The sequence below is a fragment of the Sulfitobacter dubius genome (assembly GCF_900113435.1).
GTDB classification, from domain to species: Bacteria; Pseudomonadota; Alphaproteobacteria; order Rhodobacterales; family Rhodobacteraceae; genus Sulfitobacter; species Sulfitobacter dubius.
This window is the reverse complement of sequence record NZ_FOPG01000003.1, coordinates 1-56,633: the sequence shown is the minus strand read 5'-3', so window position 1 is coordinate 56,633 and position 56,633 is coordinate 1. Positions and strand designations below refer to the sequence as shown.

At 61.0% G+C, this 56,633-nt stretch carries 53 protein-coding genes, 1 rRNA gene, 3 pseudogenes and 1 riboswitch (1 of these 58 running past the window's edge); of the genes and pseudogenes, 32 read left to right on the top strand and 25 right to left on the bottom strand.

Features of this window, described 5'->3' with window-relative positions; genetic code table 11:
- Positions 1-864, top strand: the end of a protein-coding gene (locus tag BM229_RS12710) for an ABC transporter permease (protein ID WP_093928033.1). It extends 1,668 nt beyond the left edge of the window; 864 of the gene's 2,532 nt are visible here — the last part of the coding sequence; its start codon lies off the left edge, out of view; the stop codon is at positions 862-864.
- A gap of 32 nt (positions 865-896) precedes the next feature.
- On the opposite strand, the gene gcvP is transcribed toward BM229_RS12710, so the two are convergent.
- The 3 genes from gcvP to gcvT all read right to left on the bottom strand — a co-directional run bounded on the left by gcvP (position 897) and on the right by gcvT (position 5,369).
- Complete coding sequence (gene gcvP / locus BM229_RS12705) at positions 897-3,743, bottom strand: aminomethyl-transferring glycine dehydrogenase (RefSeq protein ID WP_093928032.1); 2,847 nt, start codon at positions 3,741-3,743, stop codon at positions 897-899.
- A 111-nt stretch (positions 3,744-3,854) separates the two neighbouring features.
- A complete protein-coding gene (gene gcvH / locus BM229_RS12700; RefSeq protein ID WP_093928031.1) occupies positions 3,855-4,214 on the bottom strand; it encodes a glycine cleavage system protein GcvH in 360 nt (119 codons plus the stop codon).
- Between the two features lie 21 nt (positions 4,215-4,235).
- Positions 4,236-5,369 carry a glycine cleavage system aminomethyltransferase GcvT gene (gene gcvT / locus BM229_RS12695; RefSeq protein ID WP_093928602.1) on the bottom strand — a complete coding sequence of 378 codons (1,134 nt, stop codon included), beginning with the start codon at positions 5,367-5,369 and terminating at the stop codon, positions 4,236-4,238.
- Between the two features lie 149 nt (positions 5,370-5,518).
- A riboswitch (glycine riboswitch) is annotated at positions 5,519-5,605 on the bottom strand.
- A 101-nt stretch (positions 5,606-5,706) separates the two neighbouring features.
- On the opposite strand from gcvT, the gene BM229_RS12690 reads away from it, so the two are divergent.
- On the top strand, positions 5,707-6,297 hold the full coding sequence (locus BM229_RS12690; RefSeq protein WP_093928030.1) for a gamma-glutamylcyclotransferase family protein: 591 nt from the start codon (positions 5,707-5,709) through the stop codon (positions 6,295-6,297).
- A gap of 89 nt (positions 6,298-6,386) precedes the next feature.
- Here BM229_RS12690 and gltX read toward each other — a convergent pair whose 3' ends face one another.
- A complete protein-coding gene (gltX, locus tag BM229_RS12685; RefSeq protein ID WP_093928029.1) occupies positions 6,387-7,724 on the bottom strand; it encodes a glutamate--tRNA ligase in 1,338 nt (445 codons plus the stop codon).
- 65 nt (positions 7,725-7,789) lie between these two features.
- Entirely contained in the window at positions 7,790-9,364 is a 1,575-nt protein-coding gene (locus tag BM229_RS12680; protein WP_093928028.1) for an MORN repeat-containing protein, read from the bottom strand.
- 205 nt (positions 9,365-9,569) lie between these two features.
- Here BM229_RS12680 and BM229_RS12675 point away from each other — a divergent pair, with 205 nt between their 5' ends.
- The 3 genes from BM229_RS12675 to BM229_RS12665 all read left to right on the top strand — a co-directional run bounded on the left by BM229_RS12675 (position 9,570) and on the right by BM229_RS12665 (position 12,029).
- Positions 9,570-11,027: a nitrilase-related carbon-nitrogen hydrolase gene (locus BM229_RS12675; protein WP_093928027.1), complete on the top strand. Its 1,458-nt coding sequence runs from the start codon at positions 9,570-9,572 to the stop codon at positions 11,025-11,027.
- Between the two features lie 78 nt (positions 11,028-11,105).
- Positions 11,106-11,501 carry a hypothetical protein gene (locus BM229_RS12670; protein WP_093928026.1) on the top strand — a complete coding sequence of 132 codons (396 nt, stop codon included), beginning with the start codon at positions 11,106-11,108 and terminating at the stop codon, positions 11,499-11,501.
- Positions 11,502-11,663: 162 nt separating this feature from the next.
- Positions 11,664-12,029, top strand: a complete 366-nt coding sequence (locus BM229_RS12665; protein ID WP_093928025.1) for an antibiotic biosynthesis monooxygenase family protein — start codon at positions 11,664-11,666, stop codon at positions 12,027-12,029.
- Between the two features lie 6 nt (positions 12,030-12,035).
- Here BM229_RS12665 and BM229_RS12660 read toward each other — a convergent pair whose 3' ends face one another.
- Both BM229_RS12660 and BM229_RS12655 read right to left on the bottom strand, forming a co-directional pair.
- A complete protein-coding gene (locus BM229_RS12660; RefSeq protein WP_208604079.1) occupies positions 12,036-13,562 on the bottom strand; it encodes a cryptochrome/photolyase family protein in 1,527 nt (508 codons plus the stop codon).
- Positions 13,559-14,281, bottom strand: a complete 723-nt coding sequence (locus BM229_RS12655) for an SDR family NAD(P)-dependent oxidoreductase (RefSeq protein WP_093928023.1) — start codon at positions 14,279-14,281, stop codon at positions 13,559-13,561. Before BM229_RS12655 ends, BM229_RS12660 begins: the two co-directional genes overlap by 4 nt.
- Before the next feature lie 245 nt (positions 14,282-14,526).
- Between BM229_RS12655 and BM229_RS12650 the strand changes: the two genes are divergently transcribed.
- Positions 14,527-16,095, top strand: a complete 1,569-nt coding sequence (locus BM229_RS12650; RefSeq protein WP_093928022.1) for a 2-isopropylmalate synthase — start codon at positions 14,527-14,529, stop codon at positions 16,093-16,095.
- Between the two features lie 266 nt (positions 16,096-16,361).
- Here the strand turns inward: BM229_RS12650 and BM229_RS12645 are convergent, their stop codons facing one another.
- Complete coding sequence (locus tag BM229_RS12645; RefSeq protein ID WP_067623321.1) at positions 16,362-16,943, bottom strand: VOC family protein; 582 nt, start codon at positions 16,941-16,943, stop codon at positions 16,362-16,364.
- A gap of 190 nt (positions 16,944-17,133) precedes the next feature.
- Here BM229_RS12645 and BM229_RS12640 point away from each other — a divergent pair, with 190 nt between their 5' ends.
- The 6 genes from BM229_RS12640 (at position 17,134) to BM229_RS12615 (ending at position 23,733) form a co-directional block, all read left to right on the top strand.
- Complete coding sequence (locus BM229_RS12640) at positions 17,134-18,180, top strand: rod shape-determining protein (protein WP_040700660.1); 1,047 nt, start codon at positions 17,134-17,136, stop codon at positions 18,178-18,180.
- 71 nt (positions 18,181-18,251) lie between these two features.
- Positions 18,252-19,154 (top strand): rod shape-determining protein MreC, encoded by a 903-nt coding sequence (gene mreC / locus BM229_RS12635; protein WP_093928021.1) that lies wholly within the window; start codon positions 18,252-18,254, stop codon positions 19,152-19,154.
- On the top strand, positions 19,151-19,690 hold the full coding sequence (locus BM229_RS12630; protein WP_093928020.1) for a rod shape-determining protein MreD: 540 nt from the start codon (positions 19,151-19,153) through the stop codon (positions 19,688-19,690). The genes mreC and BM229_RS12630 overlap by 4 nt, the downstream gene beginning before the upstream one ends.
- A 15-nt stretch (positions 19,691-19,705) precedes the next feature.
- Positions 19,706-21,655 carry a penicillin-binding protein 2 gene (mrdA, locus tag BM229_RS12625; protein ID WP_093928019.1) on the top strand — a complete coding sequence of 650 codons (1,950 nt, stop codon included), beginning with the start codon at positions 19,706-19,708 and terminating at the stop codon, positions 21,653-21,655.
- The gene (gene rodA, locus BM229_RS12620) at positions 21,652-22,791 is read left to right on the top strand and encodes a rod shape-determining protein RodA (RefSeq protein ID WP_093928018.1); all 1,140 of its coding nucleotides are present in this window, start codon (positions 21,652-21,654) and stop codon (positions 22,789-22,791) included. The genes mrdA and rodA overlap by 4 nt, the downstream gene beginning before the upstream one ends.
- A gap of 3 nt (positions 22,792-22,794) precedes the next feature.
- On the top strand, positions 22,795-23,733 hold the full coding sequence (locus BM229_RS12615; RefSeq protein ID WP_093928017.1) for a 2-hydroxyacid dehydrogenase: 939 nt from the start codon (positions 22,795-22,797) through the stop codon (positions 23,731-23,733).
- Positions 23,734-23,754: 21 nt separating this feature from the next.
- On the opposite strand, the gene BM229_RS12610 is transcribed toward BM229_RS12615, so the two are convergent.
- From BM229_RS12610 to BM229_RS12590, 5 genes are all read right to left on the bottom strand, one after another.
- On the bottom strand, positions 23,755-25,767 hold the full coding sequence (locus tag BM229_RS12610) for a M3 family metallopeptidase (protein WP_093928016.1): 2,013 nt from the start codon (positions 25,765-25,767) through the stop codon (positions 23,755-23,757).
- Between the two features lie 48 nt (positions 25,768-25,815).
- Entirely contained in the window at positions 25,816-26,847 is a 1,032-nt protein-coding gene (locus BM229_RS12605; RefSeq protein WP_093928015.1) for a HesA/MoeB/ThiF family protein, read from the bottom strand.
- Entirely contained in the window at positions 26,847-27,299 is a 453-nt protein-coding gene (gene dut, locus BM229_RS12600; protein ID WP_093928014.1) for a dUTP diphosphatase, read from the bottom strand. Before dut ends, BM229_RS12605 begins: the two co-directional genes overlap by 1 nt.
- 9 nt (positions 27,300-27,308) lie before the next feature.
- Positions 27,309-28,502, bottom strand: a complete 1,194-nt coding sequence (gene coaBC / locus BM229_RS12595; protein WP_093928013.1) for a bifunctional phosphopantothenoylcysteine decarboxylase/phosphopantothenate--cysteine ligase CoaBC — start codon at positions 28,500-28,502, stop codon at positions 27,309-27,311.
- Positions 28,503-28,582: 80 nt separating this feature from the next.
- Positions 28,583-29,461, bottom strand: coding sequence for an RNA polymerase factor sigma-32 (locus BM229_RS12590; protein WP_093928012.1), 879 nt, complete (start codon positions 29,459-29,461; stop codon positions 28,583-28,585).
- A gap of 96 nt (positions 29,462-29,557) precedes the next feature.
- Between BM229_RS12590 and cobU the strand changes: the two genes are divergently transcribed.
- The 4 genes from cobU (at position 29,558) to BM229_RS12570 (ending at position 32,991) form a co-directional block, all read left to right on the top strand.
- Positions 29,558-30,079 carry a bifunctional adenosylcobinamide kinase/adenosylcobinamide-phosphate guanylyltransferase gene (cobU, locus tag BM229_RS12585; protein ID WP_093928011.1) on the top strand — a complete coding sequence of 174 codons (522 nt, stop codon included), beginning with the start codon at positions 29,558-29,560 and terminating at the stop codon, positions 30,077-30,079.
- Positions 30,076-30,657 (top strand): histidine phosphatase family protein, encoded by a 582-nt coding sequence (locus tag BM229_RS12580; RefSeq protein ID WP_093928010.1) that lies wholly within the window; start codon positions 30,076-30,078, stop codon positions 30,655-30,657. The genes cobU and BM229_RS12580 overlap by 4 nt, the downstream gene beginning before the upstream one ends.
- Positions 30,658-30,716: 59 nt before the next feature.
- Positions 30,717-31,400, top strand: coding sequence for a glutathione S-transferase (locus tag BM229_RS12575; RefSeq protein ID WP_093928009.1), 684 nt, complete (start codon positions 30,717-30,719; stop codon positions 31,398-31,400).
- A gap of 73 nt (positions 31,401-31,473) precedes the next feature.
- Positions 31,474-32,991 carry a YifB family Mg chelatase-like AAA ATPase gene (locus BM229_RS12570; RefSeq protein WP_093928008.1) on the top strand — a complete coding sequence of 506 codons (1,518 nt, stop codon included), beginning with the start codon at positions 31,474-31,476 and terminating at the stop codon, positions 32,989-32,991.
- Here the strand turns inward: BM229_RS12570 and BM229_RS12565 are convergent.
- The 4 genes from BM229_RS12565 to rsmI all read right to left on the bottom strand — a co-directional run bounded on the left by BM229_RS12565 (position 32,954) and on the right by rsmI (position 36,192).
- The gene (locus BM229_RS12565) at positions 32,954-33,871 is read right to left on the bottom strand and encodes an alpha/beta hydrolase (RefSeq protein WP_093928007.1); all 918 of its coding nucleotides are present in this window, start codon (positions 33,869-33,871) and stop codon (positions 32,954-32,956) included. The two genes, BM229_RS12570 and BM229_RS12565, sit on opposite strands and share 38 nt — an antisense overlap.
- Positions 33,868-34,803 carry a glutathione synthase gene (gshB, locus tag BM229_RS12560; protein WP_093928006.1) on the bottom strand — a complete coding sequence of 312 codons (936 nt, stop codon included), beginning with the start codon at positions 34,801-34,803 and terminating at the stop codon, positions 33,868-33,870. The genes BM229_RS12565 and gshB overlap by 4 nt, the downstream gene beginning before the upstream one ends.
- Positions 34,804-34,909: 106 nt before the next feature.
- Positions 34,910-35,254 (bottom strand): YraN family protein, encoded by a 345-nt coding sequence (locus BM229_RS12555; protein WP_244152175.1) that lies wholly within the window; start codon positions 35,252-35,254, stop codon positions 34,910-34,912.
- Positions 35,255-35,334: 80 nt separating this feature from the next.
- Positions 35,335-36,192, bottom strand: coding sequence for a 16S rRNA (cytidine(1402)-2'-O)-methyltransferase (gene rsmI, locus BM229_RS12550; RefSeq protein WP_093928004.1), 858 nt, complete (start codon positions 36,190-36,192; stop codon positions 35,335-35,337).
- Positions 36,193-36,279: 87 nt separating this feature from the next.
- Between rsmI and BM229_RS12545 the strand changes: the two genes are divergently transcribed.
- From BM229_RS12545 to murJ, 4 genes are all read left to right on the top strand, one after another.
- Entirely contained in the window at positions 36,280-37,461 is a 1,182-nt protein-coding gene (locus tag BM229_RS12545; RefSeq protein WP_093928003.1) for a penicillin-binding protein activator, read from the top strand.
- 1 nt (position 37,462) lies between these two features.
- Positions 37,463-40,243 carry a [protein-PII] uridylyltransferase gene (locus BM229_RS12540; RefSeq protein ID WP_093928601.1) on the top strand — a complete coding sequence of 927 codons (2,781 nt, stop codon included), beginning with the start codon at positions 37,463-37,465 and terminating at the stop codon, positions 40,241-40,243.
- Positions 40,244-40,370: 127 nt separating this feature from the next.
- The gene (locus tag BM229_RS12535; protein WP_244152173.1) at positions 40,371-40,922 is read left to right on the top strand and encodes a CHAP domain-containing protein; all 552 of its coding nucleotides are present in this window, start codon (positions 40,371-40,373) and stop codon (positions 40,920-40,922) included.
- Positions 40,923-41,032: 110 nt separating this feature from the next.
- Positions 41,033-42,574 (top strand): murein biosynthesis integral membrane protein MurJ, encoded by a 1,542-nt coding sequence (gene murJ / locus BM229_RS12530; protein WP_093928002.1) that lies wholly within the window; start codon positions 41,033-41,035, stop codon positions 42,572-42,574.
- Here the strand turns inward: murJ and BM229_RS12525 are convergent.
- Positions 42,571-43,257 (bottom strand): rhomboid family intramembrane serine protease, encoded by a 687-nt coding sequence (locus tag BM229_RS12525; protein ID WP_093928001.1) that lies wholly within the window; start codon positions 43,255-43,257, stop codon positions 42,571-42,573. The two genes, murJ and BM229_RS12525, sit on opposite strands and share 4 nt — an antisense overlap.
- 75 nt (positions 43,258-43,332) lie before the next feature.
- On the opposite strand from BM229_RS12525, the gene trpS reads away from it, so the two are divergent.
- The 5 genes from trpS to BM229_RS12500 all read left to right on the top strand — a co-directional run bounded on the left by trpS (position 43,333) and on the right by BM229_RS12500 (position 47,499).
- Positions 43,333-44,349, top strand: a complete 1,017-nt coding sequence (trpS, locus tag BM229_RS12520) for a tryptophan--tRNA ligase (protein WP_093928000.1) — start codon at positions 43,333-43,335, stop codon at positions 44,347-44,349.
- A 105-nt stretch (positions 44,350-44,454) separates the two neighbouring features.
- Positions 44,455-44,925 carry a VOC family protein gene (locus tag BM229_RS12515; RefSeq protein WP_093927999.1) on the top strand — a complete coding sequence of 157 codons (471 nt, stop codon included), beginning with the start codon at positions 44,455-44,457 and terminating at the stop codon, positions 44,923-44,925.
- Positions 44,926-45,085: 160 nt separating this feature from the next.
- A complete protein-coding gene (locus BM229_RS12510) occupies positions 45,086-46,192 on the top strand; it encodes a class II histone deacetylase (protein WP_093927998.1) in 1,107 nt (368 codons plus the stop codon).
- A 9-nt stretch (positions 46,193-46,201) separates the two neighbouring features.
- The gene (locus BM229_RS12505) at positions 46,202-46,774 is read left to right on the top strand and encodes a nitroreductase family protein (protein WP_093927997.1); all 573 of its coding nucleotides are present in this window, start codon (positions 46,202-46,204) and stop codon (positions 46,772-46,774) included.
- Positions 46,765-47,499 (top strand): EI24 domain-containing protein, encoded by a 735-nt coding sequence (locus BM229_RS12500; protein WP_093927996.1) that lies wholly within the window; start codon positions 46,765-46,767, stop codon positions 47,497-47,499. Before BM229_RS12505 ends, BM229_RS12500 begins: the two co-directional genes overlap by 10 nt.
- Here the strand turns inward: BM229_RS12500 and BM229_RS12495 are convergent.
- Both BM229_RS12495 and mce read right to left on the bottom strand, forming a co-directional pair.
- Entirely contained in the window at positions 47,432-47,725 is a 294-nt protein-coding gene (locus tag BM229_RS12495) for a DUF1467 family protein (protein ID WP_093927995.1), read from the bottom strand. The two genes, BM229_RS12500 and BM229_RS12495, sit on opposite strands and share 68 nt — an antisense overlap.
- A gap of 2 nt (positions 47,726-47,727) precedes the next feature.
- On the bottom strand, positions 47,728-48,132 hold the full coding sequence (gene mce / locus BM229_RS12490) for a methylmalonyl-CoA epimerase (protein WP_093927994.1): 405 nt from the start codon (positions 48,130-48,132) through the stop codon (positions 47,728-47,730).
- A 126-nt stretch (positions 48,133-48,258) separates the two neighbouring features.
- Between mce and BM229_RS12485 the strand changes: the two genes are divergently transcribed.
- Positions 48,259-48,978, top strand: a complete 720-nt coding sequence (locus BM229_RS12485) for a response regulator (protein WP_093928599.1) — start codon at positions 48,259-48,261, stop codon at positions 48,976-48,978.
- Between the two features lie 21 nt (positions 48,979-48,999).
- Here the strand turns inward: BM229_RS12485 and BM229_RS12480 are convergent, their stop codons facing one another.
- Entirely contained in the window at positions 49,000-49,722 is a 723-nt protein-coding gene (locus BM229_RS12480; protein ID WP_093927993.1) for a GNAT family N-acetyltransferase, read from the bottom strand.
- A 155-nt stretch (positions 49,723-49,877) separates the two neighbouring features.
- On the opposite strand from BM229_RS12480, the gene BM229_RS18240 reads away from it, so the two are divergent.
- The 4 genes from BM229_RS18240 to BM229_RS12465 all read left to right on the top strand — a co-directional run bounded on the left by BM229_RS18240 (position 49,878) and on the right by BM229_RS12465 (position 52,048).
- The gene (locus BM229_RS18240) at positions 49,878-50,051 is read left to right on the top strand and encodes a hypothetical protein (protein WP_167360251.1); all 174 of its coding nucleotides are present in this window, start codon (positions 49,878-49,880) and stop codon (positions 50,049-50,051) included.
- A 60-nt stretch (positions 50,052-50,111) separates the two neighbouring features.
- On the top strand, positions 50,112-50,588 hold the full coding sequence (locus BM229_RS12475) for a hemerythrin domain-containing protein (protein WP_093927992.1): 477 nt from the start codon (positions 50,112-50,114) through the stop codon (positions 50,586-50,588).
- Positions 50,589-50,700: 112 nt separating this feature from the next.
- Positions 50,701-51,333: an MT-A70 family methyltransferase gene (locus tag BM229_RS12470; protein WP_093927991.1), complete on the top strand. Its 633-nt coding sequence runs from the start codon at positions 50,701-50,703 to the stop codon at positions 51,331-51,333.
- Positions 51,317-52,048 carry a BglII/BstYI family type II restriction endonuclease gene (locus BM229_RS12465; RefSeq protein WP_244152172.1) on the top strand — a complete coding sequence of 244 codons (732 nt, stop codon included), beginning with the start codon at positions 51,317-51,319 and terminating at the stop codon, positions 52,046-52,048. Before BM229_RS12470 ends, BM229_RS12465 begins: the two co-directional genes overlap by 17 nt.
- Positions 52,049-52,077: 29 nt before the next feature.
- On the opposite strand, the gene aspS is transcribed toward BM229_RS12465, so the two are convergent.
- The 3 genes and pseudogenes from aspS to BM229_RS18060 all read right to left on the bottom strand — a co-directional run.
- Positions 52,078-53,853 (bottom strand): aspartate--tRNA ligase, encoded by a 1,776-nt coding sequence (gene aspS / locus BM229_RS12460; RefSeq protein WP_093927990.1) that lies wholly within the window; start codon positions 53,851-53,853, stop codon positions 52,078-52,080.
- Positions 53,854-54,078: 225 nt separating this feature from the next.
- Positions 54,079-55,362 carry a glycosyltransferase family 4 protein gene (locus tag BM229_RS12455; protein WP_093927989.1) on the bottom strand — a complete coding sequence of 428 codons (1,284 nt, stop codon included), beginning with the start codon at positions 55,360-55,362 and terminating at the stop codon, positions 54,079-54,081.
- Positions 55,363-55,522: 160 nt separating this feature from the next.
- Positions 55,523-55,642 (bottom strand): annotated as a pseudogene (locus BM229_RS18060) (IS3 family transposase); the annotation flags it as partial.
- Here BM229_RS18060 and BM229_RS12450 point away from each other — a divergent pair.
- Together BM229_RS12450 and BM229_RS12445 are read left to right on the top strand one after the other, a co-directional pair.
- Positions 55,612-55,848, top strand: a pseudogene (locus tag BM229_RS12450) (IS3 family transposase); the annotation flags it as partial. The pseudogenes BM229_RS18060 and BM229_RS12450 sit on opposite strands and share 31 nt — an antisense overlap.
- 5 nt (positions 55,849-55,853) lie before the next feature.
- A pseudogene (locus BM229_RS12445) lies at positions 55,854-56,234 on the top strand (IS66 family transposase); the annotation flags it as partial.
- 145 nt (positions 56,235-56,379) lie between these two features.
- Here BM229_RS12445 and rrf read toward each other — a convergent pair.
- Positions 56,380-56,494: ribosomal RNA gene (rrf, locus tag BM229_RS12440) — 5S ribosomal RNA — on the bottom strand.
- Positions 56,495-56,633: the final 139 nt, after the last annotated feature.

Sequence of the window (56,633 nt, the reverse complement as noted above, 5' to 3'; positions counted from 1 at the left end):
ATAACCGAGATCAATGGCCGCCCTGCCCGCGAAGTCGCGGGCGATCATTGGGTCGTGCGTGGTGACAGGGGCGTGACCTATGCCGCTCTGCCGGGCGAAGACACGCGGATCACCGAAGGCGAATGGTGGCCCGAAGATTACAACGGCCCGCCGCTCATCAGCTTTGCCGCCGAAGAGGCCGAAGAGATCGGGGTGGAGTTGGGTGACACTCTTACTGTCAACATCCTTGGCCGCGACATCACCGGCACGATCACCAGCTTCCGCGAGGTCGATTTCTCCACCGCCGGGATCGGTTTTGTACTGACGATGAATCCCGCTGCCCTATCGGGTGCACCGCATAGCTTCATCTCAACCGTCTATGCCGAGCCTGAGGCCGAAGCGGCGATCCTGCGTGACCTTGCCGGCGAGTATCCCAACATCACCGCGATCCGGGTGCGGGACGCCATCGACCGCGTGGCAGCGGTGCTTGCCGGGCTGGCCTCGGCCATCTCCTTTGGCGCACTGGCGACGCTCGCTACCGGCTTCATGGTGCTGATCGGCGCAGCAGCAGCGGGCACCGGGGCGCGCAGTTATGAGGCGGCGCTGCTCAAGACCATGGGCGCATCACGCCGAGCCATCGCCACCAGCTTTGTGCTGCGGGCGGGCTTGCTCGGTCTCTTTGCCGGTGCGGTGGCGCTGCTGGCCGGGATCACCGGGGGCTGGGCGGTAAGTCATTATGTCATGGAGACCGATTTCGCCGTGGTCTGGCCCAATGCGCTGATGATCATCGCGGGCGGCGTGTTGGCGACGGTACTGGCGGGCTTGGGCTTTGCGCTGAAGGCGCTGAACGCGCGCCCCGCGGATATGCTAAGGGCGCAGGAATGAACCCGCGCCCTTTGGCTTTCTTTGTGCCCTGATTACTCTGCCGCTTCGGCGTAGTCTTCCAACGGTGGGCAGGTGCAGATCAGGTTGCGGTCGCCATGCACGTTGTCGACGCGGTTGACCGGCGGCCAGTATTTGTCGACGCGGAAGGCGCCCGGGGGGAAGCAGCCCTGCTCACGGCTGTAGGGCCGGTCGCCCCATTCCACCACCAGATCCTCCACCGTATGCGGCGCGTTCTTGAGCGGATTGTTGGCGCGGTCCATGCGCCCTTCCTCGATCTCGCGAATTTCTTCGCGGATCGCCAACATCGCATCACAGAAGCGGTCAAGCTCGGCCTTGGTCTCGGACTCCGTCGGTTCCACCATCAGCGTGCCCGCAACCGGCCAAGACATTGTCGGCGCGTGGAAGCCGCAGTCGACCAGACGTTTGGCAACATCTTCGTTGGTCACGCCTGCGGTTTCTTCATAGGGGCGCACATCGATGATGCACTCATGCGCAACTCGGCCTGTGGGGCCTTTGTAGAGCACGTCGTAAGCCCCTTCGAGGCGCTTGGCGATGTAGTTGGCGTTGAGGATCGCGGCACGGGTCGCCTGTGTCAGCCCGTCCCCGCCCATCATCAGGCAGTAGGACCAAGAGATCGGCAGCAGCGACGGCGAGCCGTAGGGCGCCGCCGAGACCGCAGTGCCTTCCTCATTCGGATGGCCCGGCAGATGCGGGATCAGGTGCGATTTGACGCCGATCGGACCCATGCCGGGGCCGCCGCCGCCATGCGGAATGCAGAAGGTCTTGTGCAGGTTCAGGTGGCTCACGTCGCCGCCCAGATCGCCGGGGCGCGACAGGCCCACCATGGCGTTCATATTCGCGCCGTCGATATAGACCTGACCGCCGTGGTCATGGGTGATTTTGGTCACCTCATGCACGGTTTCCTCAAAGACGCCGTGGGTCGAAGGATAGGTGATCATGCAACCGGCAAGGTTCTCGCTGTGCTGCTCCGCCTTGGCACGGAAATCGTCGAGGTCGATGTCACCGTTGGCCGCCGTCTTGATGACCACAACCTTCCAGCCAACCATCTGCGCCGAGGCCGGGTTGGTGCCATGCGCACTCATCGGGATCAGACAGATGTTGCGGTGCCCCTGCCCCTGTTCGCGGTGGTAGGCGGCGATGGTCAGCAGACCCGCATATTCGCCCTGCGCGCCGGAGTTCGGCTGCATGGAGATCGCGTCATAACCGGTAATGTCGCAGAGCTTGTCGGAAAGATCGTCGATCATTTCCTTGTAGCCGAGCGCCTGATCGGCGGGCACAAAGGGGTGGATGAGCGAGAATTCCCGCCAAGTCACCGGCATCATCTCAGCCGCCGAGTTCAGCTTCATGGTACAGGAGCCGAGCGGGATCATCGCCCGGTCCAAAGCCAGATCACGGTCCGCGAGGCGGCGCATGTAACGCATCATCTCGGTCTCGGCCCGGTTCATGTGAAAGATCGGGTGCGTGAGGTAATCGCTGGTGCGCACCATCGCGTCGGGCAGGCGATACTCAGCCGTGAAATCGTCATCCGCCTGACGGATGCCAAAGGCGCGCCAGACCGCTTCGATGGTATCGGGCCGGGTGCGTTCATCCAACGAAATTCCGACGCGGGTCTCGCCCACGCGGCGCAGGTTGATGCCCTCATCCACAGCGGATTTCATCACCGCGGCCTGCAACGGGCCGACATCAACGGTGATCGTGTCAAAATAGGCTTTCGGATCGACCTTGAAGCCCGCCGCTTCCAGCCCCTTGGCCAGACGCACGGTCTTGCGATGGATGCGCTGCGCGATGGCCTTCAGCCCCTCAGGCCCGTGGAATACGGCATACATCGACGCCATGACTGCCAAGAGCGCCTGCGCGGTGCAGACGTTGGAGGTCGCCTTCTCGCGGCGGATGTGCTGCTCGCGGGTCTGCAAGGACAGGCGGTAAGCGCGGTTGCCATGGGCGTCGATAGATACGCCGACAATCCGTCCCGGCATGGAGCGCTTCATCCCGTCGCGGCAGGCCATATAGGCGGCGTGCGGACCGCCGTAGCCTTCGGGCACACCGAACCGCTGGGTCGAGCCCACGGCAATATCCGCGCCCATCGCGCCCGGCTCTTTCAACAGCGTCAGCGCCAGCGGGTCGGCGGTGACAATGCCGATGGCCTTAGCATCGTGCAGCGCGGTCATATGATCGGTGAAGTCGCGCACATGGCCGTAGGTGCCGGGGTATTGGAAGATCGCACCAAAGACCTTGTCAGCCTCCATCTTGTCGGGGTCACCAACGATCACCTCAATGCCCAGCGGCTCGGCGCGGGTTTTCATCACGGCGATGTTCTGCGGGTGGCAGTCGCGGTCCACGAAAAAGGCCATCGCCTTGGATTTCGACCCACGCAGCGCCATGGTCATCGCCTCGGCGCAGGCGGTGGCTTCATCCAGCAGCGAGGCGTTAGCAATCTCCAGCCCGGTCAGATCGCTCACCATCGTCTGGAAGTTCAGCAGCGCCTCAAGGCGACCCTGCGAAATCTCAGGCTGGTAGGGCGTATAGGCCGTGTACCACGCCGGGTTCTCCAGAATATTGCGTTGGATCGCCGGGGGCGTGACGGTGCCGTGGTAGCCCTGCCCGATCAGGCTGGTAAGCACCTTGTTCTTGCCCGCAATGGTCCGCATGTGCTCCAGCACTTCGCGCTCGCTCATCGCCTTGCCAAAATCGAGCGGCTCTTTGGCGCGGATCGCCTTGGGCATCGTGTCGTCGATCAGCGCGTCGAGGCTCTCGGCGCCCACGGTGTCAAGCATCTGCGACATCTCGGAAGGGGACGGGCCAATGTGACGCCGGTTGGCGAAGTCATATGGCAAATAGTCGGTGGGCTTAAAGCTCATATCGGGTTCCTCGTCACGGCGCGGCAGCGGCGCCCCCTGTTTGTGGTGCGCCGCCCAAAGGCGACGCAATAGATCAGTTCAAGATGCCGGACCTGCCGACATCAAAGCCGTTTAGCCGATAAATTTTTGATAGGTTGCTTCGTCCATGAAGTCGTCCATCTGGCTGGCATCGGTGAACTTCAGCTTAAAGAACCACGCCTCGCCCTGCGGATCATCATTCACCATGCTGGGGTTGTCGGTCAGCGCAGAGTTCACCTCGGTGATTTCACCGTCAATGGGGGCCAGAATGTCCGACGCCGCCTTGACGGATTCGATCACGACCACCTCGTCATCCTTGCTAACGACGGTGCCTTCCTCGGGCAGTTCGACAAAGACCACATCGCCCAGCTGCTCGGCGGCATGTGTGGTGATGCCCACGACCACTTCGTCACCCTCGACGCGCAGCCATTCATGTTCTTCGGTAAATTTCATATCAGATTTCCCTGTGTAGATTCAGCGTTTGAAGTTCGCCGCGACGAACGGCATTTTCGTGACAGTCAATGGCAAGCGCTTGCCGCGTACCTCGCCCCAAAGCGGCGTATCGACCTTCGCATGCTCGGCGGTGACATAGCCCATGGCAACGGGGCCGCCAACCGTCGGACCAAAGCCGCCGGAGGTGACGGTGCCGACTTCATTACCGCCCTCGGCCGCATCAAAGATCGCCACACCCTCACGCATTGGTGCACGGCCCTCGGGCAGCAGCCCCACCCGCTTGCGTGGCGCACCATCGGCCAGTTGTTGCAAGATCACACCGGCACCGGGGAAACCGCCCGCACGCTCACCATCATTGCGGCGCACCTTCTGGATTGCCCAGTTCAGTGCCGCCTCAACCGGCGTGGTGGTGGTGTCGATGTCATGACCATAAAGGCACAACCCGCCCTCCAACCGCAGACTGTCACGCGCGCCCAAACCAATGGGCTCGACCTCCTCCAGCGCCAAGAGCTTGCGCGCCAAGGCCACGGCATCGTCATTCGCGACCGAAATCTCGTAGCCATCCTCGCCCGTATAGCCCGAGCGCGACAGGGTGACGGTGATCCCGTCAATGTCGACATCCTTGGCAACATCCATAAATTTCATATCCGCCACCGACGGCTGAAACCGCGCCAGCGCCGCTTCGGCTTTCGGCCCCTGAAGGGCCAGCAACGCGCGGTCATCCAAGACCTCGATGCCACAACGGTCCGACAGCGCCTCTTTCATCAGAGCAATATCGTCATCCTTGCACCCAGCATTCACGACAACAAACAGATGATCGCCCAGATTGGCCAACATCAAATCGTCCAGAATGCCGCCATTGGGATCGGTGAACATCGCATAGCGCTGGCGCATCTCACCGAGGCCCAACACATCAACCGGCACGAGGCTCTCCATCGCCAAGGCCGCATCATCATAGCTGCCAGACTTCGCCCGGACGACGACCTGCCCCATATGGCTCACATCGAACAACCCGGCGGCGGCGCGGGTGTGCAGATGCTCTTTCATTACGCCAAGGGGGTATTGCACGGGCATGGAATAGCCCGCGAAGGGCACCATCTTGGCCCCCAGTTCCACATGCAAATCATGCAATGCCGTCTGCTTGAGATCGCTCATCCGGTTCGCCTTTCCTGTCGCTTCCGGATGACCTTTTGACCATGCCGGCACCTTAGCGCCGCTGCTGCCGCGCATGATGCCCCCTCTGTCCTTCCGCCTGAGATCGTTATCCCTTCGGCGTGCGCATCCGCGCATCTCTCCAGAGTCTTGGTCACGTCACGGTCCTGGGGCCTGAGAGTTTCCGGGGCGGTTGCTCCTTCGGCATCGGTGTTAACCGATTCTCCCGTGACGATTTGGCCTTTCGTATGCTGCCGCATACCTCTGCGTCAAGCGTGCTTGTAGGCAGATGCGGCACATGTTTTGTTGCGCGCGACATGGCAAACGGAAAGCACCCCGCATGACCCCCTATTTCTTTGGCTACGGCAGCCTTGTGAACCGCAACACCCACAGCTACCCGGACGCCCGCCCGGCGCAGCTTGACGGTTGGCGGCGGCAATGGGTCCGAACCGAGGGCCGCGATATCGTCTATCTCTCAGTGGTGCAAAATCCCGCCACCCGCATCGACGGGCTGATCGCTGCGGTGCCGGGTGCAGACTGGGCCGCACTGGACAAGCGCGAATACAGCTACGAGCGCCACGCCTCAGGCGGCGCGGTGGTGCATGATCTGGCCCCCGCCCCCGACATCGCCCATTACGCCATCCCCGCCGACATCGCGGTAGACCACGGCGATCACGTCATCCTGCTGAGCTACCTCGACGTGGTGGTCCAAGGCTTCCTGCGGGAATTCGGCACCGATGGCGCGGCACGTTTCTTCGACACGACCGATGGCTGGGACACGCCCATTCTCGACGACCGCGCCGCGCCGATCTACCCGCGCCACCAAACGCTGACGGAGGCGGAAACCACCGTGGTCGACCAGCACATGAACCGCCTGTCGGTGCAGATCAAACAACGCGAAGAAACCACCTTCGCGGCAAAGAACTTCTGAGGGCCGCAAGCACAGCCCCCAAACCTCCTTCATCCTTTTTCAAATACCCGCCGGGGTCCGGGGGCAGGGCCCCCGGTCGCTCGGTCTGTTCAGCCGCGCGCCTTCACGTTCTGCAGCAACGGCATCACCTGCGCCATCTCCGGCCCGTGTTCTTGCCCCGTCAGCGCCAAACGCAAGGGCCGGAACAACCCGCGCCCCTTGCGTCCCGTGGCCTCTTTGACCGCGGCGGTCCAGCTTGACCATGTGGTCTCATCAAACGGCATCTCCGGCAGCAGCAGCATCGCCTGCGCTACAAACTCGCGGTCTTCCTCGGCAATCACCGGCTCGGCCCCGTCGCGGAACATGGCCCACCATGGGCCCAGATCTTTTAGCGTCGAGATATTCTCCCGGGTGACCGCCCAGAACTGCGCGGCTTTGTCCTCAGGCACGCCAATCGCGGCGATATCATCGGCCACGGCCTCAAGCGGCAGTTGCTGCAGGTAGCGCCCCGTCAGCGGGAAGAGGTCCTGCACGTCGAACTTGGTCGGAGCCGAGCCAAAGCGGTTGATATCAAACCCCTCAATCAATTGCGCCATGTCGTTGCGCAGTTCCACCGGATCCGACGACCCCAACCGCGCCATCAGGCTCAAGAGCGCGAAGGGCTGCACCCCCTGCTCACGCAGATCGCGCAATGCCAGTGTGCCCAAGCGTTTGCTCAGCGCCTCGCCCTGCGGCCCGGTCAGCAGTGAGTGATGCGCAAAGGACGGCACGGCGCCATTGCCCAAAGCCTGCATGATCTGAATTTGCGTCGCCGTATTGGTCACATGGTCCGAGCCGCGCACGACATGTGTCACGCCCATATCGGTGTCGTCCACGACGCTCGCCAGAGTATAAAGAATCTGCCCATCGCCGCGGATCAGCACCGGATCGCTGACCGAGGCCGCGTCGATTGAGATATCGCCCAAGATACCGTCATCCCATTCGATCCGCTGGTGATCGAGCTTGAACCGCCAGACACCATCACCACGCTCGGCGCGCAGGGCGTTTTTCTCTTCGTCGCTGAGTTTCAGCGCAGCGCGGTCATAGACCGGCGGCTTGCCCATATTGAGCTGCTTTTTGCGCTTGAGGTCCAGCTCCGTCGGCGTCTCGAAGGCCTCGTAAAAACGGCCCTTTTCGCGCAGGTCTTCGGCGGCGGCGTGGTAGCGGTCCAGCCGCTCGGATTGACGTTCGACCCGATCCCATTCCAGCCCCAACCATTCGAGGTCTTGCTTGATGCCATCGACATATTCTTCGCGGCTGCGCTCGGGATCGGTGTCGTCGATGCGCAGGATGAAAGTGCCGCCCGCCTTGCGCGCGATGAGGTAGTTCATCAGCGCGGTGCGCAGGTTGCCCACGTGGATATAGCCAGTGGGGGACGGGGCGAAACGGGTGATCGTTGGGTTGGACATCTGGCGTACTCCTGTTGCGCGCGGGCTTGCCACAGGGCGCGGGCGTTGTCCAGTAAAGGCGGGGGTCAGCCGCCGTCTGCCGGGGTGCCGGTCGGCGCGGGCACAACCTCTGAGGTGTCTTCCTCGACGCTTTGCTCAGGGGCCTCTTCTGCGGCGGCTCCTTCTCCACCGGCAGTTTCCGCCGGGGTCTCATCCGCAGGCAGCGTCTCTTCCTCGGGTGCTTCTGCCTCGGCTTCCGGCGCTGCCTCAGCAGCCCCATCACTCAACGCGCCGTTCTCCCAATCGCCCGAGGCTTCCTCGCCGCTGGCATAGCGCATGGTGCCGTTGCCTTGACGTTTGCCTGCTTTAAAGGTGCCTTCATAGACATCGCCATTGGCATAGGTCGCCACGCCCTGCCCTTCGATCTCCCCGTCGGTCCAGTCGCCTTCGTAGACAAAGCCGCTGGCCATGGTGATCTTGCCTTTGCCATGGCGCTGGCCTTCGGCGAACTCGCCCTCATAGACAGTCCCATCGGGATAAGTCGCCTTGCCCTGCCCATGGCGCTGACCATCCTGCCAGCCACCTTCATAGCGGTAGCCATCGGCGTAGGTCATCACCCCTTGGCCGTGGTTGCGGGCGTCTTTGAATTCGCCCTCATAGACCACGCCATTGGTATAGGTCGCGATGCCTTCGCCTTCGATCACGCCTGCCACCCAAGCGCCCTCATAGGTCGATCCATCGGGGTAAGTGATCTTGCCCGTGCCATCGGCCAGATCATTGCGAAAGGTGCCAACGTAAACGGACCCGTCGGGATAGGTCACCTGACCCTCCCCCTCGATCTGCCCGGCGACCCAAGAGCCGGTGTAGACATAGCCATCGGTACCGGTGAAAGTGCCCTGCCCGTCACGGCGGTCGTCTTTGAAGTCACCCTCATAGATGTCGCCGTTTTCATAGGTGACCTTGCCTTTGCCTTCACGGCGGCCCGCGACCAAGGTGCCTTCGTAAACATCGCCATTGGGCTGGGTCAGCGTCCCGGTGCCGTCGATCTGGCCGTCTTTCCACAGGCCGACATAAATCAGACCGTCGGGCATGGTCAGCGTGCCCTCGCCACTGCGTTTGCCGCCTTCGATCTCGCCTTCATAGACCGCGCCATCGGGGTAGGTGATCGTGCCGACGCCCTGTTTGACGCCATCAACCCAGTCGCCCTTGTACTCATAGCCGCCGGGGCTTTGCATCACGCCCTTGCCGTGGTGCTTGGCATTGCGGAACTCACCCTCATAGCGCACGCCATTGGCGTAGATCGCCACGCCTTGCCCCATGATTGCCCCGGCTTCCCATTCGCCCTCATAGGTGCCGCCATCGGCAAAGGTAATCTTGCCCAGACCTTCGGGTTTGCCCTTGGCAAAGTTACCCTCATAGACCGATCCATTGGGGAAACGCGCGACGCCTTCGCCCTTGATCTCGCCCTCAACCCATTCGCCGGAATATTCATAGCCGTTGGGCAGCTTATAGGTGCCGCTGCCATGTTGAAGGCCGCCTTGAAAGGTGCCTTCATAGATGCCGCCGTCGTCATATTCCTTGGTCAGCACCTGCCCGTCCTGCGCCGCAAGCGGCGTGGCCAGAAGGGCGATCAGACAGAGGGGCAGGCTGCGGTGCAACATGGGCGGAAATTCCCGATCTCGTTAAGTGTCATTTGCCCTGAGGTTACGGGTGATAGGAAGCAGAGGCAACGTGTTTGCAGGACTGGCACGCCGGTTTCGGCCGATCCAACGCGGAGCAAGCGCTGCGGCACGCAGGCGCACGGGGGTTTCGCCCCTGCGCCGATCTGCTACATCCGACAAACGCCAGCCAGCCCGGAGCCATGCTATGACAGACCGCTTTCGCCTCACCCTTGGGCAATTGAACCCGACTGTCGGCGATTTGTCGGGAAATGCGGCACTGGCACGCAAAACGTGGGAAGCTGGCCGCGACGCAGGCGCGCAGATGGTTGCTCTGCCTGAGATGTTCCTAACCGGGCATGATGCCGAAAGGCTGCATCACAACCCTGCCTTTCAACGTGATGTACTGACTCATTTGAAAACGCTTGCCGAATACTGCGCAGATGGCCCTGCACTGGCACTCGGCGCACCGTGGGTCGAGGGCACGCAGGTCTATAACGCCTACCTGATTTTGCAGGGCGGCAAGATCGCCCAGCGGGTGCTTCAACACAGCCGCGGGCCGCGCTCTCACTTTGACGCTGGCCCGATCAGCGGCCCCTATATGGTGAACGGGCTGCGGATCGGCTCTCCCATCGGCGCGGATGGCTGGGAAAGCGATGTGGCCGAAACACAGGCCGAGACCGGGGCCGAGTTCCTTTTGATCCCAAATGCCGCACCCCATCTACGCGGTGCGATGGACCGGCGGCTGAACCATATGGTCGCGCGGGTGATTGAGACTGAGCTGCCGCTGATCTACCTCAATATGACCGGCGGACAGGAAGAGCAGGTGTTTGATGGTGCTTCATTCGCGCTGAACCCCGGCGGCAGGCTGGCGCTGCAACTGCCCGCATTTGACGACGCCATCGCCCATGTCAATCTAGAGCGCGGCCCAGAGGGCTGGCAAATCGCGGCAGGCAGCTTCGCGCCCCAACCAGACGCGCCTGAACGAGACTACCGCGCGATGGTCGTGGGCCTGCGGGACCATGTTGCGAAAACGGGCTCCACTCAGGTGCTTATCGAACAGGCCGAAGGGAATGACGCCGCGCTGGCAACGGCCATTGCGCTGGATGCTTTGGGGCCAGAGAATGTTCGCCGGATTGCGATCCCTGAAGAGGAACGCGTTCATTCCACGCTGCACGACAGTCTGGCCGCGCTTGGGGCGGGGGTAAGCACAGATGCTTTCGCGCCCAGTCTACGCGGTATGATGCTGCAGGTCTTGGCGGATGATGCGGGGGCACTGTTGATCACTCCACAGAATAAAACCGTCGCAACGATGGGGCCCGCGCCTGTCCCGAGGGGCGATTTCAATCCTGTCAAAGACCTCTACCAGTCCGAGGTTCAGTCGCTTTGTCACTGGCGCAATGAGACCCACCGCGATTGGATGCAAGGGCCCGCAGGCGCAGCATTGCCTGTGTTGGATCTCAGCCCGAAAAATAGCGCTTTGGACGGTATCCTGCGGATTCTTCTGGATGATAACGGCAGCGTGAATGATTGTGTGGCGGCCGGTTACGAAGGGCAGACCGCAGAAGAGGTCGCAGCGCAAATTGCCACCCGTCCGTCACAGAACAACCGGTCCGCCCCCGGCCCACGGCTCACGGCTGTGCGTGCGCCCTTTTGGAAAGCCTAGCATTGCCACCCGTCTGGCGACCGACGGAAGTATCTTGTTGGAACGTTCAAGAAGGACTGAACAACAAGGATGGACCCAATGCAGACCTTCATAAAACGATGCATGACTATTTTTGCTTTAGCGGTCACCGCGATGACCGCCCTGCCGCAAACGGCCATGGCGCAAAGAGCTGTCGTTCAAGAAAACGACGGTCACTACGACAAGACAAAGACGGTAAACCAAAACGCCAAGGCTAAGGTAGAGAAGCAAAGCCACAAGGCCAAGGTGGTGAAACAGAACACCAAGAAGGTCACGAAACGGCACCATCAACATGATATCGGCCACCATTTCAGCAAAAAAGAAGTAGTCGTTATCAACAACTGGCGCACACGGGGCCTTCCCCAACCTCGCCGCGACGAAGTTTACATCGCGCATGACGACAGCATCTACCTCGCCGCAGCGGCAACGCTCTTGGTCAAGGCACTGATTGATTAAGACGTAAAGACATCAGTACCACCGCCGCAGTCTCTGCAGTATGCGCGTTTAGTCCGATAGGATAGCAGTGCGCGATCTCATAAGCCCGGAGATTAATCTCCGGGCCTTTTCTTTGCCCTGCGTCTGGGGCAAGCATGGGGGCAGCAACCGCCGGGAGCCATCATGATCGCCGTCATTTTCGAAGTCTTCCCCCACCCCGACCGCCGTGGGGAATACCTCGACATCGCGGCCAAGATGCGGCCCCTGCTGGATGAGGTCGACGGCTTCATTTCGGTCGAGCGCTTCCAAAGCCTGACCAACCCCGAAAAGCTACTGTCGCTCTCTTTTTTCCGCGATGAAGAAGCGGTTGAGAACTGGCGCAAGCTGACCGCGCATCGCGGCGCGCAGGCGGCAGGGCGCGAGGGAATCTTTACCGACTATCACCTGCGCATTGCCCATGTGATCCGTGACTATGGCATGTTCGACCGCGCAGAGGCACCACAGGACAGTCAGGATACCCACCCGCCACGGCCTGTAGCCGAGGGCTAACCGGGCCTAGACCGTCTCTCCGGCCTCTAACCGCTGCAACCAGTTGCCCGCATCGCGCAAGATCGCCTCACGACGGTCCGCATCCATGCGGTCCCATGTCGCGTACATATTTCTCATGCGCGCATTGCTTTGAAACCGCTCTCGGTGCCGGTCTAGGAAGTGCCAGTAAAGCAGGTTGAACGGGCAGGCTTTTTTGCCCGCCTTTGCGCTGACGCTGTAACTGCACCCTTTGCAGTAGTCCGACATGCGGTTGATGTAGGCACCCGACGAGACATAGGGTTTCGAGGCGATGACTCCGCCATCTGCGAATTGGCTCATGCCGACGGTGTTGGGCGCTTCGACCCACTCATAGGCATCCGCGTAGACCTCCAGATACCATTCATGCACCTGATGCGGATCGATCCCCGCCAGCAGGGCGAAATTGCCCGTCACCATCAATCGCTGAATATGGTGGGCATAAGCGTATTTCTGGGTCTGCCCGATGGCCTGACGCAGGCAATTCATCAGGGTATCGGCGCCCCAGTAAAAGGCAGGCAAGTCGCGGTCATGGCGCAGCACGTTGCGCTCCACATACTCCGGTCCTTCAAGGAAATAGATGCCCCGCACATATTCGCGCCATCCGAGGATCTGGCGGATGAACCCTTCGGCGGCGTTGATCGGCGCAGCGCCCTCCTGCCACGCCTGTTCGGCAGCCCGGCAGACCTCCAACGGGTCTAACAGGCCGAGGTTAAGGTACGGGGAGATCAGCGCGTGAAAGAGATAGGGCTGATCCTGCAACATCGCGTCCTGATAATCGCCAAATCGCGGCAGGGCGTGGGTGATGAAATGCGCCAAGACCTGCAGGGCCTCCGCGCGCGTGGTGGCAAAGTCAAAGGGATGCAGATCACCGAAGTTGTCCCCATAGCGCGTCTCCACAAGGTCAAGCACCGCTTGGGTCTCAGCATCAGGCGCAAAGCTGATCGGCTCGGGGAACTCCAGCCCCTCCTTAGGGGGCTTGCGATTGTCGTGGTCGAAATTCCATTTGCCCCCTGCGGGATCGTCGCCCTCCATCAACAGGCCGGTCTCGCGGCGCATCTCGCGGTAGAAGTACTCCATGCGCAGCGCCTTGCGCCCCTCGGCCCAATCTTCGAACCGTTTGCGGCTGGCGATGAAACGGTCATCCGACAAGAGGCGTGTGGGGATCGGCGCATCGGTCAGCGTGTTGATCAGCCGCCACTCCCCCGGCTCGGTCGCGATCGCCTCGCTCGCGCCGGTCTCCTCCGCCCGCCGCAACAACTCGCCGACGATAGAGCCGGCGTTCTCAGGATCGTCCAAAGGCGTGTAGCGTAGGGTCCAGCCATCATCTTCTAACGCACGCGCGAACTTGCGCATGGCGGCAAAGACCAGCGCGATTTTCTTGGGGTGGTGGCGGACATATTCCGCCTCCTGCGCCACCTCGGCCATGACCACCACATCGCGCGCCTTATCGGCTTCGCGCAACGAGGTTAGGTTGAGTGAGAGTTGATCCCCCAAGACCAGAACCAGACGAGTCACCACGGCACCCCCTTTCCGGCCCAGTCGAAGAACCCGCCGCTGTCGTCCGGAGTCAGCCTATCGATTACCCGTAGAAGGTTGCCTGCGGCCTCGCTCGGCGGGACTGCAGGATGGCGGCCAAGATACTTTTCGGTAAAGGGGGTTTCCACGGTGCCGGGATGCAGCGCCACGCAGATGCTTTGCGGATGGCTGCGGCCGAGCTCAATCGCGGCGGTATGCACGATCTGGTTCACCGCTGCCTTGGCGCTGCGGTAGCTGATCCAGCCGCCCAAACGGTTATCCCCGATAGAGCCCACCCGTGCCGAAAGCACGGCGAAAACCGCCCGCCTGTCGCGCGGCAGGAGCCGCGCCGCGTGACGCAAGATCAGCGCAGGGCCGACGGCGTTGAGCGCGAATTGATCCAGCATCGCCTTTTGCGTGATCGCGCGGAGCGATTTTTCCGGGGCTGCCCCATCGATCTCCAACGCGCCTGTGGCGACGATCACCGCGTCGAAGGCGACGTTAAACCTTTCCAGCGCGGAATTGACCGAAGCCTCATCCGTCAGGTCCAGCCCATCATCTGCGCGGGACAGGGGCGTGACCCTATCGCCCCGCGCCCGCAGAGCCTCGGTCAGCGCCGTGCCAATCCCGCCGCTGGCCCCAATCACAAGCACCCGCGCGTTCACGCTGCCGCCTCCTGTGGTATCGCTTGTCGCTGCATCCGCATCTCCCTTACTCATAGGCAGATAGGTGGTGCTGTCGCGGGGGCAAACAAAACCCGAAACACCCCCTTTCCATTTGAAAACGGGTGCGTATAACTATCCCTATGACACAGGCCGTCCATATCCCGACCCTGCCGCGCGACCGCGCGGGCCTGCTGCGCGCCACCTTGCTGCTACTAATTCGCCTCTGAGCGTGCCCTTCGGCGCGCCCGCTCAGAGGGATGTGTTGCGCGCCAAGGATACCAGCAAAGAAAGAACCCAGGATGACAGATATGACGAAACAGGACCGTGTGCTGATTTTTGACACCACCTTGCGGGATGGCGAACAATCCCCCGGGGCGACGATGACCCATGCCGAAAAGCTGGAGATCGCGCAGCTGTTGGATGAGATGGGCGTCGACATCATCGAAGCGGGTTTTCCCATCGCCTCCGAAGGCGACTTTAACGCGGTGAGTGAGATCGCCCGCCAAAGCCAAAACGCCGTGATCTGTGGCCTTGCCCGCGCGCAACTGGGCGATATCGACCGCTGTTGGGAGGCCGTGAAACACGCCCGCCAGCCGCGCATCCACACCTTCATCGGCACCTCGCCCCTGCACCGCGCGATTCCGAACCTGACACAGGATGAGATGGCCGACCGCATCCATGAAACAGTGACCCACGCGCGCAACCTCTGCGACAACGTGCAATGGTCGCCGATGGATGCCACGCGGACCGAACTTGATTACCTCTACCGCGTGGTCGAGATCGCCATCAAAGCCGGGGCCACCACGATCAACATCCCCGACACCGTGGGCTATACCGCCCCGCGCGAAAGCGCCGATCTGATCGCCAAACTGCTCGAAAACGTGCCCGGCGCGGATGAGATCATCTTTGCCACCCATTGCCACAACGATCTGGGCATGGCGACGGCCAACAGCCTTGCCGCCGTGGAGGCCGGGGCGCGGCAGATCGAATGCACCATCAACGGCCTGGGCGAACGCGCGGGCAACACCGCGCTGGAAGAGGTCGTCATGGCGCTCAAAGTACGCAACGATATCATGCCCTATGAGACGCGCATCGACAGCCGCAAGATCATGAACATCTCGCACCGGGTCGCCGCCGTCTCGGGCTTTGCCGTGCAGTTCAACAAGGCCATCGTCGGCAAGAACGCCTTCGCCCACGAAAGCGGCATCCACCAAGACGGTATGCTGAAGAACGCCGAGACCTTCGAGATCATGCGCCCCGAGGACGTGGGTCTGACCGAGACCAACATCGTCATGGGCAAGCATTCGGGCCGCGCCGCGCTGCGCTCCAAGCTCGAAGACCTCGGGTTTGAACTGGGCGACAACCAGCTCAAGGATGTCTTCGTGCGGTTCAAGGAATTGGCCGACCGTAAAAAAGAAATCTACGAGGATGACCTGATCGCGCTGATGCGCACCGCGACCGATCCTGAAGAGGACCGCATTCGCCTTAAGTCGATGAAGGTCGTTTGCGGCACCGATGGCCCACAGACCGCCGATATGGTGCTGAAGATCGACGGTGCGGAGCAGACCACCAACCAAACCGGCGATGGCCCCGTCGATGCGGCGTTCAACTGCATCAAGGCGCTGGTGCCGCATTCCGCGCGTTTGCAGCTTTATCAGGTGCATGCGGTGACCGAGGGCACCGATGCGCAGGCGACGGTTTCCGTGCGGATGGAGGAAGAGGGCCGGATCGTGACCGGCCAGTCGGCGGATACCGATACCGTGGTGGCGAGTGTGCGGGCCTATATCCACGCGTTGAACCGTCTGTTGGTGCGGCGTGAGAAGGGCGGCACGGACAAGCGCGAGATTAATTATAAAGATGTGAGTTGATTGGAGGGCGGGGCAAACCCCGCCCTTTTTATTTGCGGGGAGGGCCATCGCCTGCCCGCGGGTCGGCGATCCAAGGCTACGTTGGCGCCACTTTACGGCTCAACCATGATGTGTGCTCGCGAGGTCGCGTCCAGCCTCGCTAAATCGCCTACCCGGTCGCACCAGAGGTGCGCCTAATACATTCTGGCACGCCTCCGGCGTGACGGAGCGGGCAGGCGCTGGCCCGGCGCCTGCGGCTTATCCCGGGCCAGCGGCACGAGCCCCCGTCAATACGGGTTCTTCGCCCCGCGATCCGCACTCAGCGACGCTTGCCCCCGCTCGACAATCATCACCACCGCATCCGCCAGATGCTGCCGCTGAATATGATCGTCCCCCGCCGCAACCCGCAACTTATGCGCCTCCAACATCACCTCGGCATGGCTCGACCCACGCGGCGGGATAAAGGTGTAGCAGGCCAGTTCAATCAACAGCCCCAGCGGATCCTTGAAATAGATCGAATGCATGAAACCCCGGTCCTTCACGCCGGAATGCCCGATGCCCCGCGCCTCTAACCGCTCGGGGATTTGGTCAAACATCGCGCGGTCCACCTCGAAGGCCAGATGATGCACGCAGCCCGGATCCATCGGCGTGCGGTTGTGCACCCGCTTGCGGGTCTCATTGGTGAAAATCGTGATCAACCGCCCATCGCCCGGATCGAAATAGAGATGCCCCTCATCCGGGTCATCCAAATTGGGCTGATCAAAGATGAAAGGCATCCCCAAGACCCCCTCCCAGAAGTCGATCGAGCTTTGCCGGTCGGCCCCGGTGAGGGTGATGTGATGCACCCCAAGTGTCTGTATCTTTTGCATGGTATCGCTGCCCTCCGCCTGTGCTGCGCCCTAAATATACCGCTCTATGATAGCGCGGCGGCAATATCGCGCCACCTTTGCGGTCTTGCCCCTTTCACCCTGCCCCCGTGCGCCCTATAAGAGCCAATAGCCCGCGCGTGGTCCCATGCTGGCGGGCCTGTCCGAATATTTGCAAGGCTCCGCTACTGTTATGTCCATCCTCGATCAATTCCGCGGCCTGTTCTCCTCCGATATGGCGATCGACCTCGGCACCGCGAATACGCTGGTTTACGTCAAGGGTAAGGGCATCGTGCTTAGCGAACCTTCGGTTGTCGCCTATCATGTCAAGGACGGCGTTAAGAAAGTGCTCGCCGTGGGCGAAGACGCCAAGCTGATGCTGGGCCGGACCCCGGGCAGCATCGAGGCGATCCGCCCGATGCGTGAAGGGGTCATCGCCGACTTCGACACCGCCGAGGAGATGATCAAGCACTTCATCCGCAAGGTACACAAGCGTTCGACCTTCTCCAAACCCAAGATCATCGTCTGCGTTCCGCATGGTGCGACCCCGGTTGAGAAACGCGCGATCCGCCAATCGGTGCTTTCTGCTGGCGCGCGCCGCGCCGGGCTGATCGCGGAGCCTATCGCCGCGGCCATCGGTGCGGGGATGCCAATCACCGACCCAACCGGTAACATGGTCGTCGACATCGGCGGCGGCACCACCGAGGTGGCGGTGCTGTCTCTGGGTGACATCGTTTACGCCCGCTCTGTCCGTGTCGGCGGTGACCGGATGGACGAGGGCATCATCAGCTACCTGCGCCGCCAGCAGAACCTGCTGATCGGGGAAACGACAGCCGAGCGGGTGAAAACATCCATCGGCACAGCGCGGATGCCCGACGACGGGCGCGGCACCTCGATGCAGATCCGGGGCCGTGACCTGCTGAATGGTGTGCCGAAAGAGATCGAAGTGACCCAAGCGCAGATCGCCGAAGCGCTGGCCGAGCCGGTGCAGCAAATTTGCGAAGCGGTGATGACCGCGCTGGAAACCACCCCGCCGGATCTGGCCGCCGACATCGTCGACCGGGGCGTCATGCTCACGGGCGGCGGTGCGCTGCTGGGTGATCTTGATCTGGCGCTGCGTGAACAGACGGGCCTTGCGATCTCGGTCGCGGATGAGCCGCTCAACTGCGTGGCCCTCGGCACCGGCAAGGCGCTGGAATACGAGAAACAGCTGCGCCACGCGATCGACTACGACAGTTAACACTGGCAAGTTAGCCAGACCCGGCACGCGGCGACACCGCCCCGCCTGACCGGGTGGGAGTTTCGGCACAGATGCCCAAAGACCGTTCCAGTTCCAGCGATTTCACCGGCCCCTTGCGCCGGTTGCTGCTGTCTGTGCTGGTGCTGGCGCTGATCGGGATTTTCCTGCTCTGGCGGATCGACAGCCCCCGCGTTGAACGCTTCCGCGCGCAGGTGACCGACCGTTTCGTGCCGAACCTCGACTGGGCCATGGCCCCGGTGACAGGCACGATTAACCTTCTGCGCGATTTCCAGAGCTACCAACGTCTGAGCGAACAAAACCGCGAGCTGCGTTCGGAACTGCGGCAAATGCAGGCCTGGAAAGAAGCGGCCCTTCAGCTAGAGCAAGAGAACGCCCGCCTGCTGGATCTGAACAACGTCCGGCTCGACCCGCGCCTTACATTCATCACCGGCACCGTGCTGGCCGACAGCGGATCGCCCTACCGCCAATCGGTGCTGCTGAACGTCGGCGCGCGTGACGGGCTGGTCGAGGGATGGGCGACGATGGACGGCATCGGCCTTGTGGGCCGCATCGCGGGCGTGGGCAAGAACACCGCCCGCGTGATCCTCCTGACCGACGCCTCCAGTCGCATTCCGGCGACGATCCAGCCTTCGGGACAACGGGCCATCGTGGCAGGCGACAACAGCGCCGCGCCGCCGCTCGATTTCATCGAGAACCGCGAGCTGGTGCGCCCCGGTGACCGGGTGATCAGCTCGGGCGATGGCGGGGTTTTTCCGGCTGGCATCCTGATTGGCCAAGTTGCCGCAGACCCCGGTGGGCGGCTGCGGGTACGGCTGGCTGCGGACTATGAGCGGCTGGAGTTCCTGCGGGTTCTGCGCCACCACGGCAACGAAGCCGTGCCTGATACCGCGCATGTAATCACCTCTGATGGTCCCTTGGCCGAACCGGCCGCCCCCGTGGGGCTAGATCAATGACCGATCTGTCGCGCAGCCGCCTGTGGCTTATGCGCATGGGCTTTGTCGCCTTGGGGTTGGTGATCTTGTTCTTTCACCTGCTGCCGCTAGAGACGACACCGCGCGGTTGGGCCGGGCCGGACCTGCTGCTTGGCTTTGCCTGCGCATGGGGGCTGCGGCGACCTGAATATGTGCCTGCCCTGTTTCTGGCGCTGGTCTTTCTGCTGGCGGACCTACTGCTCCAACGCCCGCCGGGCCTTTGGGCCGTCTTGGCGCTAATCGGGGTTGAAAACCTTAAATCGCGGGGGCGACACCTGCGCGATGCAAGCTTTGCCGCCGAATGGCTGACCGTGGCCGTGATTCTAACCATGATCATCTTTGCCAATCGCATCCTTCTGAGTCTCGCCCTTATCCCCACGCCTGCTATGACTCTCAGCCTCACGGAATTGGCACTGACAACGCTCGCTTATCCGCTGCTTGTGGCGGTGACACATGGTATCATGGGCGTGCGCAAGACCGCACCGGGCGATCTTGATGCGCATGGGAAACGGGTGTGATCGGAGGCCGATAAGATGAGACGCAACCGCGCCGACAATGATGCAAACCACACGCGCTTGACCCGCCGCGCTGCCCTGTTGGGGGGCGCACAACTGCTGTTCATGGGCGGACTGGCCGCCCGAATGCGCTATTTGCAGGTCGATCAAGCCGACCAGTTCCGCCTGCTGGCAGAAGAGAACCGAATCAACATCCGCCTGATCCCGCCGTCCCGGGGCGAGATCTTTGACCGCAACGGCGTGCAGCTTGCCGATAACGTCCCCTCATACCGCATCGTCATGGTGCGCGAAGATGCGGGCGACGTGGCGGCGGTGATGGAGCGTTTGGCCCAAGTCATTGAGATCGACAACGAGACCCGCGAGCGTGCGATGGCCGAAATGGCCCGCTCTGCCCCGTTCCTGCCGGTCACCATCGTTGATGACGTCAGTTGGGAGGTCGTGAGCAAGGTCAGCGTCAACGCCCCTGCCCTGCCCGGTGTCACGCCCGAAGTGGGCTTGACCCGCGTCTACCCGCGCGGTGCTGATTTTGCGCATGTGGTGGGCCGCGTGGGCCGGGTAAGCCAAGCGGACCTTGATGCGCTGGAAGACCCCGATCAGGTGCTGCGCATTCCCCGTTTCCAAATCGGCAAAATCAATGTCGAGGCCCGCGCCGAAAGCCTGCTGCGCGGCTCTGCGGGGACAAAACATGTCGAGGTGAACGCCACTGGCCGGGTGATGCGCGAACTTGAGCGCCGCGAAGGTCAGGCCGGGGCGGACCTACAACTGACCGTGGATGCCAACCTGCAACGCTATGTGCAGGCCCGTTTGGGTGACGAAAGCGCTGCCGTGGTAATTATTGACTGTGAAAATGGCGATCTGGCAGCACTGGCCTCGGCGCCCAGCTATGATCCGAACCTCTTTATCGGCGGCATTTCATCGGCGGACTACAACCCGCTGCTGAATTCCAAATACCGGCCCTTGGTGAACAAACCCGTGCAGGGCACTTATCCGCCGGGCTCGACCTTCAAAATGATCGTAGCGCTTGCCGCCATCGAAGACGGTATCGTCACCCCTGAAGACACGGCCTATTGCCCCGGCCATCTTGAGGTCGCGGGGCGGCGTTTCCACTGCTGGAAGCGTGCAGGCCACGGCTGGGTCGATCTGCAAGACTCGCTCAAACACTCATGCGACGTTTATTACTATGACCTCGCGGTGAAGGTCGGGATTGAAAAGATCACCGCCATGGCGAACCGCTTTGGCTTGGGAATTAAACATGATCTGGCGCTGTCTTCGGTTGCGGGCGGGCTTGCGCCCACAAAACAGTGGAAACGCTCGGCCCGAGGTGAGGATTGGGTCGTGGGCGACACGGTCAACGCCTCTATCGGGCAGGGTTTCACCCTCTCGTCCCCGCTGCAATTGGCAGTGATGAGCGCGCGGATCGCCACGGGGCGCGCGGTGACGCCGCGGCTGATTAAATCCATCGACGGGGTGGAGCAGCCCAGCGGCGCGGGCGAGCCGATGGGGCTGAACGAAAACAACCTGCGTCAATTGCGCAAGGCGATGTACGACGTGGTCAACGATCGCCGCGGCACCGGCTATCGCAGCCGGATCATCGACGACACCATGCGCATGGCGGGCAAGACTGGCACCAGTCAGGTGCGCAACATCACCGCCGCCGAGCGCGCCCGAGGCGTGACCAGCAACGCCGACCTGCCGTGGGAACGCCGCGACCACGCGCTTTTTGTGTGCTTTGCGCCCTATGACAAACCCAAATACGCGGCCTGCGTGCTGGTGGAACACGGCGGCGGCGGCTCGACCGCAGCGGCGCCGATTGCGCGCGATGTGATGTTGCAGGCCATGGCCGGGGGCGAGCCGCCGCTGGAGGCCTACCCCAAGTCTGACCGCGGCCGCATCGCCACCCAGCAAGAAGAGCTGCGCAATACCGCCCCAGAAACCGCCGCCAGCGCGGAAGGGGACGATCAGGCATGAGCTATCTTGAACATACGGTCAAATCCGTCCCCACGGGCCTGCGCAAAATCCTGTTTATGAACTGGCCGCTGGCGATCCTGTTGGCCAGTGTCGCGGGCGTTGGTTTTTTGATGCTCTACTCAGTCGCGGGCGGTTCTTTCAACCCTTGGGCTGAGCCGCAGATGAAGCGGTTTGGCATTGGCATGGCAATCATGTTCACCGTGGCGATGGTGCCGATCTGGCTCTGGCGCAACTTATCGGGGGTGGCCTATGGAGCGACGCTGGTGCTGCTCGTCGCGGTGGAATTATTTGGCTCTGTCGGCATGGGCGCACAGCGCTGGATCGACATCGGCTTTATGCGGCTGCAACCTTCGGAGTTGATGAAAATCACGTTGGTGGTGTTTCTGGCCGCCTATTACGACTGGCTGCCGGTTAAAAAGGTGTCACGCCCTTTCTGGGTGCTGTTGCCGATCTTGATCATCGTCGTGCCAACCGCGCTGGTACTAAAGCAGCCCGATCTCGGCACGTCGATCCTGCTGCTTACGGCGGGGGGCGGTCTGATGTTTCTCGCCGGAGTGCACTGGGCCTATTTCGCTGCCGTCATTACGGCGGCCATTGGGTTGGTCACAGCCGTCTTTCAATCGCGCGGCACGCCGTGGCAATTGCTGAAAGATTACCAATACCGCCGCATTGATACGTTCCTTGATCCCAGTCAGGATCCGCTCGGGGCGGGGTATCACATCACGCAATCTAAGATCGCGCTTGGCTCTGGCGGTTGGTCGGGGCGCGGTTATATGCAGGGCACGCAGTCGCGGCTGAACTTCCTGCCCGAAAAACATACCGACTTTATCTTTACCACATTGGCCGAAGAATTCGGCTTTGTCGGGGGCGTATCGCTCTTGTGTCTTTATGCGTTGATCATCCTGTTCTGCGTGGTCTCTGCAGTCAAGAACAAGGACCGTTTTGCAAGCCTGCTGACCTTGGGCATCGCGCTTAATTTCTTTCTCTTTTTCGCCGTTAACATGTCGATGGTTATGGGGCTTGCCCCGGTGGTGGGCGTGCCGCTACCGATGGTCAGCTATGGTGGTTCTGCCATGCTGGTGCTGCTCTTGGCCTTCGGCTTTGTTCAGTCGGCGCATGTTCATAGACCGAGGTAACTCATGACGATCAACATTCTCTTCGCTGCCAAGGCCGAACGCTGGGACGGCTACGAACAGCCTTTGAACGAAGCGCTGCGCAAGGCACTGCCGGGGCAGGATTTCACGCTGGCCACTGACCTGCCGCCCGAAGAGGTCGACTATATCGTCTACGCCCCCAATAGCGATTTGCAGGACTTCATCCCCTACACTCGCGCCAAGGCGGTGCTGAACCTCTGGGCCGGGGTAGAGGCGATCACCGGCAACGAGACATTGAAAATCCCGCTGGCGCGGATGGTCGACTTCGGCCTGACCCACGGCATGGTCGAATGGTGCACGGGCCATGTGCTGCGCCACCATCTGGGGATGGATACCGACATCCTGCGCGGAGATACCAAATGGGAGCCGCGCACCCCGCCCTTGGCGCGCGAGCGCAGCGTCGCGGTGCTGGGCATCGGTGCGCTCGGGCAGGCCGTGGCCGAGGCGTTGGTGGGACTGGGCTTTGACGTGACCGGCTGGTCACGCAGTGAGAAGCAGATTGACGGCGTCCGCTGCCTGCACGGCGACGAAGGTCTGACGGAAGCGCTTAAGCGCGCCGAGATCGCCGTGCTGCTGATGCCCGATACGCCCGCCACGCAGAACGTGCTGAACGCCGAAACACTGGCGCAGATGCCCAAGGGGGCTTTCATCATCAACCCCGGTCGCGGGCCGCTGATTGACGATGACGCCCTGCTTGACGCGCTTGATAGCGGCCAGATCGCCCATGCGACGCTTGATGTCTTCCGAGTAGAGCCGCTGCCCGAGGATCACCCCTATTGGGCGCATCCGCATGTTACCGTGACCCCGCATATCGCCGCCGCGACGCGCAATGATACGGCCTCGGAGGTGATTGCCGAAAACATTCGCCGCAGCGAGGCTGGTGAGCCGCTGCTGCATGTCGTGGACCGCGACCGGGGGTACTGACCCCCGGCCCCGGTTTTCGCCCTAGGCGGTCAGCCCGCGCCCTTTGAGCAGCGCTTCGACTCCCGGCAAACGCCCCCGGAACGCCGTGTAAAGCTCTGCCGGATCACGGCTGCCGCCGGTCGAGAGGATGTGGGTTTCCAACGCCTCAGCCCGCTCGGCATCGAAGGCGCCACCCGCTTCCTCGAAAGCGGCAAAAGCGTCGGCGTCCATCACCTCAGACCACATGTAGCTGTAGTAGGCGCTGGAATAGCCGTCTCCGGCGAAAACATGCGCGAACTGCGGTGTGGCGTGGCGCATCCGGATCGCTTGCGGCATGCCGATGCTGCTGAGCACCTCGGCCTGTCGCGCCATCGGATCAGCCGGTGCCGCGCCATCGTGAAACTCCAGATCGACCAGCGCCGAGGCGATATATTCAACTGTCTGGAACCCCATATCGAATGTCGCGGCGGCCAACACCTTCTCCAACATCTCACGCGGCATCGCCTCACCCGTGCGGGCGTGGGTGGCGAATTTCTCCAGCACTTCGGGCTGATCCAGCCAATGCTCGTAAAGCTGGCTTGGCAGTTCCACGAAGTCCCGTGCGACCGAGGTACCGCTGACGCTTTCATAGGTCACGTCCGACAACATCTGATGCAACGCGTGGCCGAACTCGTGAAACAACGTCCGCGCGTCGTCATAGGACAAGAGCGCCGGGTCGCCCTTGGCGAAATTGCAGACGTTGATGACCACAGGTGCCTGTTCGCGGGGGAACTTCGCCTGCGCGCGCATCGCCGAACACCATGCGCCCGAGCGCTTAGAGCCGCGCGCGAAATAATCCCCGATGAAAACCGCCACATGCTTGCCGTTCCGGGTCACCTCCCATGCCCGGCAATCGGGGTGGTAGAGCGGCACGTCGAGGGCAGCGAACTCCAGCCCGAACAACCGGTTGGCACAGTCGAAGGCCGCGTCGATCATCCGGTCGAGCTGAAAATAGGGTTTCAGCGCTGCCTCATCGAGGTCATGCTCTGCCGCGCGGCGTTTCTCGGCGTAGTAGCGCCAGTCCCACGGTTCCAACGCGCCATTCACCCCGTCTTCACGCATCAGCGCAGTCAGCACCTCGGCATCGGCGTCGGCTTGCGCCTTGGCGGGTTTCCAGACCGACATCAGCAGATCGCGCACTGCCGCTGGCGTCTTAGCCATTTCCGTTTCCAGCTTGTAGGACGCAAAGTTGTCATAGCCGAGCAAGGTTGCGCGTTCTTTGCGTAGCGCCAAAGTCTCAGCCGCGATGGCGCGGTTGTCGGTCTCACCACCATTGGCCCCGCGCGCCTCCCATGCGCGAAACGCCTTCTCGCGCAGATCACGCCGGTCAGAGAACTGCAAGAAAGGCACAATCAGCGAGCGCGAGAGCGTGACCACCGGGCCGTCTGCGCCCTTTTCCTCCCCCGCCGCGCGGGCGGTGTCGATCACAAAGTCAGGCAGGCCGGTGAGGTCGCCCTCATCCAGCGGCATGAACCATGCGCGCTCATCCGCCAACAGGTTTTGCGTGAACTGCGTACCCAATACCGCAAGCCGCGCCTTGATCTCTTTCATGCGTTCCGCAGCATCGCCTGTCAGCGCCGCACCGGCGCGGACAAAGCCACGGTGGGACAGCATCAAAACCCGCGCCTGTTCTTGGGTCAGGTCTAGCGCGTCCCGCGCCTCCCAGACAGCCGCGATCCGCGCGAACAGCGCCTCATTGCCAGAGATGGCAGATTGATGCGCAGCCAGTTCGGGCGAGAAATCACGCTGCAACGCCTCGCGCGCCGGGTTGCTATCGGCCCCTGCGACGGTGAAGAACACACTCAGCACCTTGTCGAGCGCTTGGCCCGAGACCTCTAACGCCTCAACCGTATTGGCGAAGGTGGGCGCGTCGGGGTTGCTGGCGATGGCGTCGATCTCGGCCCGATGGGCGGCCAGCGCCTCTTGCAATGCGGGGGTAAAATCGTCATCGGAAATACGGTCAAAGGGGGCGATGCCGAAGGGTGTATCCCACTCGGCGAGCAGCGGATTTGTCATGAAAGTCTCCTTTCCACCCTAGATGGGGGGAGCCTGAGAGACTTGCAATCACCCGCCGCAGGTTTCGCAGCCCTCGCGCCGGGTAAGGGCAATCTGGCGGTTCTCCCCGTACAGCCCGTCATAGATCATCATCTGCCCGCGCAGCACGCTACCCGCACCGGTAATCACCTTAACCGCCTCTAGTGCCATCATCGTGCCGATCACACCCGGCAGCGGACCGATCACCCCGGCCTCGGCACAAGAGGGGGCCAGATGGGCGGCAGGGGCCTTGGGGAAGATACAACGATAGCAAGGCGCGCCGCGCGCGGGATCAAAGACGCTAAGCTGCCCTTCCCATTGGCTCAGCGCGCCTGATATCAACGGCACGCCTGCCGCGACGCAAGCGGCGTTGACGCGGTAGCGGGTGTCGAAATTGTCGGTGCCGTCGAGCACTAGGTCATAGTCGGCCACCAGTTCGGCGGCGATCTCGTCGGTCAGGCGGCGATGATAAGGGCGCACGGTGATATGCGGGTTTTGGGCGGTCATCTCTGCTTGGGCCGAGAAAACCTTGGGCGTGCCGATGGCTGCGTCCTTGTGGATTACCTGCCGTTGCAGATTGGCGTTTTCCACTTCGTCGTCGTCGATCACCCCGATGGTGCCCACACCCGCCGCTGCAAGATATTGCAGCGCAGGCGCACCAAGCCCGCCTGCCCCGACAACCAGCACCTTGGCATTCTTCAATGCCTTCTGCCCGGCGCCGCCAACCTCACGCAATACGATATGACGCGCATAGCGGTTGAGTTCACTGTCGGAGAAACTATCCGTGGCTGGGGTCTCAGGTTCCGGATTGGCACGGGCGCGCAGGGTGTTCAGCCCCTGCCGATAAAGAACCACCAAGACCGCAAAGCCCCCCAGCAGCAGCCAAGGTGCGGCGCTGCCGCCCGTGGACAGTCGCAACGGGTGATCTGCTGGGAAGACCAGATGCAGCGCCACCAAGGCCACATACATCACCGCGATCAGCCCCGCACGCAGCCCGCGCGGAATGCCCAGCACGCCGCCACCGAACCAAAGGGCGGAGGCAATAATCAGAACCGCCAACATCAGGCCACCCCGGTGGAGCCGAAACCGCCCGCACCACGGGATGTTGCATTGAGGTTATCAACCAAATCGAACCCTGCTTGCACCACCGGTGCAACCACCATCTGCGCCACACGCGCCCCATGTTCCACCGTGAATGCCTCAGTCCCCGTGTTGCCAAGGATCACCCCAACCACACCGCGATAATCACTATCGATGGTGCCGGGGCTGTTGATCAGCGTGATCCCATGTTTCAGCGCCAGCCCAGAGCGGGGCCGGACCTGCACCTCAAACCCCTGCGGGATTGCCATATGCAAACCGGTTGAAATCAGCGCACGCGCGCCGGGGGCCAACGTAACTGCGCCGCCGGGCAGGTTCGCGCGTAGATCGGCCCCCGCAGCGCCAGCGCTTTCATAGCTGGGCAGCGGCAAGTTTTGGTCTGCGTCTTCGGCCCAGCGAAGTTTGATCGTGGTCATAATCTCTCCTCAGGCCAGCGCGGCGGCGATACGTTTGGCCAACCGCGCGGCCACCGCATCTTTTCCCATACGCGGCCAATCCTCGGCACCGTCATCGGTGATAAGCGTCACGGTATTCTCAGTCCCGCCCATGATCCCGGTGCCGGGAGAAACGTCATTGGCCACGATCCAATCGCAACCTTTGCGCGCGCGTTTGGCGGTGGCATGGGCCAGCACGTCATTGGTCTCGGCGGCGAAGCCGACCACAAGCGCCGGACGACCTTCGGTGCGTTGGCTTATGGTTTTTAGGATGTCGGGGTTTTCAGCGAAGGACAACGTCGGCAACCCGTCCTTGGATTTCTTGAGCTTGCGGTCGCTTGTCCCTTCAACGTGCCAATCAGCCACCGCTGCTGCAAAAACACCGGCATCGGCAGGCAAGGCAGCCTCGACCGCTTCCATCATCTCTTGTGCCGTTTGGATTAGCACCACTTTGACGCCTTCCGGCGGAGGCACCTCTGCCGGTCCGGTGACAAACACCACCTCGGCCCCCATTGCCGCCAGCGCCCTTGCGATCGCCGTGCCCTGCGCGCCGGAAGAGCGGTTGGCGATATAGCGCACTGGATCAATTGGCTCATGCGTGGGGCCCGACGTGACGACGATGCGCTTGCCCTTCAGCGGCCCGTCCGCCAGATGCGCCTCAACGGCGCTGACAATCTCAAGCGGTTCGGCCATGCGTCCCGGGCCAAATTCACCGCAGGCCATATCGCCATCATTTGGGCCGACCATCGCAATGCCATCGCCCCGCAAGGTAGCAATGTTGCGCTGCGTCGCGGGGTGCTGCCACATGCGCACGTTCATCGCGGGCGCAAGCAGAACGGGCGTGTCAGTGGCGAGGAGTAGCGTAGACGCCAGATCATTCGCTGACCCCTGCGCCATCTTAGCCATCAGATCGGCGGTGGCCGGGGCCACGACCAACAGATCAGCAGCGCGGCTGAGTTGGATATGGCCCATTTCGGCCTCATCCCCGAGGTCAAAAAGATCGCGAAACACCTTCACGCCAGTCAGCGCGGAAACCGACAGCGGAGTCACGAACTCTTCGCCTGCGCGGGTCAGCACCGGGGTCACTTTCGCCCCACGCTCCCGCAGGCGGCGGATCAGATCGAGTGATTTATAGGCGGCGATGCCGCCCCCGATGATCAGCAAAATATGTTTGCCCGACAGCATAAAGGCCCCCCGATTGCATTCGGGAGACCTTAATCCGGCCAGCAGCAATCTGCCAGCCCCAGTGGTGTCAGAGCTGCGGCTCAGGCCAAGAAAGCAAAGACCTCACGCGATTGCATTTCCAGCGACTTGCGCATCTTGCCAAAGGCGGCAGCTTCTAACTGACGCACCCGCTCTTTGCTGAGGCTCAGCTCATCACCAAGGCTTTCCAAGGTGCGCGAAGGATCACGCAGTTTGCGTTCGCGGACGATGAACTGCTCACGCTCCGAAAGCCCCTGCATCGCCGTCAGCAACCAGTTCCGCAATTGGGCTGTGTCGTGCTCTTCCTCAACACGCTCAGCTGCCTGTGCGCTTTCATCGGCCAGCGCTTCGATCCACTCGCGGCCTTCATCTTCGGCAGATTGGGTCGCGTTCAGCGAATAATCAGAACCCGACAGACGGCCTTCCATCATTTCGACATCGTGCAACGGCACGCCAATTTCGGTGGAAATCATCTGGCGCAGCTGGTGCTTATCCAGCGTCTCACCCACAGCAGAAGCCTCACGCTCAAGACGGGCCTGCACCCGGCGCATGTTGAAAAACAGCGACTTTTGCGATGAGGTCGAGCCGGTCCGCACCATCGACCAATTGCGCATCACATGATCCTGAATGCTCGCCTTGATCCACCAAACCGCATAGGTCGAGAAACGCACTCCCCGGTCGGGGTCGAATTTATCGGCGGCCTTCATCAGGCCCAGACCCGCCTCTTGGATCAGGTCGTTCATCGGGGCACCGTAGCGCTTGAATTTGCCGGCCATGGAAATGGCAAGGCGCATGTAGGCGGTAATCAAACGGTGCAGCGCGGCCTCGTCCCGCTGGTCACGCCACGCATAGGCCAATCGAAGCTCTGTATCGGCATCGAGCAACTCGGCCTTCATAGCGGTGCGGGTAAGTGAGAATTCGCGTGCGGTTTGCAATGACATTTTGGATATCCCCCTAAGAGCATGGCTTGGCTTGTTATGCGCCGTTGAGAGAGATACGCAGAGCTATGCCATTTGGTTCAAATATTTGGTGAGAAGATGTTGCCAAGAAATACCTTTGCCCTAGGCGGCGCGGCTTCGGGGAAGTCAGAATGGGCAGAAGATCTTGTAAATTCGTGTGGTCTTCCAAAGACTTACTTCGCCACCGGGCGCATCTGGGATGACGAAGTTCAAGAACGTGTGAACAAGCATCAATCAAGACGAGATGCAGGGTGGCACACTGTCGAATGCCCCCTTGATTTGGCGGAACCCTTGGCGAAACTGCCTGCTGGCGAAATCGTGCTGATTGACTGTGCAACCATGTGGCTTAGCAATCATTTGATGGAAGGCAGCGATTTGGATGCGGCGCAGGCGGCGCTTTTGGCGGCCTTGCGCGACTGTGCGGCGCATTGGGTCATCGTCTCTAACGAGGTCGGTCAGGGGATCGTGCCCGATAACGCCATGGCCCGCCAATTCCGCGAGGCACAGGGCCGATTGAACATCGCATTGGCCGCAGAGGCAGAGACGGTCGTACAGGTCGTTGTCGGCTTGCCACAACTGTTGAAAGGCGAACTGCCATGACCACTTGGCACTGGGTGCGCCACGGGCCAACACATGAGAAAAACTTCGTCGGCTGGCGCGATGTGCCCGCTGACCTGTCTGATGCGCCGCGACTGGCGCGGCTGAATTTGCATTTACCTGATGACGCGCTCCTGCTGTCCTCTGATCTGATCCGCGCCGCCCATACTGCGGATGCCTTAGAACAGCCCGCGCGCCGCCGCCTGCCCCATGAACCTGATCTACGCGAATTGCATTTCGGTGCATGGGACGGGATGCATTTTTCCGAAGTTACCGCCCGCGACCCTGACCTCAGCCGTGCCTATTGGGAAACGCCCGGCGATGTCGTTGCGCCGGAGGGCGAAAGCTGGAACCAGACCAAAGCCCGCGTTGATCGGGTGGTCGCAAGGATCAACGCCACCTACCCGCAAGCGCATGTGATTGCCGTGGCACATTTTGGCGTGATCCTGACGCAAGTTCAGCAAGCTCAAGGCGGCGGTCCTCTTGAGGCGATGGCCCATAAAATCGACAATCTTTCGGTCACGCGTTTGGTGCATGATAGCGGCAATTGGCAGATCAAAGCGGTCAATCACACGCCATAGCAAGCCTGGACCGTACAAAGCGCTTTGCTTGACCGCCCGCTTCCGAGTATTTTCCGCCTATGACATATGATCTTTATATCGGCGATCGCACCTTCTCTAGCTGGTCCCTCCGGGGCTGGCTGATGCTTGAAAAATTCAATCTGCCGTACCGCACGCATCTTGTGGGCCTCTACAGCGGGACCATGGTGGATGATCTCGCCGCGCTTGCGCCCGCGCGACTGGTACCGGTGCTTCGTCTGCCTGATGGCACGGTAGTGGGCGAAAGCCTAGCCATGGCAGAAACACTGGCCGAACGTCATCCCGAAGCCGGCCTATGGCCCGCCGATCCTGCCGCCCGCGCGACCGCACGCTGGCTATGTGCCGCCATGGCCTCAGGCTTTGGCGCGCTGCGCGCGGCCTGCCCGATGCAGTTGCAACATGTGTGGGAGAGGTTTGACCCAGATGCCAACACCCGGCAAGACCTTGAGCGTATCGAAGACCTCTGGCGCCACGCCCGCAGCCAGCCCCAGAGCGGTGGGCCATGGCTTTTTGGTGACTATTCGCTGGCCGATGTATTCTATGCGCCGGTTGCCGCGCGGATCATCGGTTATGACCTGCCCGTCTCGGCTGAGGCACGGACGTATTGCGAGGCTACGATCAACGATCCAGTCTTTAAGGCATGGCGCGCCGCCGGGTTGGAAACCAAATATGACCCGTTCCCCTATGAGCTTGGTCTGCCCAAACGGAACTGGCCGGTCTCCTGACTAAGACCTGCGTTAACCATTCCTAAACCCGCCTTGCCTACCGATTAACCATAGCAAGGCGGGAGAACGGACGATGGTATCGCGGGCCTATACGGTCGCATTTCAGGGGGTAGAAGCGCGACTTGTCGAAGTGCAATGTGCGATGACAGCAGGCTTGCCCGGCTTTTCCATCGTGGGACTGGCTGACAAGGCGGTGTCAGAAGCACGCGACCGCGTGCGCACGGCCCTAGGCGCCATGGCAATCGCGCTGCCGTCAAAGCGCATCACCGTCAATCTCTCCCCGGCTAACCTGCCCAAAGAAGGCAGTCATTTCGACCTGCCCATCGCACTGGCGCTTCTTTCGGCGCTTGATATCCTGCCTGATGACATCACCCAAAACATCGTGGCCTTGGGGGAACTCTCGCTCGACGGGACGCTGATGCCCGTTGTCGGCGCCCTACCCGCCGCAATGGCCGCCGCCACCCATGACCGCAGCCTGCTTTGCCCCGCAGGGTCAGGGGCAGAGGCCGCATGGGTGGGCAAAACGCAGGTCATCGCCGCCGCTAACCTAGGTGATGTGGTCCGCCATTACACCGGGCAAGTGCCGATCACCCCGGCAGAACCGGGCGAGGTTCCCCTGATCGCGGCAGGGCGCGATCTGCGCAAAGTCAAAGGCCAAGAGCGCGCCAAACGTGCGCTGGAAATCGCTGCGGCAGGGCGACATCATCTGATGCTCGTCGGCACACCGGGATCGGGCAAATCTATGCTGGCGGCGCGACTGCCCAGCATCCTGCCCCCACTCACCGCGTCCGAGGCGCTTGAGACTTCGATGATCCACTCGCTTGCTGGGCTGCTGGACGAAGGCGGCATTTCCCGCAGCCGCCCATTCCGCGAGCCGCATCACACCGCGTCCATGGCCGCGATCATTGGCGGTGGGCGCCACGCGCGTCCCGGCGAGGTGTCTCTGGCCCACAACGGCGTACTTTTCATGGATGAGTTCCCCGAGTTTACTCGAACGGTGCTCGAAACCCTGCGCCAGCCGATTGAGACGGGCGAGGTGATGATCGCGCGCGCCAACGCCCATGTGAAATACCCCTGTCGTTTCATGCTGGTGGCCGCGGCAAACCCCTGTAAATGCGGCTATCTACCTGACCCGGCTCGCGCCTGCGCCCGTGTTCCGGCTTGTGGCGAAGACTACATGGGCCGCATTTCGGGCCCGCTGATGGACCGTTTTGATCTGCGCGTCGACGTGCCACCGGTCAGCTATACAGACCTTAACCTGCCCCCAAGCTCCGAAGGCTCTGCCGAGGTCGCCACAAGGGTCGCCGCCGCCCGGGCACGACAACTCACGCGCTATTCCGGGCAGGACGGGATGTCGGCCAACGCCGATGTTTCGGGGGACATGCTAGAAGCAATCGTGAGCCCCGACACCGAAGCCCGCGACCTGCTGATCCGCGCCGCAGAACGTTTCCGGCTTTCTGCGCGTGGCTATCACCGGGTGATGCGTGTGGCACGCACCATCGCGGATCTGGAGGGTGCGGCGGAAGTGCGCCGCCCGCATATGGCGGAAGCGATCAGTTTTCGTCTGCCCGATCCCGCGGCAGGGCGTTGATCCAATCGGCGAGCGAGGCAAGAGTTGCTCGCGCTTCTGGCAGATGGTTCTGAAACAAGGGCCAGACATGGGGCAAATCATGGGCCTCTTCAAATGTAACGGACACGCCCGCCTCTTGCAGTCGCGCGGCGAAACGCTGGCTGTCATCGCGCAGAATCTCGCTGTCGCTTACGGTAAGCCAAACTGGCGGGGCGTTGTTGAAATCAGCGAAAAGCGGGCTGGCGCGCGGGCTGGTCGCGCTTTGCCCCTGAAGGTATAGTCGCGCCATCTCTGCTGCGCGGACCGCCGGCAAAAGCACGTCGCTTTCGGCATTCTTTGAAAAACTGTCGCCTGAAAATGTCATATCCAGCAAAGGTGAAAACGCAAAGACCCCAACAGGCAGCGCGGCCCCTTCACCACAAAGCTGCGCCAGTAGATCAAAGACCAAGGCACCCCCTGCGCTATCGCCGCCGATCACAATATCCTGTGCAGCAATGCCCATTTGGCGCAGCGCCTCCCAAGCCGCACGGACATCTTCCGCAGGTTTGGGGAACACCGCATCGGGCACCCGCCCATAGCGCGGCAGCACTGCCCGCGCATCGGTTAACAAGGCCAATCTCGAAACCATGGCGCGGTGGGTCTCAGGGCTGCCAAAGACAAATCCACCGCCATGGATGTAAAGAATGACGCGGCTTTCTAAAATGCGCGACGGCGTAAGCCAAAGCGCAGACCCTGCGCCCGGCAACTCCCGCCAATCCGCCCGCACGCCACGCGGCCCCCTGAAAAAGAGCCGCGCTTGCATCTCCATCGTGGCCCGCAAAATTTGAGGGTTTGCCCGCGCCAGAAAAGGCTTCTCAGTCAGGCGCAGGCAACGGTTCAACAAATGCTGACGCAGGCTCACCCGCGGCGGGCCTCGATTGCCTCCCAGATCTTGCCGGCAATGTTCACACCGTCAAACCGTTCCAGTTCCTGAATGCCGGTGGGAGAGGTCACGTTAATCTCTGTCAGGTAGTCGCCGATCACATCAATGCCAACGAAAACCTGACCCTTTTCTTTCAGCAAGGGCCCAATGGCCGCGCAGATTTCTAGATCACGTTCGGTTAGCCCGACCTTCTCTGGCCGCCCGCCCACATGCATGTTCGACCGCGTTTCACCTTCTGCTGGAACACGGTTGATTGCGCCCACGGCCTCTCCGTCCACAAGGATGACACGCTTGTCCCCCTTCGACACGGCAGGCAAGAATTTTTGCACGATCAGCGGCTCTCGGGAAAATCCGGTAAAGAGTTCATGCAAAGAGGTCAGATTGCGGTCATTGGCATCAAGCCGGAACACCCCAGCCCCGCCATTGCCGTAAAGCGGCTTTAGGATCACATCGCCATGCTTGGCCTTGAAGGCTTTGATCGTAGAGAGATCACGCGCGATCGTGGTCGGAGGCGTCAGTTGCGGGAAGTCGAGCACCATCAGTTTCTCTGGGTAGTTCCGCACCCAGAAGGGATCGTTGACCACCAGTGTGGTCTCTTTCAGCCGGTCCAATAGATGGGTAGACGTGATGTAATGCATGTCGAACGGCGGGTCTTGACGCAACCACACCACGTCAAAGTCGGCCAGATCGACCTCTCGCTCCTCTCCGAAATGGGCGTGGTCGCCCTGCACGCGCTGCACGGTAAAATCATACCCCCGCGCCGTGATCCGCCCTTCCTGATAGGCTAAATGATCAGGCGTGTAGAAAAACAGTTCATGCCCCCGCGCCTGCGCTTCTTCGGCCAGCCGAAAGCTGCTGTCGGCATTAATATTCACGTCCCCGATCGGGTCCATCTGAAAGGCGATCTTCATCGGAGTCTCCCTGCTGCTTACCATGGTCATGACCCAACCCGGACCAGCGGTGCAGGCTTGAGGGATCATTTCCTAGATGGCGCAGCAGTGGCCTATGCGCAATGGGTCACCCGTGGCCAAAGGCGTTTTCGATGATTTCGGTGGCCCCCTGCCCGTCGACGAGTGCCACATCAAAGCGCACTTCGGTCAGGCTGCCAGCAGGTTCACCGGCAAGAAATTCTTCGGCAGAGCGGTAGATACGCCGCATCTGCCGTGATGAAAGGCTTTCCGCCGCGCGTGCGAAACTCCGCCTTTGCTTAACCTCAACAAAGATCAAGGCGGACCCATCGCGCAGGATCAAATCAATCTCTCCGGCGCGGCCACGCCAGCGACGACGGGCAATGGCAAAGCCGCGTCGTTCATAGTCTTGCGCGATCCTATTCTCGGCAGCGATCCCGGCATGATAGGCCATGCGCCCCCGGTGGCATTTGGCGGCAGATCGTGCCGTAGCTATATCATCCTGCGCCATATTTTTATTACTCCGACAAATTCCTAATCTTTGCCGAGCGCCAATGCCGCCTGATAGACCTGCCGCCGGGGCAGACCATGCGCCTGCGCCACCAAATCGACAGCGTCGCGCATCGACAGTTCCTTCAGCGCCCGTTGCAAGTCTGTTTCTAGGTCAACTTGTTTAACAGAATCTGAACGACCACGATCAATAAGCACGACCACTTCGCCTTTCGGTGCCTTCGCTTGATAAAACTCTGCTAGGTTTTCGAGCGTATCGCGCTGAACCTCTTCAAACTTCTTGGTCAATTCCCGGCACATAGCGGCCTGTCGCTCTGCGCCCAGCGCGGTTGCAGCATCGCGTAGCATCGCCCCAAGCCGCTTTGGTGATTCGTAAAAAACCAAAGTCCCCGGCACATCGCGCAGCTTTTCCAGGGCGGCAATACGCGCAGATTTGCTATTGGGTAGGAAGCCTGCAAAGAAAAATGCATCTGTGGGCAAACCGCCCAGTGCCAACGCCGTCAACACCGCTGAGGGGCCCGGAGCGCAAGTCATCATCACCCCGGCGGCGGCGGCGGCACGCCCCAATTCAAAGCCCGGATCGGCGATTAGCGGCATCCCTGCCTCCGACGCATAGGCGACCGATTTGCCCTCTTGGATTGCTGCAATAAGCCGCTCTTGCACGGATGTGCCACTATGGTCGTGCAGGGCTAGAACCTTGCGGCCTGCAAGTGGCACTCCGTGAATTTCCATCAATCGGCGCAGGCTGCGCGTGTCTTCTGCCGCCAGCAGATCCGCCGAGGCGAGCGTGTCCAGCGCGCGCAGCGTGATATCGCGCGCCGTGCCGATTGGGACGCCCACGAAATACAGTCCCGGGGCTAGCTCTGTCTTGAGGAATTTCAACGCTGGACCCGCCTTTCGCAGTGACTATGATCGCGGCCATATTCCGGCGACCGTCGTCGTCTTGCCACCACCGGGGAGTGAATACAAATGATTGCCTGTTTCCGAGCCTTCCGCAAGAAGATGCACCTGCTATTGCTGCCTCTCTTTGCGGTCATTTTGGCAGCCTGTCAGCCCGTCGCCATGTCTGGCGCCAATTCGGGCGGCCCAAAAATTGATACATCTGCGCCCGTTCCCGTGGCGCTTTTGGTGCCGCGCGGCGGGTCCGCCAGCGACGAACTGCTGGCTACAAACCTTGAAAACGCCGCACGCCTTGCGATGCGCGATCTTGATGGTGTCGAAATTGACCTGCGCGTCTATGGCACTGCTGGCAATGCCAGCAAAGCGGCCGCCGTTGCCTCACAGGCTGTGAATGAAGGGGCCAAGATCATCCTTGGGCCGGTCTACGGCGAGGCGGCGAATGCGGCAGGCGTGGCTGTGGCCTCTTCTGGCGTCAACGTGATCTCGTTCTCGAACAATCCGACCATCGCGGGTGGCAACGTCTTTGTGCTTGGGCCAACCTTTGCCAACACTGCCAACCGTTTGGTGAACTTTGCCAAGCGCAATGGCAAAGACAAAATGGTCATCCTGCATGGTCAGGATGTTGCCGGCCAACTGGGCCGTGATGCGATTATGCAGGCGATCAGTGCCAATGGCGCAACGCTGGCCGGCACCGTTGATTATGCGCTAAGCCAAGAATCGGTTGTGGCTGCCGTGCCACGGGTCAAAGCAACGGTCGAAAGCAGCGGTGCGAATGCACTGTTTCTCACGACGTCCTCGGCCAGCGCTTTGCCGCTGTTCGCAGAGCTTCTTCCCGAAGCGGGGATTCAAACTGCAACCACACAGTATGTGGGTCTAACCCGCTGGGATATCCCGCAGCAGACGCTGGACCTATCCGGTGTGCAGGGCGGATGGTTTGCTCTGCCTGATGCGGCCGCCAGCAGCGCCTTCTCCAACCGCTACAAGTCCGCCTATGGTAGCGAGCCACATCCGCTGGCTGGGCTTTCCTTTGACGGAATCGCGGCGGTCGGCTCTTTGGTAAAGGGTGGTAAATCCAATGCGCTTTCCGGTGCTTCACTGACCCAAGGAGCTGGGTTCCAAGGGGCCAGTGGCATCTTCCGCCTGCGCCGCGACGGCACCAATGAACGTGCCTTGGCCGTGGCCACCATCCGCAACAGCCGTGTCGTTGTGCTAGACCCGGCACCGCGTGGCTTTGGTGGGGCTGGTTTCTGAATTGGACCTGGCAAAACCGACAACAACATCAGGCGCGCGTAGACACCCGCGCCTGATTTGCGCGCCCGAACAAATCTTTGATGACGCGGCCATTTGGCAGGCGCTCTCACAACTTGATAGCACGCTCGAAGGGGCCGCGCTGCGGGGCGAGATCGTCCCTCTGATCCGCGACGCACAAGAGGCAGGCCGCAAGGCCATCGCCATGAGCTTTGCTGAATCGCCGTTTGACGCGCGGGCGATGACATCTTCCTACACCTATCTTACCGACCAATTGCTGCGCTGCGTTTTGCAGATCGCCACGCAAGTGCTGCATCCCAATCCGAACCCGACCGACGGTGAACGGCTCGCCATGATTGGCGTGGGCGGCTATGGCCGGGGTGAGATGGCACCACATTCCGACGTCGATCTGCTGTTCCTCATCCCCTACAAGGCCACCGCTTGGTCAGAGAGCGTCATTGAATCGATGCTCTATATCCTGTGGGATCTGAAACTGAAGGTCGGCTATGCCACCCGCACGATCGAAGACTGTCTGCGGCTTGGGGCCGATGATTACACCATTCAGACCGCGCTTTTGGAAAACCGCTTTATCGACGGCGATGTGCTCCTCGCCGAGGAGCTTTCGGAGCGGCTCAAGAATGACCTCTTCTCTGGTGCAGGGAAAGATTTCATCGAAGCCAAGCTAGAAGAGCGCGACAACCGCCACCTAAAACAGGGTGAGCGCTATGTGGTGGAGCCCAACGTCAAAGAAGGCAAAGGCGGGCTGCGCGACCTGCATTCACTGTTCTGGATCGCCAAGTTCATCCATGATGTCGACCGGGTCGCCGATCTGGTTGATTTGGGCGTTTTCCGTGCAGATGAATACGACACATTCCGCGATGCCGAGGCCTTTCTCTGGGCGGTGCGCGGGCACCTTCACCTGTTGGCAGGCCGTGCGACAGAGCAATTGACTTTCGACATGCAGGTGCAGGTCGCACAGGCGATGGGCTATCAAGACATCGGCGGGCGGCGCGGCGTCGAGATCTTTATGCAGGCCTATTTCCGGCATGCCACGGCGGTCGGCGATCTGACCCGTATTTTTGTCAGCGGGTTGGAAGCCTCACATATGAAGGCCGAACCGCTGCTTGAACGCATCTTTCGCCGCCGCCCGAAGATGCGCGAAGGGTTTCAAGTGGTGCACAACCGCATTGCGGTGAAGGATGACCACGAATTTCTGCAAGACAAACTGAATCTGCTGCGCATCTTTGAAGAGGCGCTGCGCACGGGGATGTTAATCCACCCCGACGCCATGCGGCTGATCAAGGCAAATCTGGCGCTGATTGACGACGACATGCGGCGCACCCCCGAAGCGCGGCGCATCTTTCTTGATCTGCTGCTCAAACACGGCAATCCCGAACGCGCCCTGCGACGGATGAATGAATTGGGCGTCTTGGGCGCCTTCATCCCCGAGTTTGAGCCGATCGTCGCGATGATGCAGTTCAACATGTACCACTCCTACACGGTGGACGAACATATCATCCAATGTATCGCCAACCTCGCGCGGATCGAAAAAGGCGAGTTGGAGGAAGAGCTACCCGTCGCGTCCTCGATCCTGAAACGCGGGGTCAATCGCAAGGTGCTTTATGTGGCGCTACTCCTGCATGACATCGGCAAAGGGCGGCCCGAGGATCACTCAATCATCGGGGCCAAGCTCGCTCGTCGGATCGGCCCACGGTTAGGGTTGAAACGCGATGAGGTCGACACGGTGGAATGGCTGGTGCGCTATCATCTGCTGATGTCGGACATGGCGCAGAAACGCGACATTGCCGATCCACGCACGGTGCGCGATTTTGCCAAGGCGGTGCAGACGGTCAAACGGCTCGATCTGCTTTGTGTGCTGACGGTCTGCGACATACGCGGCGTTGGGCCAAACACGTGGAACAACTGGAAAGCAGTGCTGATCCGGGCGCTCTATCGTCAGACAGAGCGGGCGCTTGAAACTGGGCTAGAAGACCTCAACCGCGAAAACCGGGGGGCTGAGGCCAAGAAAGCCTTGAGGGCCGCGCTTTCCGAATGGCCCCGCAAAGCATTGCAGCAAGAAACGGCACGGCATTACCCGCCCTATTGGCAGGGCTTGCACGTCACGGCGCATGTTGCCTTTGCCGAACTGCTGCGCGGCATGGGCGACGACGACATCCGCATTGACCTGCACCCTGACGAAGACCGCGGCGCGACCCGTGCCAGCTTCGTCATGGCAGACCATCCGGGCATTTTTGCACGGCTTGCGGGGGCGCTCGCGCTGGTGGGGGCCAATGTCGTCGACGCGCGCAGCTATACCACCAAAGACGGCTTCGTGACCGACGCCTTTTGGATACAAGATAGCGAAGGCAACGCTTATGAAGCCTCGCGCCTGCCCCGCCTGCGCGACACAATTGAAAAGACCCTGCGGGGGGAGATCGTCGCCCGTGATGCGTTGAAATCCCGCGATAAGGTCAAAAAGCGTGAACGTGCTTTCAAGGTGCCAACGCATATCACTTTCGACAATGAAGGGTCCGAAATCTATACGATCATTGAAGTCGATACCCGGGATCGCCCCGGCCTTCTCTATGATCTGACCCGCACCTTGGCCGCCTCTAACGTCTATATCGCCAACGCCGTGATCGCGACCTTTGGCGAGCAAGTGGTCGATACCTTCTACGTCAAAGACATGTTCGGCCTGAAATACTATACCGAAGCCAAGCAGCGCACCCTAGAGAAACGTCTGCGCGAAGCGATTGCCGCCGGGGTTCAGCGGGCCGAGGGGTGAGTTCCTTTGGTCCTGGCCAACCGGCAGATTCTTGCCAACCGGCATTTCCGCGCTTTGCTTTTGACGTCGGATCCTCAAAATCCCAAGCAACCCGGCACCAGCGCGGGATTCCATGAATGAGGGACATATGAGCGTCACACGCGCCGCACTGCCGAACCGGGGCCTTATGGCTCTCTGCGCCACTCTGTTACTGACAGCAGCTTGTGCTAAAGCGCCTGATGTCCCTGAAAGTTTTGACTTTGGCGGCCTGAACCCCGAGCGTCACTTTATGGCCGTCCAGACTGCCAAGGAAATGCGCGCTAAGGGCCAACGTGTTTGGTGTGTGCCCTTTGCCCGCAATGTCAGCGGCATTCAAATTCGCGGCAACGCAGAAACATGGTGGGGCAAAGCCAAAGGGCTTTATCCGCGGGGCAATGATCCTGTCGTCGGTGCCGTGATGGCCTTTAGCGCCACCGGGTCGATGCCCATGGGGCATATCGCTGTGGTTTCTGATGTGGTCTCGCCGCGCAAAATTCGGGTAGATCACGCCAATTGGAAGCGCAACGAAGTCTCGCTCAAGATGGCAGTGATAGACGTATCCGAAAACAATGACTGGTCCGCCGTGCGACTGGAAAGCCAGCCGGGCGCCTTTGGCAGCACCTATCCCATCAACGGCTTTATCTACCCCACCGGGGGATAAGCGCCGCTCCGCCAAAGCAGGCTGAGTGGCCTTTGAAGGCCATTCACCCCGATTGCACAGGGTGAGCGCCCGCGCTAGGGATCCCCCCAGCGCAACTTAAGGCTCCCCCGATGAAACCTATACGTCTTATGTCCGGCTTCTTTACCGTTGGGGTCTGGACCCTGCTCAGCCGTGTGCTTGGCTTCCTGCGTGAAGTGCTGTTGCTGTCGCTCATCGGCCCCGGCCCGGTGATGGACGCTTTCGTCGCCGCCTTCCGCCTGCCCAATATGTTCCGCCGCTTCTTTGCCGAGGGCGCGTTCAACGCCGCCTTCGTGCCGATGTTCGCCAAAAAGCTGGAGGGCGAGGAAGGCGCTGGCAAATTCGCCCGCGATGCGTTTAACGGATTGGCGCTGGTGGTGCTCGCCCTGACCGCTTTGGGCATGATCTTTATGCCCGGCTTGGTCTGGCTGACCGCCGAGGGCTTTGTCGGCGACGCCCGCTTCGATATGACGGTCGAATTTGGCCGCATCGCCTTTCCCTATATCTTGTGCATGTCACTTTCGGCGCTGTTCTCGGGCATTCTGAACGCCACCGGGCGTTTTGCCGTGGCCGCCGCCGCGCCGGTGCTGCTGAATATCTTTGTCATCGCCGCCATGACATTCGCCGCCCTCACCGGGGGCGATGTGGCGCTCTGGCTGATCTGGTCGATCCCGCTGGCCGGTCTGGCGCAGCTTGCGCTGACTTGGCGCGCCGCGGCCCAAGCGGGCTATCCGCTGCGCCCCTCGCGGCCCCGCTGGACCCCCGACATGCGCGCGATGATCGTCATCGCCCTGCCTGCCGCGCTGGCCTCCGGCGTCATGCAGATCAACCTTGTGGTCGGGCAGCTGGTCGCCAGTCAATATGACAAAGCCGTCTCATGGCTCTTTGCCGCAGACCGTCTGTACCAATTGCCCTTGGGCGTCGTGGGCATCGCCGTTGGCATCGTGCTGCTGCCCGACCTCTCGCGCCGCCTGCGCGCCGGGGACAACGACGGCGCGCAGACCGCGCTAAGCCGCGCCGCCGAAATCTCACTCGCCCTGACAATCCCTTCGGCAGTGGCGCTGATGGTGGTGCCCTTCGCATTGGTTACCGTATTGTTCCAACGCGGCGCCTCGGGCGTTGATGACACCGCAGCGATTGCCACAGCAGTGATGATCTACGGCCTCGGCCTGCCGTCCTTCGTGCTGCAAAAAATCCTGCAACCGGTCTATTTCGCCCGCGAAGATACCCGCCGCCCCTTCTACTTTGCCGTGGTCGCCATGGTCGTCAATGCGGCCCTCGCGGTTGGTCTTGCCCCCTTCATCGGCTGGATCGCCCCTGCTGTTGCGACCACGCTGGCGGGCTGGACGATGTTTGCCTGCCTCGCCATTGGCGCGCGGCGGTTTGGCGATGCGGCCAAGTTCGACGCACGGTTCCACAAGCGTATCTGGCGCATTCTCATAGCCTCCGCCGCCATGGGCGTCGCCCTTTGGCTGGGCAATGCAGCCCTGCAACCGATGCTGGGCCTGCCATGGTGGCGCGGGCTGGCGCTGGTGCTGCTGATCGCGATTGGCGCGGTCAGCTACTTCGGCATCGGCCAGTTGATCGGCGCATTCCGTCTGTCCGAGTTCAAACGCGCGGTTCGGCGCGGTTAACGCTGCTGCAACCGCGCCCTCAGTCGCGCCCATTCACCGGGCGCGACCAAGAAGCTCAGACCGAAGCCGCAGAAGAACCCAGCCAGCTCTGCAACCCACAAGAACCCGGTCTCAAAAAAGATGCCCCAGAAAAGCTGTAGCCCCATCAGCAGAGCGATCAGCGTGAACGCCTGATACTGCGGCCCGCCTGAGCCAAGCAGCCGCCGCCACATCACGAAACTATAGCCCCCAATCAGCCCATAGACATTGGGATAGGCGCCCGCCAACCAAACCGGATCGTTGAACAGCGCCCCATAGACAAGCGCTCCGCCGATGCCCGACAGCACGAAAATCACCAAAAAAGCCACCTGCCCCATCGCCTCGGCCACCAACTTGCCCAACGCCAACAGCAGCACGACGGCAAAGATCGCATGGGTAAAGCCCAGATGAATGAACGGATAGGTCACCACCCGCCAGATATGCTCAATCGGATACTGGCCCGCCCCGATCATCGCGTCAAAGATCAGCCCCGAAAAGCCAAAGTCGCGCACCAGCGCCAGCCGCCAGCCTACGGCAGCGGGGCCACCGACCAGCCCAGCCTCGGCCAAGGACAACACCACCTCAACGCCAGTAATGGCCAAAAACAGCACGATAACCGCTGGCGGCAGTGGGTTCACAGGGGGTTGGAAATCAGGGTCTTGCATGGGCGCTCCTTGACGGGGTTCGCGGCCAGAAGTAAGCCTGCCGCGCAAGACTTTCCAGCCCAGAGGTGCCGCCCGATGTCCGAGACCCAATTCACCCCGCGCGTGTTTTCCGGCATTCAGCCCTCGGGCGACCTGCATCTGGGCAACTATCTGGGCGCGCTCAAACGCTTTGCCGATGCGCAAGAACAAGGCGTTCAGTCGATCTATTGCATGGTCGACCTGCACGCGATCACCGTCCCGCAAAAGCCCGACGACCTCAAGCGCAGCACCCGCGAACTTTGCGCTGGCTTCATCGCCTCTGGCATCGACCCTGAGAAATCAATCCTGATCAACCAAAGCCAAGTGCCCGAACACGCGCAACTAGCTTGGATTTTCAACTGTGTCGCCCGCATGGGCTGGATGGGCCGTATGACCCAATGGAAAGACAAGGCCGGTAAGAACGCCGAGGCCGCATCGCTCGGCCTTTTCGCCTACCCCGCGCTGATGGCCGCCGACATCCTGATCTACCACGCCACCCATGTGCCAGTGGGCGAGGATCAGAAACAGCATCTTGAATTGACCCGCGACATCGCGGCCAAGTTCAACCACGACTATGGCGTCGATTTCTTCCCCCTCACCGAACCGGTGATCGAAGGCGCGGCCACCCGCGTCATGTCCCTGCGCGACGGATCCAAGAAAATGTCGAAGTCCGATCCTTCGCCCGCCAGCCGCATCAACCTGACCGACGACGCCGACACAATCGCCAAGAAGTTCCGCAAGGCCAAAACCGACCCCGACGCGCTGCCGTCCGAGGCCGAGGGCCTGAAAGACCGCCCCGAAGCGCGCAACCTCGTGAACATCTACGCCGCGCTCAGCGACCAGACCATCGATCAGGTCTTAGCCGAAGTAGGCGGCCAGCAATTCGGCACTTTCAAACCCGCGCTGGCGGAACTGGCTGTCTCCAAACTGGGCCCGATCACCGCCGAAATGCAGCGCCTGATGGCCGATGAGACCGAGATCGACCGCATCCTCGCCCGGGGCGCGGAACAGGCCCGCGAAATCACCGCCCCGATCCTCAAACGCACCTATGAGATCGTCGGCATGGTCGGCTGACAGACCGGGGCTGTCCGCAATGCCGCACAGCCCCCCTGCTCTCCTACGCAATTGCGCCTGCCCCCTCTCGTTGCCATCTTAAATGAAGAGCGAAAGGACCAAGCGATGACCCACCCCACCATCGGCCATGTTCACCTCAAGGTCGCCGACCTTGACCGCGCCATCCATTTTTACAGCGACTTGCTGGGTTTTGCCGTGACCCAACGCTACGGCGATCAGGCGGCTTTTCTAGGCGCGGGCGGCTATCATCACCACATCGGGCTGAACACATGGGAAAGCGCGGGCGCCACCCCGCCGCCGCCGGGCCATACGGGCCTCTATCACAGCGCCTTTCTCTACCCCGACCGGCAGCAGTTGGCGCGCGCCCTGCGCCGGGTGCTTGAGGCTGGCATCACATTGGACGGCGCCGCCGATCACGGTGTCAGCGAAGCGGTCTACCTGCGCGATCCCGACAACAACGGTGTCGAGTTGTACCGGGACCGGCCCCAAGCCGACTGGCCCCGCGATGCACAAGGTGATCTCAAAATGGTCAACTCTCCCCTCGATGTCGCCGCCCTACTGGCCGAGGCAAACTGACCGCAACGCCGCGCAAAGAGCCCCCCTTCCCCCTTCATCCTTTTACAAATACCGAATCCCGCACCCACCCCACGCACCACCGCCCGTGTGAACCCTTCCCGCCATGGACAATCCCGCTGCCCTGCGCCACCTTCCCCGCAAGAATGAAGGGGACACGACCATGACCACAGGTTTTTTCTGGGACGAACGCTGCTTCTGGCACGCAGGCGGGAACTACGCCTTTACCATGCCGGTCGGCGGGCTGGTGCAGCCCCTCGCCGCCGGCGGCCTGCCGGAAAACCCCGAGACCAAGCGCCGCATGAAAAACCTCATGGAGGTAACGGGGCTCTTCGACGAACTCGATACCCGCAGCGCCGTCCCGGCCAGCCGCGAAGCGCTGGCACGGGTGCATCCCGCAAGCTACCTCGATGAATTCAAGCGGCTCTCTGACGCGGGGGGTGGGGAATTGGGCCATGCGGTCCCCTTCGCCCGTGGCGGCTATGAGCTGGCCGCGTTGTCTGCCGGGCTGGCCATCGCCGCGGTCGACGCCGTGGCACGCGGCGATCTCGACAATGCCTATGCCCTCAGCCGCCCACCGGGGCATCACTGCCTGCCCGATCTGCCCAATGGGTTCTGCCTGCTGGCCAATGTCGCCATCGCCATCGAGGCCGCACAGGCCAAGGGGCTGGCCAAGCGCGTGGTCGTGCTGGACTGGGACGTGCACCACGGCAATGGGACCGAGGCGATCTATTATGACCGCGATGACGTGCTGACGATCTCTCTGCATCAAGAGGGGAACTACCCGATCGACACCGGCGGCCTCGCAGATCGCGGGCGGGGTGCTGGCGAAGGCTATAACATCAACCTGCCGATGCACGCGGGCTCGGGCCACACCGCCTACCTACACGCGATGGACCGCGTGGTGATCCCCGCGATTGAGGCCTTCGCCCCCGACATGATTATCGTTGCCTGCGGCTATGACGCGGCAATCGTCGATCCGCTGGCACGGATGCAGGCCACCGCCGCCACCTTTGCCGAAATGACCAAGCGCATCCGCGACACCGCCGATAGGGTCACCGATGGCAAGTTGGTGCTGGTGCATGAGGGCGGCTACTCCGAGGCCTATGTCCCCTTCTGCGGCCATGCCACGATCGCCGCGCTCAGCGGCAGTAAGATCGACGCGCCCGATCCAATGGCCCGCGCCCTGCACGCCCGCCAACCCTCGCCTGCCTTTGACGCCTTCCTGCGCCAGTCGATTGACGATATGGCGCAGCAACTGGACCTGTAAGAGACCGCAATGCCCGTAGCTGACCCTTCCGCCCTCGCCTTTTTGCAAAACCGCCGCTCGCGCCCGGCAAAGACGCTGGGCCTGCCGGTGCCCGATGCCGAGGCCCTGCGCCCGCTTCTGACCGCTGCCGCGCGCACGCCGGATCATGGGAAGCTGGAGCCTTGGCGCTTTATCGTCATCGACCGCGCAGCAATGGCGCGATTGGCGGAGGTGGCTGAGCAACGCGGCGCGGCCCTTGGCCTCGGGCCAGAGGACACCGCCAAGGGGCGTGGCCAGTTCGATCAAGGCAACCTCGCCGTGGCGGTGATCGAAGTGCAAAAGCCCTCACCCAAAATCCCACCACTAGAGCAGACCTATTCCGCCGGGGCCGTCTGCCTTGCGCTGCTCAACGCGGCGCTTGCCGCAGGCTGGGGAGCAAACTGGCTCAGCGGTTGGCCTTCCCATGACCGCGGCTTCATGGAGAAAGGCTTTGCCCTCGCCCCGCATGAGCGTATCGCGGGGATCATCCATATCGGCACCGAAACAGCCGCCCCACCGGAACGCCCGCGCCCTGACATCGACGAGATCACGACATGGCTGTAAGCGCGATCCTCAGGTCCTTTACCCGCGCACTTGGTCAATTGGGCGATGCGCGCTTTCGCAAGGTGGTGCTGCTCGGCGTCGGCCTGTCACTGGCGCTGCTGGTCGCGGCGACGGCGGGCTTTGCCTATCTGGTGGATTGGGTCACGCCCGAAGACGCATGGCTGCCGGTGCTGGGCGAGGTCAACTGGCTCGACGATCTGCTGAGCTGGAGCGCGCTGATCCTGCTCATGGTGCTCTCGGTCTTCCTAATGGTGCCCGTCGCCTCGGCGATTACATCGATGTTTCTGGATGATGTGGCCGATGCGGTGGAAGAGGTGCACTACCCGCATCTGCCCCCGGCGCACCGTGTCGGCATCGGCGATGCGATCCGCGATACCGTCAACTTCATGGGCGTGCTGGTGGGGGCAAACCTGCTGGCGCTGGTGCTCTACCTGCTCTTCGCCCCGGCGGCGCTGTTCATCTTTTGGGGGCTGAACGGGTTCTTGCTGGGGCGGGAGTATTTCACCCTCGCCGCGCTGCGCCGCCACGGGCGGGACGAGGCCAAGCGCCTGCGTCGCCGCCATGCGGGCACGATCTGGATGGCCGGGGTGCTGATGGCGGTGCCGCTTTCGGTGCCGCTGCTGAACCTGCTGATCCCGATCCTAGGAGCGGCGACCTTTACCCACCTGTACCATGCGTTGGTGCCGCATTCGGATGCAGCCAGCCTTCGATATCCGCCACGCTGACCCAGCCCGAGAGGATGATCGTGGCGCAGATCGCCCAGATGATCGCAGCAACCAACGTAGTCCACAGCGCCTTGCGGCCCAAATGATGCTGCTCGGGCGCGCCCGCGTGGGTGCCCGGAACCACCTCGCCCGCGTCCCCTTGTGTTTGCACCCGGATTGGCAGGGCGATCAGGAACGTCATCGACCAGATGACGGCAAAAAGGACGAGGCCAGAAACGATACCCATGCTCAAACCTCCTCAAGCTCGACAAGCGCGCCGTTGAAGTCTTTGGGATGCAGGAACAGCACCGGCTTGCCATGGGCCCCGATCTTGGGCTCGCCCGAGCCCAAGACCCGCGCGCCGGTGGATTTCAGATGGTCCCGCGCCGCGATGATGTCCTCGACCTCATAGCAGATGTGGTGGATGCCGCCCGCCGGGTTCTTTTCCAGAAAGCCGTTGATCGGGCTGTCGTCGCCCAGAGGGTGCAGCAATTCGATCTTGGTGTTAGGCAGTTCGATGAAGATGACGGTCACGCCGTGATCCGGTTCGGCCTGCGGCGCGCCGACCTTGGCGCCAAGCGCGTGGCGATACTGATCCGCCGCCGCTTCGAGATCCGGCACGGCGATGGCCACATGGTTAAGACGTCCGATCATCCTGAATGCTCCTCGTGATTTGCCCGCTTTATGCCCGCACACCCGATGAACAACAATGCGTCACGTTAACGCGTCGTTAGCCAACGCGGCTTAACGATGGCGCAGCAGTTGTTGTTGGAGGCGATGATGGACGATACCGACCCCTTTGAAAGACCGACCCTCACCCCCACGGCGGAGCGGCCATTGCTCGGCCTTACCGTTCTGGTGGTAGAGGACAGCCGCTTTGCCTGTGAGGCGATGCGCCTGCTGTGCCTGCGTTCCGGCGCGCGGATCAGGCGTGCGGATTGCCTGCGCTCTGCGCGGCGGCACTTGCAGGTTTACCGCCCCACCGTCGCGCTGGTTGACCTTGGCCTGCCTGATGGCTGCGGGTTGGATTTGATCGCCGAGCTTACACAAAGCACGCCGCGGGTCGAGGCGATCATTGCCATTTCTGGCGACAGCCATAAAGAACCTGACGCCCGCGCCGCTGGTGTGGATGGATTTTTGGCCAAGCCGATTACATCGCTTTCGTCCTTTCAGCAGGCCATTCTTGCTGCCCTATCCGAAGAGCGCCGCCCGCTTGGACCACGTGTCCTCCCTGATGAATATATCACCCCTGACCGAATTGGGTTTCAAGATGACATCGCCCATATTGCAGGTGTGCTGGGGGACCAGCCCAATGATCAGACGCTGGACTATGTCGCGCAATTTCTCTGCGGTGTGGCCCGTTCGGCCAATGACCTTCGACTGGAAGAAGCGGCGCGGGCATTGGCCCATAAACGCGCGCTTGGACAACCTGTAGGTCCGGAAACTGCCAATATTGCGGGAATGATCCAGCACCGGTTGGCTGAAAGGATCGCAATTTAACGCCGTCGGTGAACGGGCCGCTTAAAGCGTCGGGTCGCTCGCGACGCGCACAAGGCGGGTCAGATCGCCCAAACGTTCCTTTTGCTGTCCATGCGTGTCAAAATTACGGGGGGACAGCCAAGCCTCGAACGCCTCTTTCAACGCGGGCCACTCTGCATCAATCGCGGCGAACCAAGCCGTGTCGCGGTTGCGCCCCTTTACGATCGTGGCCTGCCGAAAGACACCTTCGTAGCTTAACCCCAACCGCTGCGCCGCACGACGAGAAGGACCGTTCAGCGCATCGCACTTCCATTCGAACCGTCGATATCCTGCGTGAAAGGCCCATTGCATCATCAGAAATATCGCCTCTGTCGCCGCCGGAGTGCGCTGTAAGGCGGGGCTAAAATTGATGTGACCAACCTCAATACTCCCCGCTTCGGGATTGATCCGCAGGAAGCTTGCCACCCCCACCCATTGCTCTTGCGCAAGGCCTTTGACGGCAAAGAAATAGGGATCGGCCTTCCCCTCACTGTCACGCACCCAGCGGTGGTATTGGGAGGCCGAAGAGAATGGCCCATAGGGCAGATAATCCCAAACGTGGTCCTCTCCCGCATAGGCGCGGTACAAAAGCGCGGCATGACGCTCTGCCGAAAGGGGCTCTAACAGCACATGCTGTCCGGCCAGCGTTTCACCGCTGGGTCGCGCGGGGGATACCCAATTCTTGACAGGGGCCCCAACAGGGCGTTCGGCTGGTTTGCTGTTCATGGGCTAAGTTATGCACTGCGCCCTCAAGCCCGCCAAGATGAATAAACTTGAATTAATTGCCACAGACCCCTCTGTCGGCCACCTGTTTACACATTCATGCCACATTCAACCTTCAGCATTATGCATAGATCGAACCGACACCCTAGGAGGGTGAGATGAGCCTGAAAGACACCAGACATACAACAAAGGCCGAAAAGCCGGTCGATTGGATCGTTGTCGGTGCTAATATCTTTGGGCTTTTGGTTGTTCTCGCAGCCGCGGTCCACGCCCAAGCTGATGGGCCCTTTAAACAGATCGCAAGCCAAGCGGCTGCGGGCACGATCTTTTGAGCCGGGAACTCGCCCGTTCCTCCGGCGTTACCAAACAGGTAACATTGAAGGATATTTCCCATGCCCTCCATTTATGACGCAATCAAAGAAGATCACGATGAGCACCGCACGCTGCTCAACACTATTGCCGATACCGAAGGCGACAGCGCAGAGCGTCGCGACGCCTGGGACCGTTTTTATAACGACGTGAAATCCCACGCCGCAGCCGAGGAAGAAACCTTTTATTCCAAGCTGATGTCAGAAACATGGGGCCAAGATCACGCGCGTCATTCGGTCCATGAGCACCAGCAGCTTGACGATCTTATGGAAGAACTGCGCGAAACCGACATGTCCTCTTCCGCTTGGCTGACTCGTTTCAAGAAGCTCAAGCACGATTACGAACATCATATGGACGAGGAAGAAGACGAGCTTTTCACCCGCGCCAAGAAGGTCATTGGTGAAGAGCAGAACGACGAATTTGGCGACAAGTTCCTGAAGCGTAAGGAAAAGGAAGCCAAGCTCATCGATGAAAAGCGCGAAGACAGTCTTGAGGATTGACCCAAGCCGCTCTGCCCTGCTAAATGTGTTCTCTTAACGTTCTTGTGGATATCCAGCCCCTCTGGGCAGGTAGCGGTTGCAAGAAAGCCCGAGGAAACGCAATATATTGGATATGAGCGATAATCCATCACAAGACCTACGCGACTTTCTGGGAAAAGACCGGTTTGGCTGCGTCATGGCGGACCCGCCGTGGCGCTTTACCAACCGCACCGGCAAGGTCGCGCCAGAGCATAAGCGCTTGGCCCGTTATCCCACGATGACGGTTGAGGATATCTGCGCCCTGCCCGTGGCCGATCACCTCGAAGACCGCGCGCATTGCTACATGTGGGTGCCCAACGCGCTGTTGCCCGAAGGGTTGCAGGTGCTCAAGGCCTGGGGATTTGAGTATAAATCCAACATCATCTGGCACAAAATCCGCAAAGATGGCGGCAGTGATGGGCGTGGCGTCGGCTTCTATTTCCGCAATGTGACTGAGATTTTGCTTTTTGGCGTGCGCGGCAAGAACGTCCGCACGCTGGATGCCGGACGGCGTCAGGTAAACATGATGCAAACCCGCAAGCGAGAGCATTCGCGCAAGCCGGATGAGCAATATGATCTGATCGAAAGCTGCTCTTGGGGCCCCTACCTCGAACTTTTTGGGCGCGGTGTGCGCGAGGGTTGGACCGTTTGGGGCAATCAGGCCGAGGCGGACTACAAACCCGATTGGAAGACCTACAGCTACAATTCCAGTGTCGCGGCTGAGTAATCTGGCGCGGCGCATCGACGATGCGGTTTTCGACAGCGACAGGCTTGTCGAAGATCTGCTGCCCGCCGATCTGCGCGACCGCTACTCCGTCACCAGCTACCGCAGCGCAGCCGCCGTCTTGCAACAGCGTGCGCCGGAAGAACTGGCCGCAATCATCCGCGTGCTGCGTCAGTTCACCATCAGCCGCAGCGAAATCCGCGCACCGGGGGGCAATCGCATGTCGGCCACGACCCGGTTCGCCCAATATGCGGCGGCCGAGAATTTCCACGAGGAAGTAAGGATCAAGGCCGACCTATTGGTGCAACTGACCGCCGGCAAGGGCGACAGTGCCCCCGAAGTCGACCGCATCATCCGCGAGGATTTCATTCACAACCACATGGTCGACTTCTGGCGCGCGCGCGTGGCCTTTGACTATGAGTGGAACAGCAAAGACCAGACCTACGACCGTGACCTCTATGCTTTCCGCAGCTTTTTTGAAGCTGGCGTCATTGACGTAGGGGTCATCGTGACACGCGAATTGTCGAACGACTTTTTCAAATCACTGGGAAATTGCTTGGATAAATTCGGCAATGAGACCGACAAAACCGTGAGCGCGAAATTCGGAGCCAGCACAACTGGCACCCATAAGCTCATCAGCCGCATCGCCGCCGGGCGCAGCGGCGGCTGCCCGGTTCTGGTGCTGGGCATCCTACCGGGCAATATCACCCCCGACTGAGCCGAGGATGACACTTCATTCAGACAGGATCACTCCTGCGGGATGACCCGCAGGCCAAGCTCCATCAGCTGATCGCTGGTGGGCTCGGACGGCGCATTCATCATCAGGTCTTCGGCGCGCTGGTTCATCGGGAAGAGAATGACTTCGCGGATGTTCGCCTCTTCGGCCAGCAGCATGACGATACGGTCGATGCCCGCGGCACAGCCACCGTGGGGCGGGGCGCCGTATTGGAATGCGTTGACCATGCCGCCAAAGCGCTTGCGCACCTCATCTTCGCCATAGCCCGCGATCTCAAACGCTTTGAACATAATCTCGGGCTTGTGGTTCCGGATAGCACCCGACACCAACTCATAGCCGTTGCAGGCGAGGTCATATTGATAGCCCAACACCTTCAGCGGATCGCCCTGTAGCGCTTCCATCCCGCCCTGCGGCATGGAGAAGGGGTTGTGCTCGAAGTCGATCTTGCCGGTCTCTTCGTCCCGCTCGTAGATCGGGAAGTCCACGATCCAAGCAAAAGCGAAACGTTCCTTGTCGGTGAGGTTCAGCTCTTCGCCAATGACGTTCCGCGCGCGGCCTGCGACCGCCTCGAAAGACTTCGGCTTGCCGCCAAGGAAGAAGGCCGCATCGCCAACGCCCAGATTCAACTGCTGGCGGATCGCCTCGGTGCGCTCAGGGCCGATGTTCTTGGCCAAGGGGCCAGCGGCTTCCATGCCGTTGCCCTGATCGCGCCAGAAGATATAGCCCATGCCGGGCAGACCTTCCTTCTGAGCGAAGGCGTTCATGCGGTCACAGAACTTGCGGCTGCCGCCCGTGGGCGCAGGGATTGCGCGAATCTCGGTGCCGTCCTGCTCCAGCAGCTTGGCAAAGATCGCGAAACCGGAATCGCGGAAATGGTCGGACACGACCTGCATCTTAATCGGGTTGCGCAGGTCGGGCTTGTCCGAGCCATACCACAGCGCCGCGTCCTTATAGGAAATCTGCTCCCAAGTCTCGTCGACCTTCTTGCCGCCGCCAAACTCCTCAAAAATGCCCGCGATCACCGGCTGGATCGTGTCGAACACATCCTGCTGGGTGACAAAGGACATCTCCATGTCGAGCTGGTAGAAATCGGTGGGCGACCGATCGGCACGCGGATCCTCGTCGCGGAAACAGGGCGCGATTTGGAAGTATTTGTCAAAGCCCGAGACCATCAGTAGCTGTTTGAACTGCTGCGGCGCCTGCGGCAGCGCGTAGAACTTGCCCGGATGCAGGCGCGACGGCACGAGGAAGTCGCGAGCCCCTTCAGGGGAAGAGGCGGTGATGATTGGGGTCTGGAACTCACGGAAGTTCTGGTCCCACATGCGCTTGCGGATCGAGGTCACAACGTCCGAGCGCAGTGTCATGTTCTTTTGCATCTTCTCACGACGCAGGTCGAGGTAACGGTACCGCAGGCGCGTTTCCTCAGGGTATTCCTGATCGCCGAACACTTGCAGCGGCAGTTCGGCAGCAGAGCCCAGCACTTCGATTTCACGCGCATAGACTTCGATCGCGCCTGTCGGCAGCTTGGGATTAACCAAGCTTTCGTCCCGCGCCTTTACCGTGCCGTCGATGCGCACGCACCATTCCGCGCGGACCTTCTCCATTTCGGCGAAGGCGGGGCTGTCGGGGTCGCAGATCACTTGAGTAATGCCGTAATGGTCGCGCAGATCGAGAAACAGCACGCCGCCGTGATCCCGTACCCGGTGCACCCAGCCGGACAGGCGCACATTGTCACCCTTGTTCTCAAGGCTCAGATCGGCACAGGTATGGCTGCGATAGGCGTGCATGATGGTCCCTTCCTAGGGCTAATTCAGGTTTTGGGCAGGTACACCGTTTGACGGTCGGGAAGTCAAGAGTTTGCTGCCAATAACCCCAGGCCGGGCAGGAAAATCGCGCGTTTGGTGTATGGGCTGCTGTGGATTGGTTTTAGCTTTCCGTTCGGCTTCACCAGCTTATCGGACGCAATCGGTCAAGGTTGCGCGCAGAGCCACGGTTAAGACTTCTCGTAACGCTCAATCAATAAGGGTCGGTGCCGGGCCTACAGGTGCGCGCACCCAGTCATAGACTTGGGCGATTTGCATCGCTTTCTGTGACCAAGTGAAGGTTTCCTCAACACGGGCACGGGCCGCCATTCCTTTCTGAAGCAGTTCCTGCGGTTCGATGATAAGTTGCTCAAGAGCATCGCGCAGATCCCTTATGATGTCCGCACGCGGCCCGATTGGGATCGCGTACCCCCACTCAGGTTGCACCAGTTCCCCGGGGCCGGCATAATCCACCACCAACGGCGGCAGGCCCAAGGCCATCGCCTCCAAAACGACTCCCCCCCCAAATTCACGAATAGAAGGGAAGGTTAACAAATCACAGGATGCCATAACCTGTTGAACTTGCGCGTGCTCCAACCAGCCAGAGAATTCAACGGTGCCATCAAGGCCTAAGGACACAACGCTCTGCTTGAGTTCCGGCAGCATAGGACCATCGCCAATTAACGTAAGTGTCAACTTGCCCGCTTTGAGTAAGGGCGCAGCAGCCTCGATCAACATATCGGCCCCCTTGTAAGGCACCATTCGCCCCACGAAACAAGCCCTCAACGGGCCATCGTCTGCCGCCGGCGCAGCCTGTAAATGAAAGCGCGCTACATCGATGCCATTTTCGGGGAGGTATATTGTCTTGGCAGAATGGACCTGCGGGATTTCACCCATGGTAAATTTTGATCCCACCATGATGGCAGAAGCCGCCGTTAACGTAGCCCCCCGCATGGGAAGCAGCTTGTAAGCACTGCGCACATACGACAGCCATTCCCCTTCGCGGCGGCGCTCTTTGTCAAACCCTTTTGGCCAAGGCACACCACCATTGAGCGGTCCCAATACAAAAGGAACCCCAACCTTTGCGCATTGGCGCGCTACATAGCTGGGTTTGGTCGGCGTAAGCGGCGTAACGCGATGGACGATGTCCCATTCGCCCGCCGTAATGCTGGCGCCGAACCGTTGCCAGACTATCCGCTCAAAATACGCATCTGGGATGGCCGAGAGGGCTTGTTTTGCAGTCCAAGCGCCGGGGCCAAAAAGTTTGCTAAAACGCCAAAGCGGTGCGGCGACCTTCTCGGTATCTACGCTGGTGAAATCTGTCCCTTCTTTCAGCCCCGCCCGAAGGAAAGCATCGCGATTACGAACCTGCGTGACGATATGCACATCCGCCACGCTCCGCAGGGCATTGGCCAAGGACCAGCCGACCAGCGGCACACTTACCAATTCAGGGTTTGCAGCCTCTGCCATGACAAGTACGCGTGGTTTGTTCATCTTCGGGTTGTCCTGCTGTTAGGGTCTTCCGGGCTGTCCCCACGGCGCAGCAGACCGCAAAAGAGCACGTATGTCAGCCTTCGATTAAATTTTGTTTTCTATGGTGTGAAGGAAATATGGACCTGTCGCGTTTTAGTGCCGCCCCAAGTGCTCGTTTAAGCACCTTTCGTTCGAAAGCGAGGGGGCTTTTCCAGCCCAATGCTGAGTGGCGGCGACGTGGATTGTAGAAGCCATTGATGTATTCGAAGATCGCTATCTCGGCTTTGCGCCGTGTCTTCCAACGCTATCGCCGAGAGTTTCTTTCAGCTCCTGAAACGGGAGAAGATCACTCGACGGAGATATCGGACGCGCGAAGAAGCTCGGCGAGATGTCTTCGAGTACATAGAGCTATTCTACAACCCGAAACGCAAGCACACGAACAACGGCATACTGTCGCCCGTTGACTTCAAAGAAAGGCAGCTCAAGCTGGAAAAGGCAAGTGTCTAGGAAACTTGGGGCACCTCAGGACTTGGCTGGCCCAAAGCCGCGCCCACGTCTCTGCCAAGTCACCGACCGGGGGAGCTCTGAAGCACATCGCCAAATACTGGGACGGGCTGATCCTGTTCCTTCATGATGGTCGCATCGAACTCGACAACAATCCCGTCGGGCGCACGATCCGCCCCATTGTCCTAAACCGCAAAAACGCGCTCTTTGCAGGCCACGACGCAGGTTCCCAAAACTGGGCCATCATCGCGTCCCGTATCGAGACCTGCAAACTCAACGGGATCGAACCTCACAGTTACCTATCCGGAGTCCTGAAAGCCATCGCAGCCGGGCACAAACAAACAGATATCAACCTGTTGCTGCCCTGGAACTACGTCAATCACGTGTGAACGGCGCACCGCTTACAGTTTGGGGTACACTCGCGCCATAATAGTTCTGCGCCCACAAAGCAAAACCGCCGCGGCTTTTTGGGCTGCGGCGGTTTTGTTTAATATTGGTCATCGTGGAGAGATACTGTTTTGAGGACCTTATTAGGTTTGGCGATGACCTACTCTCCCACGTCTTAAGACGCAGTACCATCGGCGCTACGGCACTTAACGGCTGGGTTCGGGATGGGACCAGGTGTTTTGCTCGCGCTATGATCACCAAACCAAATAAAGTCCTCAAGCGCTCTGCTGTTCAGAGGGACGGCGGGAGGCAGGGCATCTTTAGGATGCCTGTTCTTGCGCTGTCACCACTGAAGTGCTGAGCGTTGTTTTCCAAGTCATGTACCACTGATTGTATGTGTA

Coding starts and splice junctions, on each gene's coding strand:
- BM229_RS12485 (WP_093928599.1), top strand. CDS start 48,259: ATGGACGATACCGACCCCTTTGAAAGACCGACCCTCACCCCCACGGCG.
- BM229_RS12640 (WP_040700660.1), top strand. CDS start 17,134: ATGTCCATCCTCGATCAATTCCGCGGCCTGTTCTCCTCCGATATGGCG.
- gcvH (WP_093928031.1), bottom strand. CDS start 4,214: ATGAAATTTACCGAAGAACATGAATGGCTGCGCGTCGAGGGTGACGAA.
- mce (WP_093927994.1), bottom strand. CDS start 48,132: ATGATCGGACGTCTTAACCATGTGGCCATCGCCGTGCCGGATCTCGAA.
- mreC (WP_093928021.1), top strand. CDS start 18,252: ATGCCCAAAGACCGTTCCAGTTCCAGCGATTTCACCGGCCCCTTGCGC.
- BM229_RS12615 (WP_093928017.1), top strand. CDS start 22,795: ATGACGATCAACATTCTCTTCGCTGCCAAGGCCGAACGCTGGGACGGC.
- mrdA (WP_093928019.1), top strand. CDS start 19,706: ATGAGACGCAACCGCGCCGACAATGATGCAAACCACACGCGCTTGACC.
- coaBC (WP_093928013.1), bottom strand. CDS start 28,502: ATGCTGTCGGGCAAACATATTTTGCTGATCATCGGGGGCGGCATCGCC.
- cobU (WP_093928011.1), top strand. CDS start 29,558: ATGTTGCCAAGAAATACCTTTGCCCTAGGCGGCGCGGCTTCGGGGAAG.
- BM229_RS12650 (WP_093928022.1), top strand. CDS start 14,527: ATGACAGATATGACGAAACAGGACCGTGTGCTGATTTTTGACACCACC.
- BM229_RS12590 (WP_093928012.1), bottom strand. CDS start 29,461: ATGTCATTGCAAACCGCACGCGAATTCTCACTTACCCGCACCGCTATG.
- BM229_RS12665 (WP_093928025.1), top strand. CDS start 11,664: ATGATCGCCGTCATTTTCGAAGTCTTCCCCCACCCCGACCGCCGTGGG.
- BM229_RS12675 (WP_093928027.1), top strand. CDS start 9,570: ATGACAGACCGCTTTCGCCTCACCCTTGGGCAATTGAACCCGACTGTC.
- BM229_RS12480 (WP_093927993.1), bottom strand. CDS start 49,722: ATGAACAGCAAACCAGCCGAACGCCCTGTTGGGGCCCCTGTCAAGAAT.
- gcvT (WP_093928602.1), bottom strand. CDS start 5,369: ATGAGCGATCTCAAGCAGACGGCATTGCATGATTTGCATGTGGAACTG.
- BM229_RS12455 (WP_093927989.1), bottom strand. CDS start 55,362: ATGAACAAACCACGCGTACTTGTCATGGCAGAGGCTGCAAACCCTGAA.
- BM229_RS12500 (WP_093927996.1), top strand. CDS start 46,765: ATGGCTGTAAGCGCGATCCTCAGGTCCTTTACCCGCGCACTTGGTCAA.
- BM229_RS12670 (WP_093928026.1), top strand. CDS start 11,106: ATGCAGACCTTCATAAAACGATGCATGACTATTTTTGCTTTAGCGGTC.
- murJ (WP_093928002.1), top strand. CDS start 41,033: ATGAAACCTATACGTCTTATGTCCGGCTTCTTTACCGTTGGGGTCTGG.
- BM229_RS12555 (WP_244152175.1), bottom strand. CDS start 35,254: ATGGCCTATCATGCCGGGATCGCTGCCGAGAATAGGATCGCGCAAGAC.
- BM229_RS12505 (WP_093927997.1), top strand. CDS start 46,202: ATGCCCGTAGCTGACCCTTCCGCCCTCGCCTTTTTGCAAAACCGCCGC.
- BM229_RS12570 (WP_093928008.1), top strand. CDS start 31,474: ATGGTATCGCGGGCCTATACGGTCGCATTTCAGGGGGTAGAAGCGCGA.
- gshB (WP_093928006.1), bottom strand. CDS start 34,803: ATGAAGATCGCCTTTCAGATGGACCCGATCGGGGACGTGAATATTAAT.
- trpS (WP_093928000.1), top strand. CDS start 43,333: ATGTCCGAGACCCAATTCACCCCGCGCGTGTTTTCCGGCATTCAGCCC.
- BM229_RS12605 (WP_093928015.1), bottom strand. CDS start 26,847: ATGTTGGCGGTTCTGATTATTGCCTCCGCCCTTTGGTTCGGTGGCGGC.
- BM229_RS12525 (WP_093928001.1), bottom strand. CDS start 43,257: ATGCAAGACCCTGATTTCCAACCCCCTGTGAACCCACTGCCGCCAGCG.
- BM229_RS12630 (WP_093928020.1), top strand. CDS start 19,151: ATGACCGATCTGTCGCGCAGCCGCCTGTGGCTTATGCGCATGGGCTTT.
- dut (WP_093928014.1), bottom strand. CDS start 27,299: ATGACCACGATCAAACTTCGCTGGGCCGAAGACGCAGACCAAAACTTG.
- BM229_RS12535 (WP_244152173.1), top strand. CDS start 40,371: ATGAGCGTCACACGCGCCGCACTGCCGAACCGGGGCCTTATGGCTCTC.
- BM229_RS12470 (WP_093927991.1), top strand. CDS start 50,701: ATGAGCGATAATCCATCACAAGACCTACGCGACTTTCTGGGAAAAGAC.
- gcvP (WP_093928032.1), bottom strand. CDS start 3,743: ATGAGCTTTAAGCCCACCGACTATTTGCCATATGACTTCGCCAACCGG.
- BM229_RS12510 (WP_093927998.1), top strand. CDS start 45,086: ATGACCACAGGTTTTTTCTGGGACGAACGCTGCTTCTGGCACGCAGGC.
- BM229_RS12645 (WP_067623321.1), bottom strand. CDS start 16,943: ATGCAAAAGATACAGACACTTGGGGTGCATCACATCACCCTCACCGGG.
- BM229_RS12475 (WP_093927992.1), top strand. CDS start 50,112: ATGCCCTCCATTTATGACGCAATCAAAGAAGATCACGATGAGCACCGC.
- gltX (WP_093928029.1), bottom strand. CDS start 7,724: ATGTCCAACCCAACGATCACCCGTTTCGCCCCGTCCCCCACTGGCTAT.
- BM229_RS12610 (WP_093928016.1), bottom strand. CDS start 25,767: ATGACAAATCCGCTGCTCGCCGAGTGGGATACACCCTTCGGCATCGCC.
- BM229_RS12680 (WP_093928028.1), bottom strand. CDS start 9,364: ATGTTGCACCGCAGCCTGCCCCTCTGTCTGATCGCCCTTCTGGCCACG.
- BM229_RS12690 (WP_093928030.1), top strand. CDS start 5,707: ATGACCCCCTATTTCTTTGGCTACGGCAGCCTTGTGAACCGCAACACC.
- BM229_RS12515 (WP_093927999.1), top strand. CDS start 44,455: ATGACCCACCCCACCATCGGCCATGTTCACCTCAAGGTCGCCGACCTT.
- BM229_RS12580 (WP_093928010.1), top strand. CDS start 30,076: ATGACCACTTGGCACTGGGTGCGCCACGGGCCAACACATGAGAAAAAC.
- aspS (WP_093927990.1), bottom strand. CDS start 53,853: ATGCACGCCTATCGCAGCCATACCTGTGCCGATCTGAGCCTTGAGAAC.
- BM229_RS12495 (WP_093927995.1), bottom strand. CDS start 47,725: ATGGGTATCGTTTCTGGCCTCGTCCTTTTTGCCGTCATCTGGTCGATG.
- BM229_RS12545 (WP_093928003.1), top strand. CDS start 36,280: ATGATTGCCTGTTTCCGAGCCTTCCGCAAGAAGATGCACCTGCTATTG.
- BM229_RS12575 (WP_093928009.1), top strand. CDS start 30,717: ATGACATATGATCTTTATATCGGCGATCGCACCTTCTCTAGCTGGTCC.
- rodA (WP_093928018.1), top strand. CDS start 21,652: ATGAGCTATCTTGAACATACGGTCAAATCCGTCCCCACGGGCCTGCGC.
- BM229_RS18240 (WP_167360251.1), top strand. CDS start 49,878: ATGAGCCTGAAAGACACCAGACATACAACAAAGGCCGAAAAGCCGGTC.
- BM229_RS12655 (WP_093928023.1), bottom strand. CDS start 14,281: ATGAGTAAGGGAGATGCGGATGCAGCGACAAGCGATACCACAGGAGGC.